This window comes from Nodosilinea sp. LEGE 06152, from assembly GCF_015207525.1.
Lineage (GTDB): Bacteria > Cyanobacteriota > Cyanobacteriia > Phormidesmidales > Phormidesmidaceae > Nodosilinea.
In genome coordinates this window covers 113,984-171,433 of the sequence record NZ_JADEWR010000003.1, presented here as the reverse complement: position 1 = coordinate 171,433, position 57,450 = coordinate 113,984, and the positions used below count along the sequence as shown (strand labels likewise).

The window sequence follows — 57,450 nt, the reverse complement described above, 5'->3', positions numbered from 1 at the left end:
AATTGCCCTAGTGTCGGCTCGTAAGGCCCGCCTTGAGCACCAGGCCCGGCGAGGCAATGCTAGGGCGCGGCTGGCCCTCAAGCTGGCCAACAACCCCAACGACTTTCTGTCGACGGTGCAGATTGGCATTACCCTGGTCGGCATTCTCAGCGGTGCTTTGGGCGGAGCTACCGTGGCCAACTCCCTGCGCCAGAAGCTAGACCAGGTGCCCGCTCTCGCCCCCTACAGTGATGTGGTTAGCCTGGCGGTGGTGGTCGGGCTGATTACGTACCTGTCGCTGGTGGTGGGCGAGCTGGTACCCAAGCGCATTGCCCTCAGCTATCCAGAAGCGATTGCCCGCCAGGTGGCCCGACCCATGCAGCGGCTAGCCTGGTTAGCGGCCCCGCTGGTGGCCCTGTTGGGGGTTTCAACCAGTTTTTTGGTCAATCTGATGGGGCTCAAAGAGCGACCCGAAGCCGCCATTACCGAGGAAGAACTGCGCCTGCTGATTGACCAGGGCACCGAGGCCGGTAACTTTGAGGTGGTCGAGCAGGAGATGATGGGGCGGGTGCTGCAGTTGGGCGATCGCCCGATTCGCTCGATCATGACTCCTCGCACCGACATCGAATGGCTCGACGTAGATGCCTCCTTTGCCGAGCACAGCGAGCTGGTGATGCAGAGCGCCCACTCCCACTTTCCGGTATGCAACAACAGCATCGACGACTGTATAGGGGTGGTGTCGCTCAAGGCTCTGCTGCCCAACTACCTCAGCCAAAACACCGAGCCAACCACGCTGCTCAGCCTGGTGCAACCACCGCTGTTTGTGGCCGAGAGCACCTACGTGCTCAAGGTGCTGGAGCTGTTTAAGTCGTCGGGCACCCACTTTGCCATGGTGCTTGACGAGTACGGCGGCGTCGAGGGACTGGTCACCCTCAACGATGTGGTGGAGGCGATCGTGGGCGAGCTGCCCTCCCTAGACGATGCTGGCGACCCGATGATGACCCAGCGAGATGATGGCTCCTGGCTGCTCGACGGGCTGCTGCCGGTGGATGACCTCAAAGAGCTGCTCAACCGCGAAGAGCTCACCGAGGACGAAGACAACTACCACACCCTGGCGGGCTTCATCATTCGCCACATGGGCCGCATTCCCAACGCGGGCGACTCGTTTGAATGGGAGGGGTTGCGGTTTGAGGTGGTCGATATGGACGGTCGCCGCGTAGACAAGGTGCTGCTAGAGAATCTACCGTCGCGATCGGAGGTGGAACCGCCGCTTGAGGATGGCGAAGACTGGGCGGTCGAGCGATAGGGGCAGCGGTGTTGAATGCTGAGGGGTGAGTTTGTGCCCGCCAGACCTTCAAGATTCAGAACCTGTTCACTGACTATTTCCGTCATCTCCATTGGCTGGCCTCACCCCACAACGTCTCCTGGCAGCTGGTGCTGCTGCCGCTCTCGCTCCAGAGCCATTTCGGTAGCCATCTCTTTGCCTAAAAAGTAGTTTAAGAAGGTACGGATGACGGCAATCAGGGCCAGCTTGATCAGGTCTTGGGTGGTGGGGGCTACGGTGGTCGAGAGAATGTCGGCCCCCAGCTGAAACTCTAGGGCGAGGGCCAACCAGAGGCCAAACCGCAGCCGCACCTGGTTAAAGGGAAATTCCTGCCCTCGGTGCTGCCGGTTTAGGCGGGTGGCCAGGCGTGCTGCTTTAAACAGCCCCACCACAACGCAGAGCACTGAGATTGCCTCTAAGCAAAATGTCGTGAGCAGAACAATCTCTTCTAGCAGCTGTTCCAGCGGCTCCAGCCAAACCATAGCAATCCATCCGTCTACAACCTAAAGCGTATCAGGCTGGTTGCTGCCCAGGGTTAAATGGGCGATCGCTAGGAGATGCTGACCGTCGAGGTGTCGGCGGCTAAGAACGCCAGGGGGTTGGCCATAGTGGCGGCAAAGCCAAGAATGCCTGGGTCGCGGTGCTCGTACCGCAGCTTGCCATCGCCATCAAACAAGAACGTACCGCCGCGCTGGGTCAGGTAGGCGGCGTTGGGCACGTAGGTGCTCCAGTGGCTCAGCACTTCGGTCATGTTGCGCAGGCGCAGGGTGGCCAGCTCAATCGGTCGCTGAAACCCGCTGCCGCCGACAATGTTAAAGGCTTTGCCAGTCAGGGGTGGCAGCGGCCCTGCCTTCACTACCTCGTCGTCACCAATTAGCTGCGGGGCGCGGCGATCGCCCGTATAGCCGCGCAGCACCTCGCGCAGCGTGCCGGGGCTGGCGATTCCCGCACACATCAGCATCAGGTTCAGCCAGGCCGCCTGCCCAGGTTTAAGCCCTGGGGGCTTCAGGCTCAGCCCCTCGTACAGTCCCAGCTCTCGGTGCAGGGCCGCAGTCTCATCCACAAACAGACAGTCAGCGGGAAAGCCTGTATAGGTGCAAAACTGCTGGCCGGAAGCGCGATCGCCAATCCCGACTGCCCGCACCGCAATGTTTCGCTGGCGCAGGGTGTCAGCCTCTCGCTGCAGCCACCAGGCGTATTCTAAACTGTCAAAGTCGCCCAGCTGCGGCCACACCAGTACCAGAGTTTGAGCCGCCGACTCACAACCCGTCAGCAGCGACACCGTCTGCCCGTCGCTCACCCGCTGCCGCTGGGTGTGGGCCAAAATGTCGTAGGTGTTCATGCCAGAACTCCAAAGCCATTTGCTTGAAGCTTATAGGGAAATGGTGGGCATTGCCCACCCTACAAAGCTACTATCCACCTACTCATCCACGCACCTACGCACCTACCCAACCACGCACCCACGCTACTCAAACCCCCTAGCCATCCACGGGCCAGGGTCTACGCAGATGCCGTTGACGTACAGCCCCCAGTGCAGGTGCGGCCCCGTGGATGCGCCCGTAGTGCCGATCGCCCCAATCACCTGGCCCGGCTGCACCATATCGCCTTCGTTGACGTCGATGCGGCTGAGGTGAATCATAATGCTCAGCACCCCCTGGCCGTGGTCGATGCCGATGGTATTGCCGTGCAGCTCAAACCCGTCGGAGACGCGCCCGACCAGGTTAATTCGCCCGGCCGCCGGGGCCGTCACCGGGGAACCCGTAGCGGCGGCATAGTCTAGCCCCCGGTGGTAGTAGTCCTGGGCAAACACGCCGTTGTAGTAGCGACGCACGCCGTACTGGGTCGAGGTGCGACCGGAGCTGGGGCGCTGCATGACACCATTCCAGTAGCGCTCCGGGGAGACCGTGTTCTTAAAGGCCGTCACCCGGTCAAACTCGTGCTGGGTGCCCAGGTTGCTCTGGCTGGGCGATAGAGTAATGCGCTGGGTGGGAAATTCGCGGTTCTTGAGCCCCACCGCCAGGTTACGGGTTTCGCCCGTGCCAATGACGCGAATGACCATGCGACCGGGCGGGTCTAGGGGGCTGGTGGGAACGAGCGCCCGAAATCGATTGCCGCTGATCGGAAAGGTCGGGTATTCGGTGCTGTCGTTGACCGTGACCTTGGGCTGGGTAGAGGCCGACGTGCGCGGTACCGCAATCACCGAAATGGTATCGCCCAGTTCCGGGGCATCGGGGTTGAGAATGACATCGTAGGCCTGGGCTGGACGCCCTAGCAGCGCGACCGTGGTCCCTGCCGCCGCCGCTGCCAGTAGCGATCGCCGCGTCAGTCCTGGGTTATCTCGGTTCGGCTCCATAGCTCCGTCCTCAATCGTTGGTCTCTATAGTAGACGCTGGAACGAGTTTGAGGATTCCACCCGCTAAATCTTAGCGGGTGATGCATGCGACTATTCCTGATTAGCTTTGGCGTCTTTAACCGCCGCATAAAACAACACCCCGACCAGCGGCACACAGAGGCCGAGGACAACGGTGGTGGGTACCGTACCCCAGTCGGGGCTACCGGAGGACAGTTCAAAGATAGAGCCCACTGCGGCGATCGCAGCAACGCAGGAACCAGCCAACAACAGGCCACTCTTGGGGGTCACGGGGTTTCTCCTAACACGGCTAAGGGGCCAATTTCTTGGCCCTAACGACGCAGCATATCACGGCCCTAGCGCACCCTGACGCCATCAACGGGCTGTAATGGGCTGCACGTCCTTAGCGTAAAAGCCGTTCTTTTTCAGTTCTTGGTTAAGGGCCAGGGCATTCTCAACCCGGTCCACAAACAGCACCCCAGCCAGGTGATCCATCTCGTGGAGAATGCAGCGGGCCAGCAGGTCGTTGGCCTGGAGCTTTTTAGGGCGACCGTTCTCGTCTTTGTAGGAGACCTCTAGCGCCGCCGGGCGAACCACGTCGAGGTAGACGCCGGGAATGCTGAGGCAGCCCTCCTGACCCGTAGCAATGTCTTTAGACACCTTGACGATTTGAGGGTTGACCAGCACCAGGGGCTGATTGGCCGCGTTTTCGGGGTCAATGTCGATGACCAGCAGCTGCTTGTTGACCGCTACCTGAGGGGCTGCCAGACCAATGCCGTCGGCACTGTACATGGTCTGCAGCATCTCCCGCACCAGAGCCCGAATTTCATCGTCGACCTTGGCCACCCGCTTGGCAGGCTGGCGCAGCACGCGATCGCCCAGGGTGTGAATTTCCAGAGGCGGCTGCTTGAGCTTGGTTTTTTCGACTTGAATGGCGGCGGGCATAGGGATGGGTTCCAGGGTTATAGCGTTATGGTATCTATCCTAACAACACAGACTCACTTCGACATAGCGGTTAACCGTAGTCGGCTTAGTCTCCCTCGGGCAGGATGGGCTTCGTATCCACCGTGACATCTACGGCGGTAATATCGATGGTGCCTGCTTCGGCCACCCGCGAAAAGCCATCGATCTCAGTGTGGAGGGCGGTGCCACAGTTGAGGCAGCGAGTGTCGGCCCCCTTGATGCCGGTCATCGCGGTCGAGCAAACCGGGCACGACCCCTGCACCAGATTGCGCCGCAGCCAAAACCGCAGACCGATGAACCCCAGCACTGGGGCCGCCACCAGCAGCACTACCAGCACCGCCAGCGACTTCACCAGCCAGCCCAGGCCTACCGCGCCCAGCAGCCAAACGACGGCAATGAGGGTGAGCCAGCAGCCCAACCCCGATAAATTCACCCGAAATTGGTTGAAGTTATTTTGGTTCACAGGGGCGTTCTCCGTGGGGCAGCCAGAGCAGACCGTGGCTATGCCCTGATCTTGGCCTCTATTGTAGCGCTGCGATTGGGGCTAATCAGCAATTTGGTTTGCCCTCAGGGCCTGGTGCAGGCCGTTGGCTAAAGCTGCAGGGCCAAAGGCGGCCAGGGTCTCCTGCCGCAGCCACGGCCCCCAACAGCGGCGGTCGTGGCCACTCAACATCTCCACGCAGGCAGCGGCCACCGCCTCAGCATCACGGTGGGGGACTCGCCAGCCCAGACGGCCATCCTGCAAGGGGTCGGCAGAGCCATCCTGGTCGCCGGAGAGCACCGGCACGCCGCAGGCCAGTGCCTCCAGATACACAATGCCAAAGCCCTCCTGAGAAGGCATGACGTAGGCGCTGGCCAGGCGGTAGTGAGCAACTAGGGCTTCGGTGGGCACAAACCCGGCAAATACCACGCGATCGCTCACCCCCAGCTCCTTGGCCAGGGCGGTCAGCCGGGGTTGGTCATCGCCCCGGCCAATCACCAGATACTTCACCGCAGGAATCGCCGCCGCGATCGCGGGCAGTGCCCGAAGGGTGACATCCACCCCTTTATAAATATCCCCCGACCACAGCCGAGCCACCGTCATCAGCACCCGGCACCCGGTTAACCCATAGGTTTCGACCAGGGCTGGATCGACCGCCCCAGGGCAAAAGACCTCGCCATCGACGGCGCAGGGAACCAGATGAACCCTGGTGGGGTCAAGACCATGAGCGGCACAGGCGCGATCGCGGCTGTAGCGGCTAATTGCCCAAATTTGATCGGCCTGGCGCAGAGCCTTTTGCTGCCAGGGCGGCAGCGGCTCCCACACCTCTTTGCCGTAGGTGACAACCGTGTAGGGCAGGCTGAGCCAGCGGCAGAGGGGAGCCACCAGGGGCAACAGCAGCACATGGCCGCACACCACCCGCTGCGGTCGCCGCTTGATCAAATGCCCCAGCAGTGCCGTCACCAGCTTGGCTCGCCCCCAGGCCGCAGCGGCTGAGGCGAAATAGTGAAACCGCAAGGGTGAGCGAGCGTAGGGGTTTTCTACCTCGGCCCCATCGCGCAGCAGAAAAACATCCGCCGGAGCTGGAGATGGCTGCTCTAGATAGGCCCTGAGGATATCCTTGACGTACGACTGAATGCCCCCCTCGCAGGAAAAAATCTCGAGAAAGACAAACGTAACCGCCCCGGAACCAGCTCCAGCATCCTTTCCCAGGGCAGGCTTATCTACAGAATTTACAAGGGACGGATGAGCAGTCGAAGAACCCATTACAGGCAACACAATAACGGCAGTGTGCCCCTAGGCTACCCATTCACCCTACGACAGGCGCAGGACTGAGCCTGCGTTCAGATTGGGCAAGTGCCGTATTTCACAATGGACAGGCAGTTGCGCCCGTCTTTGGAGCGGTAGTAGGTAACCTTGTCTGCCAGGCGGCGCAGCAAAAACCAGCCGTAGCCGCTCTCTAGCAGTTCGCCCGGCTGGGGTTCGGGCAGCAGCTCGGGGTTAAAGGGGTCGCCGTAGTCCCAAATCCGAATTTCAACCTGGTCGGTATCGAGGGCCAGGTCAATGTCAATGCCGGTTTCGGGGGGCAGGTGGGCGTGGGCGTGGCGCACCGCGTTGGTAAAGCCTTCGGTCAGGGCTAGGGCCAGGCGATCGCAGTGGTTGCCGACCCAGGCCGACTCACCCTCTAGGGAGCGACAGGTTTCGCGAAACCAGCGCTGCACCTGGGCTACCACGTCGAGCTGGCTGGCCACCTGCAAATGGACTTGTGTGGGTGTACGTCTAGAAACTACCCTTGCCATCGCCTACTCCTGTATCAACGCCTACCAGCAGCCTTAATTTAGCTTAGCGAAAGAGTACCACCTGAGCAAAAAAACCTGCGTAAAACGATACAGTTCTACGCAGGTCTTGCATAACAAATTTAATTGGCGGTCTAGAACAAGCCCAGAGACAACGATTCTTGAATCGGGAAGGTTGCGCCAATACCCAACCAGAGGGTGATGGCCGTACCCAGCATAAACAGGGTGGTAGCCAAAGGACGGCGGAAGGGGTTTTGGAACTTGTTGACGCTTTCAATAAAGGGAATCAGCATCAACCCCAGGGGAATGGCGGTCATAGCACCAATGCCCAGCAGCTTGCTCGGCACAATCCGCAGAATTTGGAAGGTGGGGTACAAATACCACTCAGGCAAAATTTCGAGCGGAGTGGCAAAGGGGTCAGCGGGCTCGCCTACCAGGGCGGGGTCTAGCACCGCCAGCGCCACGCAGCAGGCGATGGTGCCCAAAATCACCACGGGAAAGATATAGAGCAGGTCGTTGGGCCAGGCGGGCTCGCCGTAGTAGTTGTGGCCCATGCCCTGCTTGAGCAAGTCTCTTAACTTAGGATCGCTTAGATCCGGTTTTTTAATGGTCGCCATCGAAAAACTTCTCCTGTTACAGCCAGTTGGGCCAGGCCCAAAGTTTAAGTCATGTAGCTGGGGCATTCTGTACAGCCGAAACCAAACGTCATGCCCCCAAGAGCTTTGCCATACGTAAAGCTCAAACCCTCAAAGCGCCTTTGATCGGCTCGAAGCGCTTAGAGAGGGCCAGAGATACCCTGCTTGCGAATCATCAGGAAGTGCAGCAGCATGAACACCGCGATCGCCCAGGGCAGAACAAAGGTGTGCAGGCTGTAGAAGCGGGTCAGGGTAGCTTGCCCAACGGCCTCGCCGCCGCGCATTAGCTCAACCACGGTAGAACCCACCACAGGAATAGCACCAGGTACCCCAGACACAATTTTCACGGCCCAGTAGCCCACCTGATCCCAGGGGAGAGAGTAGCCGGTAACGCCGAAGGTAACGGTGATTACCGCCAGCACCACGCCGGTAACCCAGGTTAGCTCGCGGGGCTTTTTGAAGCCGCCGGTGAGGTAGACCCGAAACACGTGGAGAATCATCATCAGCACCATCATGCTGGCCGACCAGCGGTGGATGGACCGAATCAGCCAGCCGAAGTTGACATCGGTCATCAGGTACTGTACAGAACTGAATGCTTCAGTGACCGTGGGCTTGTAGTAAAAGGTCATCGCAAACCCAGTGGCGAACTGGATTAGGAAGCAGGTCAGGGTAATGCCACCCAGGCAATAGAAAATATTGACGTGGGGCGGCACGTACTTGCTGGAGATGTCGTCGGCCAAAGCCTGAATCTCTAGCCGCTCGTTAAACCATTGAAAGGTCTTAGAGTCAGTAACTTGCTTGGTAAACATGAAGCGGGTAACTCTATATATCAATAAATGCCGTCAATGAAAAATGTAACATAGCCGTAATGGCTGCGCTAAATCCTCTGCTATAAATTCTAAGCCCTGGAGAACGTTCTGCTATCTCCATTAACCGCAGGGCAAGGGGAAATTGGGTTTCTTGGGGCAGAAATAGGGCAGAAATTCGGCCTCTATGCTCCCCGTGGGCAAATGAGAGGGTCTGATCGATTCGAAATATTTCGTTACAATGGGTAGTGTGTAGGGTGCCCAGCGCCGTCAATTGCTGTTGCTGGCCTATGCCCTGTAGCCTCGGCAACGCAGGGATGAGGATTTTGTTGTAGGCATCCTATTGGGGCGACCGTCCAGTTTTTCAGGCTGGCCGGTTTCTGGCTTGGTTAAGCGCCCTCAGCCTTTTCCTCAGGAGAGGTTGGGCGCAACCCGTCTAAAATAGTCACAATAAACTAATGTAAAGCCGATGCCGAATGGCTGTAGATATCGCCCATTCTAGGTCCAAGCTAGATACCGCCTAGGCCATCTAAGCCAACCTGCTCTGGAATGCCCGTCATGCCCAAGGAGAGGCGCGGTAATAATTGAAGACTATTGCCGCAGATCGCCTAGCCGTGCCATGGCTTTAATAGGCCGGTCTAGCCCCAGGGCGCTACGCCAACGACCATTGCACCCCTCTCACCGCCTGCCTTTGCTTGCGTTTATGATCAGACCCCTGTTGCGTCTCAGTATTCTCTGCCTGTGTCTGGTTGGGCTAGCGGTCGGCGGCGTGTCGGCGGGACCGGCCATGGCCCTTACCAACGAGCAAAACCTGGTGGCGGAGGTGTGGCGCATTGTCAACCGCGCCTACGTCGATGAGACCTTTAATCACCAAAACTGGTGGTTTACGCGCCAGCACACCCTGGAGCGATCGCTGACCAATCGGGCCGACACCTACCAGGCGATTCAAGACATGCTGGCTGGGCTAGAAGACCCCTACACGCGGCTGCTGCCCCCCAGCCAGTACCGTAGCCTGCAAACCAGCACCGCTGGCGAACTGACAGGGGTGGGGCTGCAAATTTCAAAGGATGAGCACCCCGGCTGGCTGCGGGTGATCGCCCCCATTGAAGGCTCTCCGGCAGAGCAGGCGGGCATTCAGCCCCAGGACGTGGTGCTTGCAATTGACGGCGTGGCCACTACCGATTTGACCCTGGATGAAGCCGCTGCCCACATGCGAGGCCTACAGGGCACCACGGTTAACCTAGAACTGCGTCGCCCTGACGAAACCACCACTCGCCAGGTCATGCTGACCCGTGAGGTGATTACGCTCAACCCCGTGGTATCTGCCCTGAAGACCACCCCATCGGGGCAGCAGGTAGGCTATCTGCGGTTGAGCCAGTTCAACGGCAATGCGGCAGAAAAGCTGGCCAGCGCCATTCATGAACTGGCTGACCAGGGGGCGGAGGGCTACCTGCTGGATTTGCGCAACAACCCCGGCGGACTGCTGCAGGCGGGCATTGAAATTGCGCGGCTGTGGTTGCCCCAGGGCACCATTGTCTACACCGTCAACCGCCAGGGCATTTTAGACAGCTTTGAGGCCTTTGGTCAGGCGATTACCGATGCGCCGCTGGTGGTGCTGGTCAATGAAGGGACTGCCAGCGCCAGCGAAATTTTGGCTGGGGCGTTGCAGGACAATGGCCGAGCTACCCTGGTGGGCAGCACCACCTTTGGCAAGGGGCTGATTCAATCGCTGTTTGACCTCTCGGACGGGGCGGGGCTGGCGGTGACGGTGGCCAAGTACGAAACCCCGGCCCACCACGACATCAACAAACTGGGTATTACCCCCGATCGCATTGTGGCCAGCGTGCCCCTCAACCGCGACACCGTTGCCACCGAGGCCGACCCCCAGTACCAGGCCGCCCTGGAGATGCTGAGCCAAGCCGCTACGGTAGTCGCCAGTGCATCCTAAATCTACCTCCTCTAGCGCCGTAGAACCCAAGGCCAGTCGTTCGTACCACGACCCCCTGCACGGCGCGATTACCCTGCACGCCAGTGACCCCGACGAGGCGCTGCTGACTCGGCTGATCGATACCCCCGCTTTTCAGCGGCTGCGGCGAATTCGCCAGCTCGGCCCGGCCAGCCTTACCTTTCACGGGGCCGAAAGCTCGCGCTTTACCCATTCGCTAGGGGTAATGGCGATCGCCCGTCGCGCCTTTGATCAGATCCAGCGCCGCTACCCCGAGCTGGCTCCCTACCGGGCCACGGTGCTGGTCGCGGCTCTGCTCCACGACATTGGCCACGGCCCCTTTAGCCACACCGCCGAAGAGGTGTTTGGCCTACAACATGAGCAGTGGACCCGGCGCGTGGTTCGCGAGCTGCCGGAGATTCACGACGCTCTGGAGGCGCATTCGGCGGGGCTGGCGGCGGCAATCGAGCAGGTCTACACCCATGAGCACCCCATTGCGCTGGTGTGGCAGTTGGTGTCGAGCCAGCTCGACTGCGATCGCCTCGACTACCTGCTGCGCGACAGCTACTTTACCGGGGCCAGCTACGGCCAGCTCGATTTAGACCGCATTCTGATGGCCCTGCGGTTTGAGCCCCAGAGCGGTCGGCTGGTGGTGGCCCACAAGGGTTTGTCTGCGATCGAGCACTACCTGGTGGTGCGCCACTTTATGTATGTGCAGGTGTATAACCACCCCAAAAATATTGCCGTCACCTGGCTGCTAGAGCGGGCCTTTGAGCGCGCGCGCTCCGACCTGCTGGTGGGTAAGCTGGAGGCTGACCCCACCGTTACCGCGTGGCTGCTGGCCCCCGATCGCCCCCTGTCGCTGGAGACCTACCTGGCGGGTGACGATATTGTGTTTACCTACCACCTGCAGCGGTGGCGGCACAGCCCCGACCTGCTGCTGGCCGACCTGTGCCGCCGCTTCCTCGATCGCGACCTGCTCAAGACCTTAGAAGTCACCCGGCTGCCGGTGGATCAGCAGCACGACCTGCTCGACACCGTACGCAAGCATCTAGAACAGCAGGGCTACAGCGGCGAGCACTACAGCGGCCTGCGCCGCACCTGGAGCCGGGGCTACACCACCTATAACGAAGGCATTTGCCTGCACAGCGACAACGCCTTTACCGACATCAAAGACCTGTCGCCGCTGGTGCAGACTCTCAGCCAGCCCTTTGAGCGCACCTGGCTGCTCTACCCGCGAGACATTCACCCTTGGCTATGGCAAACCTGGGCTGCCTACAACCCCAACGATGGGGTCAAGCCCGAGTAGCTGAGCGCCTACGGCTGGCTAGAAAACTACAGACAAATGTCACTGAATTAAGGTTGGTGGGCAATGCCCACCCTACGGTAGATCGAGACCTTTGGCCATCGGCGAGGGTTAGTTTTTAGCTATCTCAGTGCTATTCATCTATAGTTGCCTCTGTGGCGCCAGCGGAGGCACTCGCTCAACCAATGCCAGCAGTGTTAGGCTCAGGGGCCACAAAAAATACTGCAAAAACAGTACTGAATTGAAGTAGAGAAACACCATCATCACCAGGGCTGTCGCCGCCAAGATACCAATCTTTTCTCGCCAAAAGCTCAGGTAGACAAGCCCCACCAGCGCCAGCATTAGCAGCTTGGCTTTGAGGCCGACCAGCCAGGGCAGGTCTTGGGAAAGAATGACATCCAGGGAAGGCGCACCGTCAATGTGCGAACTGCCTAAGCGAGTGGCCGAAAACATGATGGATTTCAGGAATCCTTCGGCGTTCCAAAGCAGGAACGGTAGCGAGGTCAAAACCGGAATGCTCAGAATAATTAAAAACCCCCAGGCTACGTCTTTTATGCGCCTATCCTTGTCCCCGTTCACCCAGAAATAAATCAGGTAAAGGGGCAGCAAAAAGATGGCGATTTGTTTGATTCCTAAGGAAAGGCTAAACGCTAGCAGGGCCAGTCTGGGTTTTGCCCGCAGGAGAACTAGGGAAAGCAGTAAAAAGAAGATGGCCGCAAATTCAAGATGGTGCACCCGCGTGATGTAAAGACTCCAGCGACCCAGCAGGAGAATGGCGGCGGCGACAAAGCCGAACAGCCACAGACCCCGTCGATAAAAATACTTTAGCGTCAGCGCTACTATGCCTAAATGAAAGAAAAATGAAAGGGGCCGCCACAGATAAAGCCAGTCTAAAAAGGTTGGCAGCCCCAATTTTTGCACTAGCGCCGAGACAAGGTAAGCCAGCGGAAAATAGGTTGCGTACTTATCGTTAGCCCGCATATCGCTGGCTAAAACCCTGGCATAGGGGTTTTCTCCGGCGATAATTCGCTTGCCTTCGAGCCAGATATAGTAAATATCTTCACCCATTAAATCGCTGGCGGGTATAGACCAGAAGCTAATATGCATCAGCAGACCGACCGTTGCCAAAAGCAGCAGCGCCAGCCAATAGCGTTGATTCAATCTGCGTTGTAGCACGGCTATCGTTTTCCTTACCTACAATGCGCAGAGTTTAGCCATGCTTAGCCCTGGGGGAAGGGTTAACTGTTGGAAACTGACGGTAGCAGGCGGCAATGATCATATAGACGGCGTAGGCTAAAAAGCCCAGTGCGATCGCGCCCAGCCAGTATTCTCCCAAAAATTCATCATCTAGCTCGTCAAATACGTTGCCCAACCCGCCAGCGGATTCATTATCAACTAGATAGGCGGCTTTGATCAGGTAGGCTCCAATTAAAACGAAACCGACTCCGCGAGCCGTGATGCCAACTTTGCCAATGACAACCACCCATCGCCGGATGGGGCGGGAGAGGTCGCGATGAAAATCGTTGATGTAGCCACCGGAGGCCGCTCCATAAATATAGAGGCAACCCACGGCCACAACGCCAAGGCCAACGCCTATAAGCATCCAGGGCCCCACGTCTTGCTCGAACAAAACGGAGACCAGCTCTTCTATGGTGTCGTCAAAATCGACCGCTAAATTGAGGGCCAGCTTCGCCGCGCTCTGGGCAATGCCGAGATAGGTGAGCCCGCTGACAAGGTAGCCGCACCGCTGCAGTACCTGGCGAAGGCTCAAGGCCTCTGCCTGGCCCGGATCGATGCTTGCCTGCAGCAAACGCCAGAGCACGTAGCCCATCAGGCCAAACGCCAGTAGCCCCAGCACCGCGCTACCCAGAGGCCAGCTATCTAGGTCGGCGAGCACCGCCTCGCTGCCCGCGACGATGGGCTGGTCGTGGATGATGTCGTTGATGGCAAATAAGCCGATCAGGCCGTAGAACGTGCCCTTGGCTCCGTGGCCCAGGCGCATGTACCACCGTACCCAAGACCACTTAAAAAGTTTTAAGAGCTGCCGCTGTGCAAAACGAACTAAGCCCTGTAAAAGCATCAGTATCAGCTTGACACTACCCATTGAAGCGCTGTGTGAGCCAAACTACATCAGTCGGTAAAACGACCCAGTTAATCTCTCTACTGGAATAGATTTCAAGCTTAAGTTTATCTGCCTGGCTGTAAAGCTGAGCGTTTCTAGACAGGTTTGCGTGTTGGGCGGCAAAGTAGCGATCGCGAGCTGCTTTCTGGTAAGGGCTTGAACTGGGTGCCGTTCTTGCGGTTTAGACCCACTGTAGCCAGCCTCCCTGGGGCATTCCTGGCGGTATCAGGCGACGCCAGGGTGACTGGGCTGCTGCCGCCTCCCTAAAACCTTAACGGCAACTGCAAGCTCTGAGCACGCCACATGTGGCGGTTTAAATTTCTATATTTCCTCAAATTCGCTAGATGTAGTTCTACAAATCGGCTAACCTTAGGAGCAGCTTGGCTGCCTTTGGGTTGGAGCCGTCTGACCCGCAGGCTACTGATTGCAGTAAAATCGTACTATTATATCGCGGCGCTATGTCCTTTGTTGGTCTCCACATCCACAGTGCCTACAGCCTGCTCGACGGGGCCAGTCAGCTGCCCCAGCTAGTGGAGCGGGCCAAGGAACTGGGCATGCCCGCGATCGCCCTCACCGACCACGGCGTCATGTATGGCGCGATCGAGCTGATCAAGGTCTGCAAGGGGGCGGGCATCAAGCCGATTATCGGCAATGAGATGTACCTGATCAACGGCGACATTTCGCAGCAGCAGCGCCGCCCCCGCTACCACCAGGTGGTGCTGGCTAAAAACACCCAGGGCTACAAGAACCTAGTCAAGCTCACCACCATCTCGCACCTGCAGGGAGTGCAGGGCAAGGGCATTTTCTCGCGCCCCTGCATCAACAAAGATTTGCTGGAGCAGTACCACGAGGGGCTGATCGTCACCAGCGCCTGCCTCGGTGGTGAAGTGCCCCAGGCGATTTTGCAGAAGCGGCCCGATGTGGCCCGCAAGGTGGCTCAGTGGTACAAAGACCTGTTCGGTGCAGACTACTACCTCGAAATTCAGGATCACGGCTCCCCTGAAGACCGGGTGGTAAACGTAGAGCTGCTGAAGATCGCCCGCGAGCTGGACATCAAAGTCATCTGCACCAACGACTCCCACTACATCTCCTGCAACGATGTGGAGGCCCACGACGCGCTGCTGTGCATCCAGACGGGCAAGCTGCTGACCGAAGACAAGCGCCTGCGCTACAGCGGCACCGAATATCTGAAGTCGGCCGACGAGATGCGGCTGCTGTTCCGCGACCATATTGGGCCGGAGGTGATCGAGGAGGCGATCGCCAACACCCTGGAAGTCGCCGACAAAATTGAAGACTATACCGGCATCCTCGGCCAGTCGCGCATTCCCGACTTCCCCATTCCCCCTGAGTTCAACGAAGACGCCGGGGCCTACATGGGCCACGTGGCCAAAGAAGGGCTGGTCAAACGGATGAAGGTAGCCAGCTACGACGAGATTGAGCAGGAATACCGCGATCGCCTCGAATACGAAATCGAGATGATGATCCAGATGGGCTTCCCCACCTACTTTTTGGTGGTGTGGGACTACATTCGCTTTGCCCGCGACAACAATATTCCGGTGGGGCCGGGGCGCGGCTCAGCGGCGGGGTCGCTAGTGGCCTACGCCATGGAAATCACCAACATCGACCCCATCCACCACGGGCTGCTGTTCGAGCGCTTTTTGAACCCCGAGCGCAAGTCGATGCCGGATATTGACACCGACTTCTGCATCGATCGCCGTGAAGAAGTGATCCAGTACGTCACCCGCCGCTACGGCGAGGAGCGGGTAGCGCAGATCATCACCTTCAACCGCATGACCTCCAAAGCGGTGCTCAAGGATGTGGCGCGGGTGCTCGATATCCCCTACGCCGAGTCCGACCGGATGGCGAAGCTGATTCCGGTGGCGCGGGGCAAGCCCACCAAGCTCAAGGTGATGATCTCCGACGACACCCCCGCCCCCGAGTTCAAAGAAAAGTACGACAACGACCCCCAAACCCGCCGCTGGATCGATATGGCCCTGCGCATCGAGGGCACCAACAAAACCTTCGGCATGCACGCCGCCGGAGTCGTGATCTCCAAAGACCCTCTCGACGAAATTGTGCCCCTCCAGCGCAACAACGACGGCCAGGTGATCACCCAGTACTACATGGAGGACGTCGAAGCCCTGGGCCTCCTAAAAATGGACTTTTTGGGCCTGCGCAACCTGACCATGATTCAAAAAACCCTGGAGCTGATCGAGGCCACCCACGGCACCAAAATCGACCCCGACGACCTGCCCATGGATGACCCCGCCACCTTTAAGCTGCTAGAGCGCGGCGACCTGGGCGGTGTGTTTCAGCTTGAGTCTTCCGGTATGCGCCAGATCGTCAAAGACCTCAAGCCCTCCGGTTTAGAAGACATTTCCTCTGTACTGGCCCTCTACCGACCGGGGCCGCTGGATGCCGGGCTAATTCCCAAATTCATTAACCGCAAGCACGGGCGCGAAAAGATCGACTTCGCCGACGAAATTCTGAAGCCGATTCTCAGCGAGACCTACGGCATTATGGTCTACCAGGAGCAGATCATGAAAATCGCCCAGGACATGGGCGGCTACTCCCTCGGCCAGGCCGACCTGCTGCGGCGGGCCATGGGCAAAAAGAAAATGTCGGAAATGCTCAAGCACCAGGAAAACTTCGTCAATGGTGCCATGGAGAAAGGCGTCGCTAAGAAGGTGGCGACAGAACTTTGGGATCAGATGGTGAAGTTTGCGGAGTACTGCCTCAGCGCCGATACCGAACTGCTGACGCTAGAATACGGCCCCCTCACCATTGGTGAAATCGTCGCCAAATGTATTCCCTGCTCTGTCTTTAGCGTGGATGAGAGCGGCTATGTGTATACCCAGCCCGTAGCCCAATGGCACGATCGCGGCCAGCAGGAAGTATTTGAATACCACCTCGACGACGGCACCACCATTCGCGCCACCGCCGATCACCAATTTATGACCGAAACCGGGGACATGATGGCGATCGACGAAATCTTTCAGCGCGGGCTAGAGTTGAAGCAGGTGGAAGCCCCCTGGCCACAAGTGCTGCGTTGTGCGTGACAGGAAATTGCCTGTCTTAACCGATCAATTGCTTGAGTCTTGAAAGCGTAGCGCAGCCAATTTTGGAGAAGACACTGTGGGTAAGAATAAGGAGTATTGTAAGCATCTAGAAGGGCAAAGACGAGCATTAGCGGAACACTTTGAAAAAATTGCCCAAGAGCAAGCAAAGCTCTACACAGTGCAAGATCAAGAATTAATAGGTCATTGGGGAAAAACAGTAGCCAACTGTCGCTAACAAATGGCCAAACTCGAAAGGAGGCTCAAGCCATGACACAAGCGATCGCGCAGCCATCGTTAACTCGACTCAAGCGGTATTTATCAGAATATCGACCTCAGCTTGGGAACGCGATCGCAGCCATTCAAACCCTTGAGATCCCGAACGCCGACGAAGAATCCTTCAGTCAAGCCCTAGCTGACCTCCACGTGTGTGCCACTGTCCTAGAGTCTTATTCTGAAGGAATGGTGGATGCGATTGACCAGTTCGTAGAAGACTCACCAGATGAAGGTTGATTACAAACGGAATGATCTCGGCAGGAGTAGATAACTATGGCACCAGTTCAACTTTCATTTTCTAACCTGACTCTGGCAGATCTGCGTCCTCTGGTGACCATTCAAGATGCCGGGGTACAACCCTACCCCTGGACGGACGTAAGCAAGGTTACGCTGTCAGCAACCGTGCAACGGCAGGTGGCAGATATTCAAAACCGCATCAGCCAGGATCGCCTCCAGCTTATGAACGAGGCCACTGTCTGGGCACGGGCCATCTATCCCCTGCTGATGCTGGCCGAGCAAGATGTTGTGCGGGCCTGGGCACAGGTGCCGCTGCGGGCAGCCTACCCAGCCTTTGGTATCTCTGGGGTGGCCGATGGCGTGTTGGGCAAAGGACTGGCGGGTGAGCTGGAGGCTCCCTACCTGGTGGTCGTAGAAGCCAAGCGCGGCATTGAGGCCCAAAATCCCCAGTATCAGCTCTACGGCGAAATGCTGGCGGCAGCCAGGATGAATTGGGCGCTGGATGGGCAAGACACTCAAATTATCTTTGGCTGCTACACCGTGGCTGACGTATGGACGTTTGTGCGGGGCCAGGTATTGGGCCTGGAGAGCAATCGTCCATCGCTCTATCTAGAATCTTCCCAGGAATATAGCGGCAAGCTGGAGGCCGAAACCGTTGTAAAAATCTTGCAGCAGATTGTAGCTGAGAGATTAGAAACCTACAGTCAAGCCGCTTAGCCCAGCTGCCGTGGATGTTAAGCTAGCGGCTCTCAAAGCTCGACTATTTAGATGAAGTAATCCTTGGAGCGTCACCAACTATGGCAAAAATCGTCAGCCGCCAGTCTTTGGGAGTGCAGCCGGTCTACGACATCGGGGTGGCACGCGACCACAACTTTTTGCTGACTGACGGGCAGGTGGCCTCTAACTGCTTTAACAAGTCGCACTCCACCGCCTACGGGTTCGTCACCTTCCAGACCGCCTACCTGAAAGCCAACTACCCCGTGGAGTACATGGCGGCGCTGCTGACCTCCAACAGCGGCGACCAGGACAAGGTGCAGATGCATATCGGCAACTGCATCGCTATGGGCATTGAGGTGCTGCCGCCGGATATCAACCGATCGCTGGTTGACTTCACCCCTGAGGGCAAGAGTATTTTGTTTGGCCTCTCGGCGGTGCGCAACGTGGGGTTGGGGGCGATCGAGTGCATTCTGAAGAACCGCGAGGCGGATGGGCCGTTTAAGTCGCTGGCGGAACTGTGCGATCGCGTCGATCTGCACGCCGTCAACCGCCGCGCCCTAGAATCGCTGATTCTGGCCGGTGCGCTGGACAAAATCGACCCCAACCGCAACCAGCTAATGCAGGATCTGGAGCTGGTGATCGACTGGGCGCAAGGCCGCGCCAAGGATCGCGAAATTGGCCAGGGCAACCTGTTCGACATGATGCTGGGCGGCGGTGATACCCAGGCCGCATCTCCCACCAGCGGCTACGAAACCGCCCCCAAAGCGCCCCTGGTGGCCGACTTTGAGGCTCAGGAAAAGCTGCGGCAGGAGAAAGAGCTGCTGGGTTTCTACATTTCTGACCACCCACTCAAGTCGGTGCAGCGATCGGCGCGGGTACTGGCCCCGATCAACCTGGCGGAACTGCACGAGCAGCCGGATAACGTGACTTTGAGCGCGATCGTGATTTTGGCCAGCGTCAAGCCGGTGGTGACGAAGAAGGGGGATAGGATGGCGATCGTGCAGCTCGAAGATCTCACCGGCCAGTCGGAGGCCGTTGTCTTCCCCAAATCCTTCGAGCGCATCGGTCAGCACATTGTCGCCGACAAGCGGCTGATGATCTGGGGCAAGGTCGATCGCCGCGACGATCGCGTGCAGTTCATCATCGACGATGCCGAATCGATTGAAGATGTGCGCATGGTGATGGTGGAGCTAGACCCACGCCTGGCGGGCGACATTGAGCAGCAGCACCGCCTGCGCAACGTGATTCGCAACAACCAGGGCGATGACCCGAAATATGCACGGGTGCCGGTGATCGCGGTGATTGGCGGCAACCAGCAGCGCCAGTTTGTGCGGCTGGGGGCGCAGTTTCGGGTAAAAGACCCTGAGGCGGCGGTGAATGCGCTGGTGAAGGCTGACTTTAAGGCCAAGGCGACGCCGCTGATTAGCGCGTGAGGTTTAACGATCCAGGGTTTGGGGTTTAAGGTGCACGGTTCAAGGCTGGCCCTATACCTGAAACCTTGGACCCCTATTAACCTGTTGTCTCTAGTCTAGAGATAGGCGAAAGCTGGATCTAGCAAGAGGCTACAGGGAAAGCGCGATCGCAAATACAGCCGCGCAGAGCAAACTCACGATCGCCATTAGTCCGGCGGGCATGACTTTGTTGGTCTTGCGGAAGCGCAGGCTAAAGATGATCAGGAGCGCGATCGCCAGGCAGGTGGCTAGCCCTATACCGGCGTTGTAGCTGCTGCTCAGGGTAATCCACCAGGCGATCAGCAAGGCTGCGCCGCTGATCAGCCCTGAGATCAGAGAGGGTTTGCTGCGGGCTTTGAGGTAGCCCATCACGCCACCGGCTAGCACCAACACGGCGTAGAGCAAGAGCAGCCAGGGGGCAATGGCAACGATTAGAAAGAGCATGTTCCTACGTCAGCAACGTCTTGCTCCAAGCGTACTGCGTTAATCGACCTCCTCGCGATCGCGCCAGGGGATCAGCAAGCCTGGCAGGGCGGCGATCAGGGTGACGAGTGGCAGATCGAGCTGAGCCTTGGCCATCCAGCCCCACAAAGCATCATCCATTGGAGCTAGGGCAGCCCCGAGGCAACACCCATCAGCAGCATGGCCACCTTGCGGCGTCGCAACACCCGAATTAGCGATGCCAGAAATCAGTCGTTGCCATCGGTCAGAGCTGAATCTGCCTAGGTTTGACGCTGCTGGGACGATTGTGCGACGGCCTGGCGACGGCCCCTTATCTACTCTGAAAACACGTTAAACCAATGGCCCCAGGGCGCTGCCCCATTCAGTCCTAGCAGGCCCCCAGTTATGGCAAGGAGACCCTATGACCACGGCAACCGTTCCCAAATACGGCTACCCGGCGATTCTTAAAGATTCCGCGCGGGTGACCTGGCAGGTGGAAGACCTGATCGGCCCCGATCGCCCCCTCGATTTTACCCGACCCTTTTTGCCCGAGACGCTGGTACAGGCCGAGGCGATTCCGGGCATAGATGCCGAGGCCGCCCGGTTGCTCAACCACATTCGCAGCAACAGCTATCTGCACCTGTTTGGCCTGGTGGAAGAGTTCATTCTGCCCCTGGTGGTTGACCATGCCAAAACCCTGGGCTGTGACGACATTGCGGCCACCCAGGCCTACCTGGGCTTTGCCGCCGAGGAGAGCAAGCACATTCGCCTGTTTCGCCAGTTTGCGACGGCCTTTGAGGCCGGGTTTGGTCACCGCTGCGAAGTAATCGGGCCACCCCAGGCAATTGCCGACTTTGTGCTCAGCCACAGCGCTCTGGGCGTGGCCCTGGTGACCCTGCACATCGAGTGGATGACCCAGCGGCACTTTCTCGAAAGCGTTCGTCACCAGCAGGATGCCCTCGACCCGCAGTTTTGCAGCCTGCTGAAGTACCACTGGCAGGAGGAGGCCCAGCACGCCCGCCTGGACGCTCTGATGGTTGAGTCGATCGCTCGAACCATGGATGCCAAAGGTATCGCTACCGCCATTGACGACTACATCGCCATTATTCGCTACCTGAACCAGGGGCTAATGGCTCAGGTGCAGCTCGACATCGCCAGTTTGGAGCGAGCAACTGAGCGGACCTTTGCTGCCCACCAACGGGATGAGATGCAGCGCATTCAAGAGCGATCGTACCAAAACGCGTTTTTGATCGTGGGCATGACCCATCCCAGCTTTGAGCAGAGCGTGCAGGCCTTGAGTGCCCCAGGATACGCCCGAATTGCGGCCCTGACCCAAGAGTTTTTGTCGGACGACGACCAATAGCAAACCAAAATAGCTGCGGTCATTTCACAGCTTTGCATGTTTTTTAATTCTCAAAATCAAGGAGTTTGACTATGACTACGACCGAGCAGGTTTATACCATCAACGGCTTTGCCCCCAGCGGCGTCACCGAGCTAGTTGCCGCCATTCAGCAAGATGCCGCCCATGCGCAGATGGCCTTCCACGCCGCTACGACTTGGGTAGACGGCACGCGATCGCTCACCCGCATGACCTTCTTCGACTGGGCTGGGCAAGCCTACGCCCGCGACTTCTCGCTCACCATCGATGAGCCCAAGGAACTGGGCGGCACCAATATGGGACCCAACCCCCAGGAGGTGCTGCTGGCGGGCGTCAATTCCTGCATTGTGGCTACCTTTGTGGAATTTTGCTCTGTAGAGGGCATTCGGCTAGAGAAAGTGGAGATCCGCAGCACCGGCACCCTCGACGTGCGCGGCATGCTCAAGCTAGATGAATCAATTCACGCCGGGTATCAGGACATGCGCTGGACGCTGACCGTGAAGGGCGACGCCACCCCCGAAAAATTCCAGCAGATGTATGAGGCGACGATCGCCTCCTCGCCCAACGTCTGGAACCTGGCCAACCCGGTCAAGATCGTGCCGACGCTGCAAGTCGAAGCCTAAGTTGAACGTCCCTTGAGGGCAGTTTGAAGGTCACCGAGGGACAGTTTCAACCCGCCAAACATCAGGAGATTAAGCCGTGCTGTGGAATTGTGACTCAATTAAGGTCTCCATTGATGGTCAGCAGGACCTGCAACCCTACACCTGGAAACTGCTTAAAGCCTTTTGGCAATTCAGTCATTTTTACGGCAGCTATCACGCTCTGCCGCCCTCAACGCGGCGGCGGTTTGTGAATAGTCAGCTGAATTTAACCGAAACCCAAGCGAGAAAAAGGAACCGCCCCACGACATCGTGAACGACTACTGTTTAGTGCGTCGGGGGTGGGGGCATGGGTCAACTCTGCGGATTGGTGGCCCTGGTGAGTCGTCGCCTGCCATTCCGCCCTTTGCATAACCTGTCTAGCCGGGGCGCTTTGGCTGTGGAGCAGGCCAAAGCTGAGGATTCGTCCAAGCGCCTCAGCCCTATCTCTCTGCTGCGATCGCCCCTCTAAGAAGCAGGGCGATCGGGGCTTACCCCTAGCTCGGCGCAGTGATCGTTGTTGATCTCGCCTTTGGCCATACGGGTGTTGCAAAATTGGGCGGTGCTGAGGTCGGTACGGACCAGATTAGCGCCATACAGATCGGCGTTGGTAAAGTTAGCGCCGTCTACAGAGGCGTCTCGAATGAGCGTTTCTCGCAGGTCGGCCCCGGTGAAGTCGACTCCGTCTAGCCGGGCTCCAATCAGGTTGGCCCGGTAGAGTCTGCCATCGGTGAGCGTGACCCGGCTGAGGTTGGCCTGGGCAAGGCCGGCTTGGGCAAAGGAGGCCCCATCCAGGCGGCTGTCGCTGAGGTCGCTGCCGGACCAGTTGCTCTCGCGGGCTTCGGCGTTTTGCAGATTGATGGCGGTGGCGTTGACCCCGACCAGGCGGCTGCCGGTTAGCGTGGCCCCGCGCAGGTTGGCCCCAGCCAGGTCGGCCTCTGACAGGTCGGCCTGGCTAATGACCGCCTGACTGAGATTGGCCTGGCGCAGGTCGGTTTGGGCCATCTGGGCGCGGGGTAAACGGGCCTGGCGCAGGTTGGCCCCAGCCAAATTGGCCCCGGTCAGGTCAGCGTCTTCTAGATTGGCCCCAGCCAGCACCGTGGCGCTAAGGTCGCAGCCCACGCAGCGGCGGCTAATCAGAAACTGTCGCAGCTGGTCGCTGGCGGCACCCGGCGCGGCTGCCAGCCCCAGTATGGCCGCCAGGGCGATCGCCCGCTGGAACCGATTTTTGCCCATCACAGCACGTTTATTTTGGGGACCCAGACGTTTCATTATGTCGTGCGCCATACCTGTGCCATTCCTCAAAAAATAGGCCCAAAATCTAAGGCCAAGTCTATAGATTGCTTCTACAATGTGTCAGCATCTCTGCTTTCAGCGGGGGTTTGAGCCAATCCGGGCTAGCTCATGCCGTCCTGACAGTCTAGATTCTACAGCTCGCTCTCGGTAGTTCGACTTCATGGCATCTACACCGGCCTCTTCGCCCTTGAGTTCGCGTCGGCAGCGCCCCAAACCGAGCCGCCAGGTTAAGCCGTGGGAGTGGTTTTGGCTGACCCTGTGGGTTTTGCTGCTGGCGGGGTCGGGAATCTTTTGCGGCTGGGCGCTGATGTGGCTGACCCGCATTCCACCCCTGCCCGACTGCGAGCAGGTGACGCCCTTTCATTCGGAGAGCGACCTGCTGTACTGCGCCAAGGCCCAGGCCCGCACGGGCGAACCCAACAACCTGGTGCAGTCGGTGCTGCTGACGGCCAACTGGCCCCGCACCCACTCGAAGTACGATGAGTCCCAGGAAATTTTGAAGGACGCTTCGGAGCAGATTTTGGTGCTGGCCAACCGCTGGGCCCAGGCGGGTAAGCTCGACGATGCGATCGATCTGGCGGAACAGATTCCCCTCAATACGCCCCTGCGCAACTCGGCCCAGGCGGTCATTTTTGAGTGGCGACAGGACTGGGAGCAGGGCCGGGCGATCGAGGCCAAGATCAAACCGGCGCTGGCCGCTAGCGACTGGGCGCTGGCCAAAACCCACCTGCAGGAGTTTAAGTCGCTCAAGAGCGACTACTGGCTAACCACGCGCTACGTGTTTTGGCAGCAGCAGTTTTTGGTCGAGCAGCAGGCCTGGAACCAGCTGTTGCAGGCCCGCGCCCTAGCGAGCACTAACCAGATTGAAAACTTGCGGCAGGCGGTGGTGCTGGCGCGGGACATCGACCTGCGCAGTCAGGTGTGGCAGGCGGCAGAGGACAACATCGACGCCTGGAGCAAGACCGTGCTGGATGTAGCCCTACAGCGCTGGCAGGTGGGCGATCGCGCGGGTGCCTTAGAACTGGCTAGCGTGGTACCGCCCAGCCCCCACCTGCTGCCCGCCGCCCAGGAGTTGCTGGCCCTGAGCCACGCCCAACAGCTGGCCGCCCAGGCCGACCCGAGCGGTGTGGCCCCTCGCTATAGCCACCTCTTTGGGCTGATGGCTGCCGTCAGCGCCGTCAGTCAGCTGCCGGAGAACAGCCCCTACGCGACGGCTGAGCTACCTTCAACAGGCCAGGCGTCAACGGAGCAGTGGAGCGAGCAGCTGACCGATTTGAGACGGCTGACGTTTAGCAATCTGGTGGCCCGATTGGGCCATCGGCCTGCCTACGAGTGGGCGATGCACCAGGCCCAGATGGTCACCGTTGACCGTCCTCGGCGCATTCAGGGCCAAACCCTGGTGGCCCAGTGGCAGGCTAACCTCCAGCGCATTGCCGATCGCCCCATTTTAGCTGAGGCCCGCAGTTTGGCTAAGCCCGGCACCATTGCCGCCCTCGAAACCGCGATCGCCAAGGCCAGTGAAGTCGAGCTGGGTCGCGCCCTGCGGGTCGAGGCCCAAACCCTGGTGGCCGAGTGGCAACAAGAAATTCAGGTGATTGAAGACCGACCCATGCTCGATGCGGCGGTGGCCCTGGCTGAGCAGGACAAGCTGAAAGAAGCGATCGCCGAGGCGAACAAAATTGAGCCCGGTCGCGCCCTCCACAGCCGCGCCCAGGGGCTGGTGCAGGAGTGGACGGCCTCAATTCAAATTGCCGAAGACAAGCCAATTTTAGATGAGGCCAAGGATCTGGCCTACGGCGGCAGCCTGACGGCGGCGATCAATCTGGCCAGTCAGATTGGGGCGGGGCGGGCACTCCACAACGAGGCCAGAAATGCGATCGCCCTTTGGAAAGCCGAGCGCGCCTACATCTGGTCGATTTGGGAGGCTGAGGGCCGCCCCGTGCCCGGTGGGGGCAGTTCCTCAACGACCGAGTCAGAATGACGATCGCTCCCTTGCGCCTCATGCTGGTCGACGAAGACCCCGTGTTTCGGCTGGGGCTGCGGATTTGGCTGGAGCAAGCCGCTGGGTACAGCGTGGTGGCCGAGGCCACCCGCACCGATGATACCCTGGCCATCTTGGCCAGTCGGGCCGAACGCGCCGATTTGGCCAATGGCCCAGGGGTCGATCTGGTGATTCTCGACCTGGGGCTGGGGGCCGGGCAGCCCGACCAGCTGCCGGGGCTGCGTCTCTGCGCCGACATCAAGACCCGCTACCCCACTCTGCCGGTGCTGGTGCTCAGCGCCCAGGCCGAGCCAGTGCTAGAGGCCGCCGCCCGCCAGATGGGGGCCGATGGGTTTGCCCCCCGCAGTATGGCCGTCGCCGAGCTAGAAAACCTGGTGCAGCAGCTAGCGAGGCCCAGGCCCAGCCAACCGCCGGGGCAGCAAGACCTCCGCCCTCGTCCGGAGCGATCGCCTGCGGTATCCATGCGAGAGCGGCCTCTTTCTACCGTCAATGCGTCGCCCAGTGCCCTCACCAACCTGCGCCTCAGCCTGCGGCGATCGTCGGTGCAGCAAATTGAGGCGGTGATGGTTGCGATCGAAGCCGAGCAGCGGCGGGGGCGAGGGTCGCTGCTGACGGAAGCCGTACTGGCCGGGCGCTACCGAGAGCTGCGGGCCGCTCGCTGGCTGGTGAGCAAACTGCTGGCCACCCCCAGCCTGGTAGACACAGAGCCAGCCGTGGCACCGCGCCGCGCTGAGCCAGAGTCAGGGCCACCCGATGATCTGACTCCCCGTCTGACCCGGCGAATGCCGCCAATTCCGCCCCGACGGAGCGACCCTGGCCCCACCGACGATGCTCTAACGGTCGCTACCGCCGAGCGTCTCGCCCTCAGCCAGGGTGACCTGGCCCCGCTGGTGTTTGAGCGGCTGTTTAACCAGCTTCAGGGGCTGCTGGAGAACACCAGCGGGGTGCCCCTCGAAACCGATATTTTGCGCGACGACAAAAAGCGGGAGCTGTTTTACCTGGTGCTGCGCAAGGTCGAAGACAGCCTCGACAACCTGCGCCAGGCGGCGGTATTGCCGGGACAGCTGAGCGAAAAAAGCCCCCTGGTGCTGCAAGACCTCTGGCAGGCCGCCGTAACCGATTTTTTTGGCCGCTACTACACCCTTCAGGTCGGCAACCTAGAGCAGCCAGTGGTGCCCACCCTGCTGGCCGAGGCCCCGGTGGTGCAGGCGGCCATTCTCGATCGCATTCCCCTGGTGCCCGAGCTGCTGGGGCATTTGCTGTTTAACGAATCGCTGGTGGTTGACGGGGGCCTTTACGAGGCCGCCAGTCCTGTAGCGATGGCCCGCAGTCAGGCCCTGCTGGGGCACCTGCTGATTCAGCTGGCCAATGCCGTTGTGCAGCCGGTGCTCAACCATTTTGCCGATGTGGAATTGCTCAAGAAAAACCTCTACCACCGCCGCCTCATGACCAGCCGCGACATCGAACGCTTTCGCAATGACCTCTCCTGGCGCTACCGCTGGGATGGGCTAATCAGCGAACCCAGGGCCATTTTTGAGAGTCAGTACCGCCTGTTTGGTTTCACCGAGCGCGGTATTCAGGCCGAGACGGTGTACTCGCCCCGGCGCGACGAGCTAGAGCAGCTGTCGGGGCTGCAGCGGGCGGTCACGCTGGCGGTGGAGGCTCGTGATGCGATCGCCCCCCGATTTCGCTCAGCGGTATCGCTGGTGGGCAGCGGCATTGTCTACGTGCTCACCGACGTGATTGGGCGCGGTATTGGCCTAATTGGGCGGGGAATTTTGCGCGGGGTGGGCGGGGCCTGGCGCGACCCCCGCTATCGCCGCGACAGTCAGGATGGCAACCTGAGAGAATAGCTTTTGATTGAAAATAATGTTGCCCTAGGCCGTATTTTTTCAATCCAAATCGACGGTGTCCAGGCAGCAATCCTCCCAAAGATTCATCCAAAATCCGCTTTTTTTGGGACAATCAGCAGGTAAGAAAGGCTCACTAGGGCGTCAGGGGCACCCAAGGTACTGGCCAGGTTGTCCCAGGGCTAATCCTAGCCTGGCTGTCATAATGGTCTACGGTCGTTAGCGGCACAGGTATATCGTCGGGCTGCTGGCCTTGTTACCTACTCATAAGGAGTTAATCCCCGCCTATGAAGTCGAGCCTGGCGCTGTTTGCTGAGCCTGTTCTGGCTATCGCCAGGCGGCTGCTTTGGTTAAGCATTTGGCTATTGTGGATACCGGTGGTGGTGTATATTGTCGCCCTTAACCACAACCATAGCCTGGGGATATTGCAGGGGGCACTGCTGGTGGTTTCCCTAATTGGTCTGGTGGTGATCAATGCCGAAACCGCCGTGGTGATCTACAGCTGCCGCCGGTCTAACCCCTGGTTTAACCGGGGGCTGCTGCAGCGGTGGAGTGGGGTGGGGCGCTGGCGTCGCCCTGGGTTGGTGGCCCGGCCCACCCTAACGCCGGGGCTGCTGCCCACCCTGGCACCGGAGCTGCTGCCCACCCAGGTTGCGCTGCCCTTTGTCTCGGTCATTGTGGCGGCCTACCTGCCCAACGAACAAGACATCATCGAAGACACCCTGCTCCACTGGCTCACCCAGGTAACGCCGCCCGCCCAGGGGTGGGAAATCATTTTGGCCTATAACTCTCCGGTTCGCCTGCCGGTAGAAAACCGTTTGCAGGCCCTGGCCCGTCGCTACCCAGCCCTGGTGCTGCTGCCGGTAGCCCACAGCCACTCCAAGGCTGAAAACCTGAATGCGGCTCTGCAGGTGGCCACCGGAGAGATGACCGGCATTTTTGATGCCGACCACTACCCGTCGGCAGACTGCCTCAGTCGGGCCTGGGCCTGGCTATACCAGGGGCGCTATGACATGGTGCAGGGGCGCAATATTATTCGCAACGCCAAAGACAGCTGGCTGACTCAGCTGATTGCGGTGGAGTTTGAGTGCATTTATGGAGTTAGCCACTACGGGCGATCGCTGCTGGTTGACACCGCCCTGTTTGGCGGCTCCAATGGCTACTGGCGCACCGCTGCCCTGCGCCACCTGGGCTTTCACCATGCCCGCCTGACCGAGGATATCGATGTCACGGTGCGGGGCCTGCTGGCGGGCTATCGTCTGGTGCATGACCCGGCCATTGTTACTACAGAGCTAGCCCCCGACAATCTACGCGGGCTGTGGCTGCAGCGCCAGCGATGGAGCCAGGGCTGGCTGGAGGTCGCGGGCCTGCACCTGGGCCGAGTGCTGCGATCGCCTCACCTAGACCAGGCCCAAAAGCCCTGCTGGGTGCTGATGTTGCTCTTTAGCCAGGGGTTTTACCCGCTGGTGTGGCAGGTGGTGCCCATGCTGCTCAGCATCTATCTCAGCCGCAGCACGCGCGATCTCGACTTCGAGAACCTCAACCTGGTGCTGATGGGGCTGCTCACCCTGAGCGTTGTGCTGCAGGTGGCGGTGGCGATGGGGCTGCGACCTGCCGCCTCTACCTACACTCGCCGCCACGGGGTGCTCTACTGCCTGCTGTCGCCTGTTTATTTCTGGCTCAAGGCGCTGATTGGCATGGTGGCTGTGGTCAACCATTTTTCTGGCAGTCGAGTTTGGCACGTAACCGCCCGCACCAAGAGCAAACCCAACCGCTGGATGGTGGCCCTGCGGGGGGTGAAGTAGGCACAAAAACAGCAAAAATCCCTCTTTCAACGGTGTAGAAGAGAGAGGGATGTTGAGTTCAATAGAGTTAACACTGTCTAGCCGCTGCACCCTCAATGGTAGTAAGTGTCCAGGGCAGTAAATGTCTAGGCCCGCTTGACGAAGCTCATGATCAGCGAAATCACGAAAATAGCCAGGAAGATATAGAACAAAATCTGGGCAATACTAGCGGCTGCACCAGCCACACCACCAAACCCAAGGAAAGCAGCAATTAAAGCTACAACCAGAAAAATCAGCGCGTAGCGTAACATGGAAGTTCTCCTGAGGGGAAGGGCGACTCATGATGGGGGTCAACTTTGGGGCTTAGCCAAGCTGACGAGTCAATTATCGAGATTTGAATCCACTAGTGCATCTTTCCTTCGGTCGAAATCTACTCTGGCTTTAGACAGAGAAAGCGGCGTAATCTCCTGTGTTTAGGACACCCCAATTAGTGTTCGACTGATACCAAGTCCGAGTCACACAACCCCGATTTGTAACCGGTACCTCGTAGGGAGCATTGCACTGCAATGCCCCTACAAATCGGGGGTATACAGACAGGATTTGCTCTATAGATAGCCATCCCTTCGACTTCGCTCAGGGACCGGCTATGGCTGTTTTTATCGTTGGGGGTGCCGCGCTAGCGGCATGGACGATTGGTATGATTACTCATTCACAGATGGGGTAAACGGTCGTTTGCCCCTGCAGGGTGCCTCGTTTGAACCGGGGCTTTTGGATTCGGCCCTATTCTAAAGAGTTTGAAAGGGAAAGTTTGAAAAGGGTAACTGGGCTAACGCGACTGAAAAATGTTTTGCACCATTTGGCGATCGCTGCCCCGAGCCGCCCGATCGAGGTCGTCCACCTCGCCTGCATCGAGCCGCCAGCCCAAAGCGCCCAGGTTTTGCTCGGCCTGGGCCAGGGTTTTAGCACCGGGAATGGGAATGGTGCCTTTGCAAAGACACCAGTTCAGGGCAACCTGGGCCGAGGTTTTTTGGCGCTGGGCCGCGATCGCCGCCACCGTATCCAGCAGCGGCTGAATCTTTGGCAGCAGCTGGCGAAACAATAAGCCCCGAACTCCCGGCGGGTATGGCCCCGGAGCTGAGTATTTACCCGTCAGCAGCCCCAGGGCCAGGGGGCTGTAGGCAATCAGCCGAATGCCCAGCTCGTCGCAGAGATCCTTCAGGCCCAGCTCGGTTACCGGATAGGTTGACAGCAGCGAGTACTGCACCTGCAGGGTGGCGATGGTCAGCCCCCGCTCCTGAAACCGCTGGTGGGCCAGCTTCAGCCTCCGGGGGCCAAAGTTCGACAGACCAATGGCTCGCGCCTGGCCCTGCTCTACGAGATCCATCAGCCCGTCGAGAAAAGGCGCTTCCTGCCAGGGCAGGTAGTTAGCCGTTGACCAGTGCATCTGCACAAGATCGATGGGGCGACCCAATCGCTGGACTGAGGCAGCGCCAGCCTTTACCACCGATCCAGGGGTTAGCCGCCAGGGGTAGGCGGCTAGCTTGGTAGCCAGACAAAGGGATTCTCGCTGCGGCCCCTGATAATCTTTGGCAAACTGCCCCAGCAGGATTTCGCTGCGCCCGTTCAGTCGCCCGGTGCCGTAGGAGTCGCCGCTGTCAAACAGCGTCACCCCGTGGCTGAGGCAGTGGTTAAACACCTGCTGCAGGTCGGCATCCATGCGCTGGTCGTAGCCCCACAGCAGCTGGTTGCCCCAGGCCCAGGTGCCACAGCCCATCTCGGGCAGGGTGAGGGGCAGTGCTGTTTCTACGGTAGGGGCGGTCATAGGTTGGCCAAAAAAAGGGGCACCTTTTATTATTCCAGGCCGGGTAGCCCCGATAGCTGCTTGACCACCGCAGGTGGCAGCTCGCGCACCAGGTGCAGCCGAAAGGGCTCGGCGCTGGCCGCCTCAACGTAGTGCGATCGCAAAAAGGGACGGTAGGCCTGTTGCTCGGCCAGGTACACCTGGCTAAAAGCCACCACCAGCGACTGGTTGACCCCACGGGTCGAGGCGAGCGCCTCGTCAATGCCCTGCTCAAAGGCGTCGTCAAGGTACAAAAAGCGGGTGGCCAGCTTGGTAAAGTCGGGGCCGTGGGAGGTATTTTCGCCCAGATACAGGTAGCGATCGCGGCCCTGCAACCAGCTAAAGGCGACCACCTGCTGCGGCACCACCGGAGCCAGCAGGTCGACCTCGCCGCCAAACAGCATTACCGGCACTGCTACCCCCGCCATACCCCGAGGGCCAAACAGGTTAGACACGGTGGCAAAGGCCATGATGAGCTGAACGCGATCGTCCCTGGTGCCCTGGGCAAAGCGAGCCATCACCGCTGTATCGGCTCGCAGCTCCAGGGCGCGGCACTCCAGCACCATGGCGGCATCGAGCAGCAGGTTGGCGGCAGGGTCGCAGCGCTGGGCCAGTCGTTCAAAGTCAATGCTGGCACCACCCAGGGCCAGGGCCGTATAGCCGCCAAAGGAGTGGCCCACCACCGCCACCCGCCCAACATTGAGCCGATTTTCAAAGGTGCTGGCATTGAGCCGCTCTAGCTCATCGAGCAAAAAACTCACATCCAAAGGACGGTCTAGAAAGTCGCGGGCCTTGAAGGTTTCGCGATCGAGCCCGGTGAGCATAGCATTCTTTTGGGTGCTGTTGCTGCCCACGTGCTCGGGCAGCGCCACCGCAAACCCGTGAGAGGCGGCGTGGGTGGCCAGATCAAAAAAGGTGGTGCGGCTGTCGCCCAGCCCGTGGGAGATCACAATCACGGGAATGGGACCGGGCACAGCCGCCAACTTTTGGGGCAAAAACACGTCGGCGGCGTAGGTGCGGCCGCGGTTGGCGTCGGCCAGAGTAAGAGACACCCGGCGACTGCCGTAGGGGCCGGGCTGGGTGAGGTCGGGCAGGCTGGACAGGTCGAGCACCGGGGGCTGAGCGGCATCAGCTTCAGACTGCTGTTGGATGGCCCCTACAATTGTGCGGGTAGCCGCTACCTCGGCCCGCACCTGACGAGCGACGGTCATACCCTGATCAATATCCAGCCGCAGACTGCGGGTAGGAAAGTGACGCACAATATCGAGCAGCGAAATGTCGCCATCCTCAGCCACCGCCGCCACGATCGCCGCTCGCAGCGCCTGACGACCGTTGAGCCCGGCCTCGGTCTGGGCCAGCTGGCCCAAAAATTGCAGGCTGCGATCGCCCATTGGGCTGTTAAACCACTGCGAAATCGGCACCACATCCACCGCTCGGCTGCGGGTCAGGGCAGTGCGTAGCCCCTGCTGCTGGGCCGGGTTGAGCCGCCGCAAAAAGGGGGCCAGCTGGCGGTCAACGGTGCCGGTTTCGGCAAAGGTGACCAACGACTCGGTAGGTATTGAGCGGCTAAAGGGGCCAAAATCTAGCGCTAGAGTTTCTGCGGCCCGCAGCGGCACAGCCGTGGCTAGCGCTACCCCTACACCCAGGGCCATGGTGAAGAATAGCCTCAGCGATCGGTGGCGGAGCAGCATAGGGCAGCACAGGGAAAAGAGCGTACGCCTGCATTTTCTCCCACAACTCTCTGGAAATTGTATGAACCGTTGGCTGGCCGCCGGGGTTGCCCTGGCAAACTGAGCCGGGCGCTAGGGTTGCCGCTGCTAGCTGCGGCGAACGAGTCGGCGGTGAACGTAGGTCAAATAGCCAGGCAAAATACCAGTGCACAGCAAAATATCTTTCGCTGGCCCACCGCAATGCCAATCTGTGGGCCTGCAATGCCAAACAGGTGTGCCAGTTTAACGATCAGCGGCCTGTGTTCAACGATCAGCAGGGGCAACACGTTAAACAGCTGTGCCAGTTTGCCAAACAGCGGTGCATGCTTAGCGATCAGCGGCTTGTGTTTAGCGATCGCAGGGCGCAGATTACAAATAGAAGCGATAAGGCACCGGGTTTCTGTTGCCTAAACCAGGCTATAGGCAAAGGAGGTACCTATCGTAAAGAGACTTACTCAACCAATACTCAATCAGTACAGTCTTGGTGAGAATTGCCATCCCTGTTGGGGCTCGCTAAGGTACCCCAGCTCGATGCCACCGGGCGGCACGGGAATGGGATCGCTCCAGGCGTTGGGCTGACTGCCTGACACATTTCCAATGCAGGTAAGGTGAAACGCAGTGGAACCCAAAACTGGCCAATCATCTGGGGCCTGTTGGGTTCTGCTGTCGCGCCACCCAGCTTGCGGAATATCAATGCTTTCCAAAGTTGTGTTAGTCAACCAGGTCGTTGGGGTCGGCGTGGCCGAAGGTGTGAAGAACTTTGATGGTGCGAGTCTCCAAAACGGAGACGCTTCGCGAACGATGCCTGCCAAACTACCCCTGCCAAACTACCAAAGAGCACATGCCGCACCTTGTTGGGGTTTAGCGCTCGGGTATTGGGTCAGGTGTTGTATCTCATGCAGCGTTGAAACAATACCAATGCTCAAATCTTGGCTCAACGACCCAGGCAATGTTCATTCTAAAAAAGCTTCACTCTAACCACAGAGGGTTGCGCCTATTTCGAGCTTCTCTTTAATCTTAGCTAAGGTTAATTTGCTGATTTGGAAAGGTTAAAACGCACGATGTTCATGCCCCTCGATTTTTTGCTGCGTTTGCTGTCCAATCTGGCGACAGTTGCCCTTGTTGGAGGTGGCCCTTACCTACTCTATCGATGGTACGAAGGTGATTTGGTCAGCGATCGATGGTTATATTTAGGCATAGGACTATTGCTGTGGTCGTTTTTGGGCTTTCTACCCATTTTGCTGCTCCATCGCCCTGGACGAGATGAACCCACACCCCTTCGCAGCGACCGGGTTCAACGTTTAGTTCGACCGGATGGTAGCGAAATCCAAGTTGAATTTTACGGACCCGATCGCGCTCCAACGCTGATCCTGACGCATGGTTGGGGACCAGATAGCACAGTCTGGTATTACGCTAAAAAGCAGCTCACAGATCAGTTTCGCGTGATTGTTTGGGATCTACCTGGTTTAGGAAAATCTCCAAAACCTAATAACCGGGACTATTCCCTAGAGAAGTATGCCCGTGACCTGGAGGCGGTGCTGGCTCTGGTAAACGATCAACCTGCCATTTTAGTGGGGCACAGTATGGGATCTATGATCCTGTTAACCTTCTGCCGCTTGTTTCCAAAACGTCTAGAGCAGCAGGTCGCTGGCTTAATCCTTGTCGATGGGACGTATACTAATCCGCTCAAAACCACTACTTTTAATAAACTATTGCTGGCACTGCAAAAACCCTTGTTAGAGCCGCTGCTTTACCTGGCGATCGCTCTCTCTCCTCTGCTGTGGGTTATAAGCTGGTTAAGTTATTTGAATGGTTCAACGTTGCTTACAACTAAACTTTCTGGCTTCAGAGGCACAGAAACTCGGGGACAGCTTAATTTTTCTACTTTAATTGGCATCAAGGCGTTGCCAGGAGTTTTAGCGCGAGGAGTTCTAGCGATGTTTAAGTTTGACGAGACAGTAACATTATCTGCAATCACTGTTCCCACATTAGTGATTGTAGGTAAGTCCGATATTGCTACACGACCATTTGCCAGCAAACGTATGACCGCGGAAATCCCTCAAGCAGAACTGAGCGTACTGTCACCAGGAGGGCACATGGCATTCATGGAGCGCAATCAACAGTTTTCAGAAATCATTCGAGCATTTAGTACCTCTTGCTTGAAATTAGAAAGGTGACTTAAACCGCCGTATAAAAATCCTGCTGCACTGGACGAAGTCTAAGCCTCTGTATAGAATACAAAGCTACCTGTGTTCGATGAGCAAGAACGTTATCTGGCTTCTCAAGTGAGGCGGGTCTGTAGCCTTTTATGTCAATGTATAGACAAAAACTTTTTGTTGCCTCTAATTTGAATTTACAGCACGATTTTGCCGCTTTTGAAAAGGCTATAGTTATGAGCCATGGGTTGAGTAGAGCGCTGGTAAAGCCCAACCGCGAAGTTGAATTTGATTAAAAATACTTGCAAGTAGCAAGCTGAGGGCTTGGCTTGCGGGTGTTGGGTTTCGCTTCCCGATAAAATGGGGGAAACGCAGTCTGATCGGTAGTTAGTCTCTTAATGCCCCCCCAAATCGGGTAAAAACATGATGCACGGTCAGATGCTTCCTTGTGTTGGGATAATAATGGTATAAGAAAGCAACGATGGCGATGGAGCTCGCCGAAACCGCTGAGCACGGTTCAATAGTTTGAACCTGTATCAGGCTGATGGCTCCTACCTCTTCCGACTTGGGGCGGAAAGGTAGGGTTGTGGCCTTAATCAATCTTTCCGCTGCAAGTCACGTTGTATTCCGATTTAGTTTCGACGTGGCGACATGCTAGAAAGCACTATTTGGATTTTATTGATGGGCTTTTTCGTCGGGCAAATTGCTCGACGACTGCGGGTACCTGCTCTTGTTGGCACGGTATTGGTCGGCATGGTGCTTGGCCCCTATGTCAGCAACATAATTGCGCCAGAAGTTTTGGGGGCAGCAGACTCACTACGAGCTGTAGCCGTCATGGTGATACTGATGAAGGCTGGGTTGGGGCTCGATCGCGAAAAGCTAGCCCAGCAGGGCACCGTAGCACTGCGGTTAGGCTTTTTGCCGGCGGCCTGTGAGGCGGTAGCCATTGCGGTTGCCTCCATGTGGCTGCTTCGGTTTGACTTTGCTACGGGGCTTCTGCTTGGCTGCATCATTGGTGCTGAATCTCCAGCCGTCATTGTGCCCGGTATGTTGCGCTTAAAAAGCCTGGGATGGGGTGTCAAGAAAGGCATTCCTGATGCCATATTGACCGGAAGTGCGCTGTCAGATGTCTTGCTTTTGCTGGTCTTTAGTTTGCTGCTTTCCTTTTTGACCCAAAGCGCGGCAGCGGGGGTGGTTTTGCCTGGAGGTTTAACGCTTAATTCGGTGCAGTTGCTGCCCTTTCAAATCATTCTGCAAATTGGTTTAGGAGTTTTATTAGGGTGGCTTGCCGCTCGCCTGTTGGTTTCGCTGCTAGCTAGGCAAAACTGGACACAAAACGCGGTTCAAGACGCCCTGGTTGCAGCCTGCTTTGCTCTGCTACTGGTAGTTTTAGCCGTAGATGTTCCAGTTTTTTCTGGCTATTTGGCTGTCATAGCCACAGGGTTTTTTCTCATTGAAATGGATGCCCCCTTAGCCCGACGACTGCGAGGTGGCTTTGATAGTCTGTGGGTAATTGCTGAAATTATTCTCTTTGTACTGCTGGGAGCCAGCATTCAGCTCAGCGTGCTCGGCAATACCTTTCTAGTAGGGCTTGTAATCTTAGCCATTGGCACCTGCGTCGGGCGCTGCATCGGCTGGTATCTATCTACTCTGGGGAGCAACTGGACGTGGAAAGAGCGACTGTTTCTGCTGCCGGGCAATTCGGCAAAGGCAACGGTGCAGGCTGCCATTGGTGCAATTCCATTAGCACAAGGCATTGAGGGTGGAGAAACCATTCTTGCTATAGCTGCACTTTCTATCCTCGTTACAGCGCCGATAGGAGCTTGGGCAATTCCCGCCTTTGCGCCCAGGCTTTTGGAGCAGGGCGAGGTTGACCCCACTAAGGTGTCTGCGTCGCGTCGCATTGGACTGCTTGCCGCAGTGGATACCTCGCCCCTCGCGGTAGACGTTTTAACTAAGGTGGCAGAATTTGCTCGCCGAAGCGACGCAGAGGTGGTCGTGCTACACGTCATTCGTGTGGATGACCCCCAAGGGGGTGAGCGACTGCGTAACCAGACCAGGCAAATTTTGACAGATATTCGCTATCGCTTTGTCACGGGTGTCGGAGCGGTACCTGAAGAAATTGTTCGTACCGCCCAAGCCTACGGTGTAGCTGAAATTGTGATCGGCAAACGCGGACACCGCTCCCTTGATGAGGTGTTGGTGGGGTCAGTGTCGCAGGCCGTATTAGAAATCAGCACCGTGCCAGTCGTGGTCGTGGAGGCGCACCATTAGAGGCACCATCGCCGTATTTGACATAAGGAGTAGGTAGGAGGCGGTTGGGTAGGGGCGTAGCATGCTACGCCCCTACGGGGTGCGAGGTTTAGCGCAGGGTTTTAGAGCGCGCAGATGGGGACGGAGCTGTCCTAGCGATCGCCCCGCACCGGCACCGCTGAGGGCACCTGCACCCCTTGCTCGGCGTGGGATCCGACGACTTCCTTTAGGGTGAAGGCATTCAAAAAGGCGACGATCAGCGCTACACAGCCCAGCATTTGAAAGAATAGCTTGTCGCCTGCTACGCCCTGAGGCAAAAGGCTGTACACCGTCAGGTAGACCACCGCACCGACGTTGCCGTAGGCCCCCACATTGCCCGCAATCTGCCCGGTAATACGCGGCTTGACCAGGGGCACAATGGCGTAGGTGGCTCCCTCGGCGGCCATCACAAAGAACGACGCCACCATCGTCATCAGCACCACAAACAAGATCGGAATGCCCTGGCCAAACATGCTGAATAGCAGGTAGCCAAACCCAGTGCCCGCGATAGTTATCACCAGGGTGAGCTTGCGGCTGCCCAGTTTATCGGAGAGCAACCCGCCGCCCGGACGCGCCACCAGGTTCATAAAGGCGTACATGCCCGCTACTGCACCAGCGACGGCGGCGGTGAGGCCAAAGCCGCGCTCGAAGTAGGTGGGCAACATCGACACTACCGCCAGCTCGGAGCCAAAGCAGGCCACGTAGGCCATCTCCAGGTTAAAAACTTGCGAAAAGCGGTAGCGATCGCCGGGGGCGTAGCGCTTCTGGCCCGTCATCAGAGGCTTGTTGGCCTGCCAGGTGCTGTAGGCCTGAAACAGGTAGAGGCCCACCAGCAACACCCCAATAATCGCCAGAGTCTGCATCGTGATGAACTCAACCTTGGTCAAGCGCCAGGCAATCACCCCCAAGGCTCCCACCAGGGGAATGTTGGTGGCCAGCAAAAGCCAGAAGTCGCGCTGGCTGGTCACTTCCATGCCCGCACTGCTGGGGGGTCGCTGGTAGACCTTGCCTGGGGGCGTATCGGTGACGCTGAAGTAGTAGATGACGCCGTAGCAGGCGGCGGCAAGGCCGGTGAGGGCGATCGCCAGTCGCCAGTTGACCTGGCCAGCGCTTAAAAAGCCCAGGGCCGCTGCGATTGAGGGCAGGGTAAAGGCCGCTCCCGCCGAGCCAAAATTGCCCCAGCCGCCGTAGATGCCTTCGGCCAGGCCAATTTCGTTGTCGTCAAACCATTCGGCCACCATGCGAATGCCAACCACAAAGCCGCAGCCGACAATGCTCAGCGCCAGGCGCGAGTAGACCATCTGCTCAAAGTTTTGGGCCATAGCAAAGGCCAGACAGGGAATCGCCGCATAGATCAGCAGGCAGGAGTAGGTGATGCGCGGCCCAAAGCGATCGAGCACCATGCCAATGATGATGCGGGCGGGCACCGTTAGCGCTACGTTGCAGATGGCGATGGTGCGCATTTGCGGATCGCTCAGCCCCAGGTCGGCCTTAATGGCCGTAGTCAGCGGAGCAAAGTTGAACCAAACCACAAACGATAGGAAGAACGCGAACCACGTCATATGCAGGATTCTATACCTGCCGCGAAACGACCATATTCCAGCCATAGTCATCAACTCCAAATAAACCCAAAACTTTGAAAGAGGTGTACAGCTTCGCCAAAATCCGAGGCGACGACGGTGCGCCCCCTTCGGTAGCTCAGCTTTAACGACTCAAAACCTATAAAAACAAGCTTGCTATAGATGAAAAGGCCAGTCAGCCGAATTCAACTCAACGAAAATTTTGATGCCGCTAAACCCTAACGGGACAGCTTATGTCGCATTCAAAAGGCATGAACTGCAAATAAGCTCTATCTACGGGTCAAGCTTACGGGTGGCGACCCGAGTGCTTTGTGTACGTGCTTACAAAAGTTTTTTCTCTATGGTTTTTATGCGTCATGGTGATGCGCTTCCTGCAACATTGCCATGGCGAAAAGCAGAGGAATTTTAAGTCTTTGGAAGATTTCTGTATCTCATGCTACAGAATGAGTAGAATGGAAGGAGGCTATTTCACCCTAACCCTCCATGAAACTTCAATCCCCTGGTGCCGCGATCGCCCTTCACCGCCTAGAGCTGCTGGCTACCGTCGCCGCTGTTTTTGCCGCTGCTATTTTTGTCGGTGCCGCCACTACCCTGGTTGCGATCGGGCAGGCTGAAACCTCCTCCCAGGGGACTGTTATGCCCAGCGAAGCGGTGCTTTGGCAAAGCCTGGGCCACAAAGAGTAGTCTGGGACGGCGCTTTAATGTCTTTTCAAGCCTCCAACCTCCGCGAGCCCGCGGCCTCAAAAACTGCGGGCTCATGACTACATAGCTACAGGCACCCGCTAAACGCCATCAGATTTTGGTATAAAAAACAACTAACGAACGGTCAATGGCGGGCCTCGGGTAATCGCTGTAAAATCTCGATCTGAGAGCTATTTTGGGATCGATGATAGCTATGCGAGGACCCATCGGCAAACTAATCGTTGGCCTTGGTGTTGCCCTGGCGGTGGGAGCGCTACCCGCCCAGGCCCAGGAGTCACAAGTTTCAGATGCTCAAGTTGCGGCCCTGGTCGAGGCGCTGCGTCAGGCCGCACCGCAGACGGGCCGCACCGATGACGGGCTCTACAGCGACTGGCAGATCATGCCTGCAAACATTCCCCGGTGGTCGAGGTCGTGCCTTGGTCGAGAGCTTTCACCGACTGAGTTTGAGGCTAGCCCAGACGTTGCCCGCTCGGTGGTGATCTGTGTGATGCGGGATGTACTGCAGGATGAGTATGGCGCTAGCGGCAACAATGAGATGCTGGCGGTGCGCAGGTCTGCGGCCTGGTGGATGCGGGGCGACTCGTCTCAATACAACAGTGCTGAAATTGCAGATTACGTTCAAAAAGTCGCAGATGCCTACGCGCAGCAGGGAACCGCGACAGCAGCGGCTCCGTCTCAAACCGCTCCGTCTCAAGCCGCTCCGCCTGCGCAGCAACCGCCCCAGTCATCGGAGTTCGATCGCTACATGGCGGCTGGGTATGAGGCAACCCAACAGCGCGACTATGAGACTGCGCTGCTCTATTTTCAGCGGGCCTTAGACGAACGCCCCAACAATACCTACGCTCAGCAGGCCATCCAAAACGTTGAGCAGTACCGCACGGGCACGTCTGAAGATGCGTCTGGCAGTCAGTCTCAACCCAATTCTCAGTAGCCTATGAAACCTTTGCTGGTCAGTTTAGTCGCCGTTATGTCTGCCGTTGGCGCGTCTAGCGCGCTGGCTCAATCTACCGAGGTGGATTGGGTTGAGATTAGGCGCAATGCGGTGGGCGATCGCTTTTTGGTAGAGCGCAACTCCATTGAACTGCGCGATGGAGCGGTTTGGTATTGGGAACATCGCGATTTTCCGCAGCCGAACAACGCCTTTATTGGCGTTGAGCTAGAACGCCCGGTCTACGGTGCCACGCTGTATCGCTCGGTCGACTGTGTGGGCAGTGTTGCCCGGCTCAGACAAATTATTGCCCGCGACCAGGATCAACAGGTGATTCGGCGTATCAACTATGGCGATGCGGGGCCGTTGTCGCAACCGCAGTCTGGCAGTAGCGCCGCCGCCGTCCTGAGATTTGTCTGTGAGCAAGCCCAGGTAGCACCCGCTGAGTCTCAATGATGTTTAATTGACTTAAACGTAACCCACAACACGCCATCACCAGGAGCGATTGTGTTGAATGGGGGCACCAGTGGGAGCAATGGCATGACTGCAGTAGGCGTGATCGAGAGCCTTTGGCGCTACCCCGTCAAAAGCATGGGCGGTGAACAGCTCGACGAAGTATTTGTGGCCTTTGCCGGGGTGATGGGCGATCGCCTCTACGGGTTGATTAACGACAAAGGCAACCCAGCTTTTCCCTGGCACACGGCTCGCGAGCAGGAAGATTTATTGCAGTACAAACCGCGATATAAGCACCACAGCGTTACGCTCAAGCCTGAACAACTGGAAGCCGCGCAGCGTTTAGGGCCTGGAATCAATCCTCTCTATCCTGATGCAGAACAGTTTGCGGTTGAGGTCGCAACCCCGGACGGGCAGATTTTCGACCTGAGCAGTGAGGCGTTTATGGCCCACCTGAAAACAGTAACCCAGAGTGATGGTTTGACGCTCCACTTTACTCAAAGAAGCCAGTATGACTGTCGTCCGCTTTCCCTTTTCTCGCGGCAAACCTGCGATCAGCTCAGCGAAGAGCTAGAGATGGACATTGACAAGCGCCGGTTTAGAGCTAACTTTTACGTCACCTGGAATGACGAAAAACCACCCCTCTATGAGCAAGACCTGGTTGGCCGTCGCTTGAAGATAGGCGATCGCCTGGAGATCAGCGTTCTAGAGCGTGACCCCAGATGTAAAGTCATCACCTTAGACCCAGATACATCAGAGGCCAACCCTAAAATTATCAAACACGTTGCCCAAGCGCACGAGGGCTACGCAGGGGTATATGGAGCCGTACTGGTTGAAGGTACAGTCAAAGTAGGTGACTCGGTAGCGCTGGTAAACTAACGACTCAGCTAATTTTTGATTCATGCCTGTGTTCAGCCAACGCTCAGCGATCGGTTAGGTTTGCCCTCGGCTGCCCAGGCGAGGGCGCTTCGGCTTTGGGACAGGCGACTCTAGCCCCAGATAGCTCGACAGCCAAAACACGCAGAGGTAAAACGGCCCCGTATCGAGCAGGGCCGCCACTAGCTTAAACACATAGCCATAGCCAATAAAGCGAATTAGCTGGGGCCACAGTTCCTGCCCCGCCTCGATGGGCAGCGCCCCGGCCAAAAAGTGGGTAATTAGCACAACGGCGGTGGTATCGACCAGCTGGCTAATTAGGGTCGAGCCGTTGTTGCGCAGCCACAGGTGCTTGCCGTTGGTCAACTCTTTCCAAAAGTGAAACAGGTAGACATCGACAAACTGAGCCGCCATGTAGGCCAGCATTGAGGCGGTTACAGCCCCAAAGGTGAGGTTGCGAATTTCAAAAAATACTGGCAGTCGCCCAGCGGCGTCTCGGGCAATTTCGCCAGTGGCGGGGTCAAGGGTTTCAAACCCCGGCAACAGACCGCCCACCCAAACGATAAAGAGCACCCAGGCGTTGAGCAGTAGCCCTACCCACACGACCTGGTTGGCCTTTTGCTTGCCGTAGAGTTCTGAGATCAGGTCGGTGCAGAGAAAGGTCAGCGGGTAGGGCAGCACCCCTACCGCGACCGTGACGGCAAAACTGCCCCAGGTAAACACGTTGACAAACCGGCTGATGCCGAGAATGTTGAGCATGCCCAGGGTGCCAAGAAATAGCCCCGACAGCACTAAAAACACTACATCGCGGCGATTTTGCAAATATTCTGGCACCGGACCGTAGGTTGCCGCAGTCGCTGAAGGCTCTGCTTTCATCGCTGGAAGTTCTCTCTGCGGAAGGATTGACCAAACTACCCCAGCTTACCAACTGAATTCGTAGCTGGCTCCTAGCCAAGCAATTCTTCTACCTGCAGTCGGCTGCCGTTGACAAAATCGGCCCCCGCTTGGGCCTGCTTGCCGCTGGGCTTAACCTGGCGCAGCAGCAGCAGCCCGTCGCCGGTCTGTACCACGGGGCCCTGGCTCTTGAGCAGGCTCACAATGGTGCCGGGAGGAGAACTCTGCTGGGCGGCTTCAGCGGCAATGCCTGCTACGGCATCCCGCAGGGCCACTAGCTCCGAGGGCAGCTCTGCCCAGTAGGGTTCGTCCAGCGGTGCGGTGGCCATTACCTTGAGCGGCTGCCCCCGCAGCGTCGTGACGCAGTTGGGGTAAAAGCCGCGCACCTGGTTGTGGAGCGCGATCGCCGCTTTTCCCCAGTCCAGTTCAAAATCTTTTTTTTGAATCAGCGGCGCGTAGGTGGCCTGGGCATCATTTTGCGGTTCTGGTTTGAGGGTACCGGCCTGCAGACCGTGCAGGGTCTCTACCAGCAGGTCGGCGCACTGCTGCGCCAGGGTCGCCGCCACCTCCCCGGCGGTGTCTAGCAGGCCAATGGGCAGGTGCGACTTGAGCAGCATATCGCCGGTATCCATGCCCAGGTTCATTTGCATGGTGGTCATGCCGGTGGCGCGATCGCCGTTGACAATACACCACTGAATGGGGGCCGCTCCGCGATAGGCGGGCAGCAGCGAGCCGTGGCCGTTGATGCAGCCGAGGCGAGGCATATCGAGAATGCGCGCCGAGAGCAGCTGCCCGTAGGCCACCACCACAAAAGCATCGGCCCCGATCGCCTCCAGGGCGGTGAGGGTAGCCTCGTCTTTTTTAATTCGGTTGGGCTGCAGCACGGGCCGATCGCCGGCCGCCTGCTTTACGGGGGAGGCATCGACCTGCTTGCCCCGGCCTCGACGGCGATCGGGCTGGGTGACCACGGCAGCCACCTCAAAGCCCGGCTCGGCCAGCAGTCGCTGGAGGCTGGGCACCGCAAACTGAGGTGTACCAAAAAACACAAGGCGCATAGGTTATCTACCGGGCAACTTATCTACTGGGGACAATGCCAATTTCGACTCGCTGGTTGCGCGACTGGTCAGCGCTGGTAGTGGTGGCCAGCGGACGGGTGCTGCCGTAGCCCACCGCTACCCAGCGGCTGCCGTTGCCCTCTAGCTGCGGGGCCAGATGCTGCTGCACTGCCAGAGACTGCTGCAGGGTCAGCTGACTGGCGGGTTCAGGGGCGGTAGCGCCGGTATGGCTGCCCACCAGCAGAGTGGCGGCACCATAGCGACTCAGGTCAGACACAATCGCATCGAGTAGCTGCTGGCCGGGGGCGGTGAGAATGCTGCTGCCCGGCTCAAACAGCAGGGCGCTGGGCAACACCACGCGATCGCGCACTAGGGGAAAGCGCGGCTCCTGGTAAGGCGTTAGGGCCACAGGCTCAGCGGCAGGGGGCGGTGGCTCGGCAGCGGTCGGTGGTTCGGTCGCAGGTGGCGCTGCCGGGGCCTCAGCCGCCGCGTTGTCAGCGTTGAGGCGTTGATCAAGGCGCTGAAAACGAGCTTCAATGCCGCCGGTAGAAGGCAAGTCTAGAGTGGTTTCCAGTGCTTTCAGGCGGGTGTTGAGGTTAGATATGTCCTGGCTCAGGGTGTTGAGGTCTGTCGCGATGCGATCGCGATCGTTCACGGGCGGCCGTTCGGCGGCAGTAGCGTCTGACCCAGAATCTTCAGCGGCTAGCCCCACGACCCTGTCACCCCGCCACCACTGGGGCAGCTGCTGCAGTTTGCGCAGGGTTTGACTGCTGTGGCGCAGGGCTACTTCCGTCAGCGGCGGCTCTGCGCTACGGGCCGGAAACGTCTGAGCCACCAGCATGCCGACTATCCAACCAAAGCTAACTCCGACCCCCAGCATGAGTAGGCGCACCACCAAAGTCCACAGAGCGTGTAGCCCAGACCCCAAACCCGATCGGGGCCTGGTAGCGGAATCTGCTGCAGCCGGGGTGACCGGCAGTGGTGCAACCGGCGCTGGGGAAACCGGATTAGAACCTCCCGCCGACGGTGTTTTGTTTGAGGTCGGGGGCGGCAGATCGGGAGAATCGGCCATGGTGTAGTTAGGCTCAAAACATCGGCTAGCGGCGCTGAGTCAAATCGGAGATGGATCTAGCTCACTGGGGCCAGCCATCCCACGGGCTGACCTGCAACACGCCGCCCTCAGTGAACACTACCTGAAAGTCAGCCTGATTGCGATCGCTATCGGGGGCCGTGACCAGACCGGGCAGCGGCGTTTCTTCAACCAGCAGGCCAGCGGCAGCGTTGATTGGCTCGTAGCCCACCACCTCGCCCGCCTCGCTCAAACGCACCCGATATCGCAGGTCTTCGCTGGCCGACAGCGGCTCTAGCTCAGCCAAAATGTCGTCATAGAGGGCGCTATTGAGGGCGCGAATGCGATCGCCAGCGGTGATTTTGTTCTCCAGGGTAGGCAGCTCTGTCGCTGCCGTTGCGGTTGTCGCCGTCGCTGCCTCAGAAGGGGAATTGGTAGGCTCGACCACCACCTCTCCAGCGGGCGTAAAGGTGGCCAAAAACTGGGCTACCTGCTCACGCACTGGCTCCGCTGCATTCACAGGCACAAAGGTGAGCTGAGGCAGCGGAGTATTGTCGACCTCGGCCAGGGCCAGGTCATTTTCGTACTTGTAACCCAAGACGTCGCCGTCCTCTGAAACCACCATACGATAAACCAGATCGCCACTGGGGCGCGGGGCATCGGCCCAGGCTTCCTGTAGGCGACGGGTCACATCCGACTGCAGCAGGGCCAAGGTAGCGGCATCAGTAATGGCTGGGGCTGTCTCCAGGCGATCTAGACTCCCTGCCGCTGCTGCGTCATCTGCAGGTTCAGCAGAGGAGTCATCGGTGGATGGGTCACCAGCGGCGTCGGGGGGAGCGGTCTCTAAAGGATTGGTGCTCGACTCAGCCGGAGGGGCCGACTCAGATTCGGGGCGAGTCGGCTCAAACTCGGGCGGGGGCACAAAGAATAGGGCCAGGCCAGCCGCCACCAGGGTCGCTGCGCCCAGAGCCGCTGGGGCGGCTCGCTTGGCCATCGGTTCGGTGGGCTGCACCAGCCGCCGCGACACGGCCTGAAACCGAGCCGTCAGGTCAGGCAGGGTTTGGGTGTCGGCCAGAAGCTGATCGACCGCTTCCATCAGGTCGTAGAACTGCACCGTGGTGAGCTTAATGTCCAGGGGAGGCTGAGCATTAATGTCACTTAGGGGTTCGCCCAGGGGCTGCTGATGCACAATCAGGTGGTGGTAGGTGCTCTCACCCGGCTTGATTTCTACAATAGGAGGAGTCGTCGCCCGGTCTGGGTAGGGCACGCCGCTGAGCAACTGCTGCCCGTAGCGGCTAACAGCGGCCACCAAGCTGTCTAAAAACTCGCGCCCGCCGGCCAGGGTGGCATCGGTGGCACCGGGCAGATGGCACTCGGCATTCATGAGCACCGCCAGGGGCGAGAGGGGGTCGTTGGCGTCGGCGCTCAGCCCCTCCAAAACCAGATTGCAGTGGGGCAGGGTGTATTGCCGCTGAACGGTCATGATACTTCTCCGTCAAACAGGCTACTCCAGAGCCGCTGGGGGCCAAGCACCCCAGAGCACAGCAGCAGTTGTTGCAAAAGCTGCACCGCTAGCTCGTCGAGCTTTTCGTCGGTGCTGTAGGCAATTACCCCCGCCCGGCGAGGGTTCATGCGAGCCCGAAAGTGGCTGCGAAAGCGGCTTAGATAATCGGCCAGGCGAAAGTGGTGCTCCGGCGAGAGCTGCCTGTCGGCCAGCTGCTGATAGCCCACCAGAAGTTGGCGCACCAGCACCGTTAGCCGCCGTGCCAGGGTGCAAATGATGACTACTAGAGCCTTAGCCTCTTCAATCTGAAGTGGGCGGCGCTGGCTGTAGCGCCGCATGGGGTTGGTGCCCCGCAGCAGCCACAGGTGCACTCGGTTCTTCACCAAACCCTCCAAAGCAAGCTCGCGGGAGATCGCTAGCATGGCCTCGCCGCCGCCCAGATCGAGCGCTTCGATCGCCAACAGCAGCAGATCGAGCTGAATGCGCGCCCGACGTGGGCACTCATCGTTGGGCAGCCCTGGATGGGCAAGGGTGTCAAGCACCAGGGGGGGCTGGGGAGCAGGCGGGCTATTGACTGGCATTCAGCTTTGAGGTTAGTACGAACAGCATTCTATCAAAACACAGTTAGGCCCCGCCCGTCCGGAGGGATTGCCGAACAATGGCCTTAACCGTGGGCGTCTATGGTAATTCATCCAGCGGCAGGGGAACCAACTACCCACCTACCCATCCACGCACTACCCACCCACCTAGTTTGTATCCGCCAGCTTATTCATTCCCTTTACAAACCACTTGCCGTCCTGGCGCACGAGGTCGTACTGCATTCTGAGGGTGTCGTCATAGGCGGCGCTGGTATTTTCAACGCCAAACTCAAATAGCCGCGCTTTCTCAGATACAACGGCCACCGCCTGGAGTTGGTCGGCGGTCGGGTCGTCGGGGGTAACCGACTCTACCTCAACGTTGTGCTCGTACTCCCAGTACCAGCTTTCGGCGGCGGCGGCATCGGCGCGGCGAGTCCACTGGGTCAGCACCGGCTCTAGCAGAATGTCATCAAGGCGATCGCCCTGGTAGTCTTTGCCCAGCGCCTGCCGTTTGATCTCCAGCCATTCGTTGATCACCCGACCGGCCATATCGTTAACGCCGATTTCAGTGGGGGCGGGCGTCGCTTCAGGAATTTCAAAGGCAGGCTGGTCAACGCGAATGGCCAGGGGTTGACCCGAGATTCTAGGCCCGCTAAAGGCCGACGTGACCCAGCTTAGCGCTCGCATGGTGCCAAAGCCCAAAATGCCAACGCCGACAATGCCTGCAGCCCCCACCAGGGCGAGTCGTCCCCAGCGCGGGGCAGCACGGCGATCGCGCGTCGGGGCTACTATGTCGGGAAAGGCTTGTTGGCCTGGGGGTAGGGCGGCATCGGCGGCGGCGATCGCCGCCGCGCGCTTTTCCCGTTTTCCCCGTGGGGGCGGCTCCGATCTAGGGCTCTGGGTTTCGCGATCGCCCGCTGCCGTCATTTTCCCCTCGGGCGAGAGCTGGGCTACCCGCTCTGCCACCGAGAGATCGTCCTGTCCATCCTCGCGAAGATCAAAGCCAGCGGTACTGGGGTCAGCCAACTCACCGGTCGGGTCGCCAGTCGGGTTGGCCGTTTCAGCCCAGGGATCAGGCTGGGCTGGGCGGCGGCGACCGTTGCGGGTGCCGTTGCGGGCCGGGTCTGGGGTTGGAGTCGAGTAGGGGCCGTKGCCGTTGCTGCCGTAGCCGCGATCGGTTGGCGCGGCCGGGGGGGCCCCGCGACGGGTCGGGGTGACGGGCATGGTGGGAGCCCCAATGGGCAACGACCCCTCAATGGTTGGAAACTGGCCGGTGGAAAACTGGGTCGCAGCGCCCTGGCCCGAGGTCGAAAACTGGGCTGATGATCCCTGCGCCCCCGCCTGGGCCCAGCGCGGCTCCGTGGCACCGGGGCTGGAGGGCATAGTCTCTAGGTAGGCCTGCACCTGGGCATCGGCAAAATAGTCCTTGAGGGTGGCCTCCTGGTCTTTGAAGTCGCGAAAGTGGGGAAACAGCTCGTCCTTGAGCCAGCGCTCAGCGTAGAGGCACAGCCCCGGCAGCAGGTCGGGCGACTGGCGCGAGTGCTCCCGAATGTAGGCCAGCGGCTCGTACTCCTGGCTCAGTTCCAGGGCGCGGTTGGCCTCTTCGGTCTGGCCCAGCAGCAGGGCGCAAACGGCCTGCTCCAGGTGGACGTCTTGCTGACCGCCCAGACGCAACAGCAGCTGCTTGGCTCGGCGTACCAGGGCGGGCTGGTGGCGGGCAAACCCTCGGGCTAGCAGGGCATACACCGTCAGATAGGTGGCCACGGGGGAAGGGCGGCGGGACTCGTGCTCGAATAGCTCCTGCTGTTCTGAGGCGGTGAGGTAGTCGCGCAGCTGTTGGATAAACCGCAGAAAGTCGTCGATCGCCAGCCCCGAGAGATCGTCCTCACTGCCCTCAATGCCGCCCCGATCTTCGAGCATGGCCTTGAGCAGCTTGAGCCCCTGACGGCGCTCGCGGGTTTGGTCGAGGGGACGGGCCAGCAGCTCCAAAATTCGGTAGGGCCGCAGCTTGTACAGCTCGGTTTGAATTTCGGCTCGAATAGCCGGAAAGTGGTTGCCCCGAGCCAGCAGCTCGTGCCCCGTTTGCAGCGACTCGGCCGCAATTTCGTACTGGCGCTGCTGCCACTGCTCGCGGCCCAGTTCCAGGCAGGCCAGAGCCAGGGTGAGCACAACGTCGTCCTGAGCGGGGGCGGGGCTGGCCATACCGCCGCTGGCGTAGGGGTTGCTGAGCTGGGGCTGGCCTAGCTGGAGCACCTGCTCGTATTCTCCCAGCTCCAGCAGGATCAGCAGCGCTCCCACCAGCTGGTCGGAATCAATTTCAATTTTGGAACTCTGGGCCTCGCTGCCGCCGGGTTCGGTCGCCAGCGACCTGAGGGCCGCCTCCCCTACGTCAGCGCTCACCTCCAGGCCCGGAATACGCCCCTCGGCGAGAGGGGCTGGCCCCATGTCGCCCATATCGACGGTGTAGGCACTGGCTAAAAACTTGCTGTCGTAGTCGCGGCGGCGATCGCGGTCAGACAGCACGGCGTAGGCCTCGTCAATCAGCTGTTTGCGAGCTTCAATGGCGGCGGCCGAAAATTCGCGTCGGGGTAGCTGCAGGCCGCGATCGCGGTGGGCCTGGGCTAGCTGGTTGGCAGTCGCCTGAATCGGTAACCCCAGAATTCGGTAGTAGTCTAACGGAATTTGCACAGCTCACGTCCCCAACAGCGAATTCACTCGAAATAGTATCCAAAAAGATTTATTGCGGACTGCTCAACCCGCTGAATTTTTAACCGCCATCGGAGGCCAAAACCCATATTTCTAACCCTAGTGAGCCAACCCTACAATCCTGAAGCTGCCCCCTTGCCCTGCTGACTGGCCCTACATCAGAGCCAGTTTGCGACCGATGCCCGGTCGATGTCTTACCCCTGGCGATTGTCCCCCTGGCAATTGCCGATAAGAACGTGGGGAAATAGCTACACCCTACCGCGTTTACTCCAATACCAAACCAAAAGTGAAGTTTATAACACATGTCTGCCCTTGCCGTCAGAGGTAGCCGCTAGCCTTGACTCGACCAGACGTATAGATACCCGCCGCTGCAATGCCTGCATGGAGGCGATCGCCGCAATTTTCCCAATAAACTGTCTTGATGCCCAAAGCCTGGGGCCTATCAATACATAAAGATCAATACAAACGATTGAGATCCTGGCAGTGCATTACTGTGCGAATGCCCCTAGAACAATCCCTGGCTCTAGGCCTGACAGACACTAGTACTTGACCCGTTTAATTTGAACAGACCCTAGCCTATTTTTTGAGTCGGGCGCGGCCATGCTGATAGCATCAGGACTTGAGCCAGAATTGATGACACGCCCTAGGTTTTGCAGCCCAGATTTCTTAAAGATTAAATGAAAGTCCTGGCTCTGTTCCCCGGCAGGGTGTGTGTGTGCCGACAGTATTGACTGAGGGTGTCAAATGGGGCCAGATTTAGCCGCTAGATGGGGCAAATCTGAGGATGACCTGGGGTATAGCCTCTGGGCTTCGTCTTGGGGTACCACTCCTTAGCAGCGCCGAGCACCGTTACCGGGCGACCCACTCGGTATGATGAAAAGCGTATCTTGGCCTGCCCCCTGCCCAGGGTGGATACTTTTCGGTATAGTCAAATGTTGGACATCGCGGCGTAGGACCCAGCAAAATCCATGGTTCAAGAACGGACGTTACCCCAATTTCAGGCTCCCCCGGCCCAGATCTCCCCTGAGGAAGGGCTGGTGCTCTACGAAGACATGATTCTGGGGCGCTTCTTTGAAGATAAGTGCGCCGAGATGTACTATCGGGGCAAAATGTTCGGTTTTGTGCACCTCTACAACGGCCAGGAGGCCGTCTCTAGCGGCGTGATCAAATCGCTGCGCTCCGATGACTACGTGTGCAGTACCTACCGCGACCACGTCCACGCCCTCAGCGCTGGGGTGCCCGCTAAAAACGTGATGGCCGAGCTGTTCGGCAAAGAGACCGGCTGCAGCAAAGGTCGGGGCGGCTCGATGCACTTGTTTTCGAGCGAGCACAACCTGCTGGGGGGCTTTGCCTTTATCGGCGAAGGCATTCCGGTTGCCCTGGGGGCCGCGTTTCAGTCGCGCTACCGCCGCGACGCTCTGGGCGATGCCAGTGCCGACCAGGTGACCGCCTGTTTCTTTGGCGATGGCACCAGCAACAACGGTCAGTTTTTTGAATGCCTGAATATGGCGGCTTTGTGGAAGCTGCCGATCTTATTTGTGGTGGAAAACAACAAGTGGGCGATCGGCATGGCCCACGAGCGAGCCACCTCCCAGCCCGAGATCTATAAGAAAGCCTCGGTGTTTGGCATGCCCGGCATTGAGGTCGACGGCATGGATGTAATGGCTGTACGGGCCGTTGCTCAGGAAGCCGTGGCCCGCGCCCGCGCTGGCGAAGGCCCAACCCTGATTGAAGCGCTCACCTACCGCTTCCGTGGCCACTCGCTGGCCGACCCCGACGAGCTGCGATCGAAAGCCGAAAAAGAGGCCTGGCTGGCCCGCGACCCGATCAAGCGATTTGAGGCCTACCTGGTTGAGCACAACCTGGCCGAGGAAGGGACGCTCAAGGAAGTGCGCGATCGCATTCAAACCCGCATCGATGACGCCCTCACCTTCGCCGAAGACAGCCCCGAACCCAGCCCCGACGACCTCTACAAGTACATCTTCGCTGAGGATTGATCCCAAACTGGCGACCCCAAACTGGGGAAGAGTTTGAAAAATAGCCAGTTGCGTGGTGGGCAGTGCCCACCCTACGGGGCTCTGGAAACGGTGCATTGCGGCACAGCATTGGCACGATCGCCGAAGTCGTTGGCCGCTCGCCCACCCATCCACCCGCCCACTCACCTACCCATCCACCCACTAAACATCCCAACAATGGCAGAAACCCTTTTATTCAACGCCCTCCGCGAGGCCATCGATGAGGAGATGGGCCGCGACGACACTGTATTTGTGCTGGGCGAAGACGTTGGCGTCTACGGCGGTTCCTACAAAGTCACCAAAGACCTGTACAACAAGTACGGCGAGCTGCGCGTGCTCGACACCCCGATCGCCGAAAACAGCTTTACCGGTATGGCCGTAGGGGCGGCGATGACCGGCCTGCGCCCGATCATTGAGGGCATGAACATGGGCTTTTTGCTGCTGGCCTTTAACCAAATTGCCAACAACGCCGGTATGCTGCGCTATACCTCCGGCGGCAACTTCAAAATTCCGATGGTGATTCGGGGGCCGGGGGGCGTGGGTCGTCAGCTGGGGGCCGAGCACTCCCAGCGGCTGGAGGCCTACTTTCAGGCAGTGCCGGGGCTCAAGATCGTCGCCTGCTCCACCCCCTACAACGCCAAGGGGCTGCTCAAGGCCGCCATTCGCGACGACAACCCGGTGCTGTTTTTTGAGCACGTGCTGCTCTACAACCTCAAAGAAGACCTGCCCAACCACGAGTACGTGGTGCCGCTTGATAAGGCCGAAATAGTGCGCTCCGGCAAAGACGTCACTATTCTCACCTACTCCCGCATGCGCCACCACGTCATGCAGGCGGTCAAGGGGCTAGAGAAAAAGGGGCTCGACCCGGAGGTGATTGATTTAATCTCCCTCAAGCCGCTCGATTTTGACACCATTGGCCAGTCGATTAAAAAGACCCACCGCGTGATTATCGTGGAGGAGTGTATGAAAACTGGCGGCATTGGCGCTGAAATTATTGCCTCCATCAACGATCGCTACTTCGACGAGCTCGATGCTCCGGTGGTGCGGCTGTCTTCCCAAGACATACCCACCCCCTACAACGGTAAGCTAGAGACACTGACCATTGTGCAGCCCAAGCAAATTGAGGCCGCCGTCGAAAACATGGTCGCCCTCAAGGTCTAGGGGTAGGTCTCAATCTGAACCCAAAACCCTGTAGGGTGGGCACCGCCCGCCACCGTCTCCGGGGAAAATCTTCCCACTTCGTACCCACACCGCAGCACCCGCAATGGCAAAATATCGAGCTTGGCTAGGGGTTATTTTGGCGCTCACCATCGCCGCCGTGGTGGTAATCACCCAAATTCCCACCCGCTTGGGGCTAGACCTGCGCGGCGGATCTCAGCTCACCATTCAGGTGCAGCCCACCGCAGCCATCCCCACGATCTCCGAACGAGATATGGAGGTGGTGCAAAGTGTCGTAGAAGGCCGGGTCAACGGCCTGGGCGTGTCGGAGGCGGTGGTGCAGCAGTTGAGCAACAACCAGCTGCTGGTACAGCTGCCCGGCGTCAGCGACCCCGAACAGGCGGAGCGGGTGCTGGGGGGCACGGCTCAGCTAGAGTTTCGCGCCCAGCGAGCCGGTACCGATCAGCAGCTGGCGATCGAAAATCAGGTGCTGCAAGGTCATTTAGGCGAGCTGGCCGCCCTCCAGTCCAGCCTGCCCGAGGGGGCAACCGAGCCTGAAACCCAGGCCCGCATTGAGCGGCTCCAGGCCGATATCAGGGCCAGCGAAGCCGCCATCGCCAACCTGTTTGAGCCAAGCACACTAGGTGGCGACCAGCTCACGGATGCGATCGCCGGTACCGACAGTGCCGGTCGCTGGGTCGTCTCTATTCGCTTCAATAACGAGGGCGGCAACCAGTTTGCCGAGCTGACGAAGGCGATCGCCGGTACAGGCCGCACCATCGGCATCTTCCTCGATAACCGACTGCTCAGTGCCCCCACGGTCAACGTCCAGTACGCCGAAACCGGCATTACCGGAGGCGGTGCAGAGATTTCGGGCAGCTTTACCGCCGAGTCGGCCAACGAGTTGGCAATTCAGCTGCGCGGCGGTGCCCTGCCCCTGCCGGTAGAGGTAGTTGAAAACCGCACCGTTGGCCCCACCCTGGGGCGCGACAGCATTCAGCGCAGCCTCTATGCGGGCCTGGCCGGGCTGGCCCTGGTGCTGGTGTTTATGGCGGTCTACTACCGTCTGCCCGGCATCCTGGCCGACGTGGCCCTCATTATCTACGCGCTGCTCACCTGGGCCGCCTTTAACCTGTTGGGAGTCACCCTGACGCTGCCGGGCATTGCCGGGTTTATTCTCAGCATTGGCATGGCGGTAGATGCCAATGTGCTGATCTTTGAGCGCACCCGCGAGGAGCTGAGATCAGACAAAACCCTCTACCGCTCTGTTGAATCGGGGTTTTTCCGCGCCTTTTCGAGCATCTTAGATGGCAACGTCACCACCCTAATTTCCTGCCTGGCGCTGTTTTACTTTGGCGCTGGTCTAGTCAAGGGGTTTGCCCTCACCCTGGGTATTGGCGTGCTCATCAGCATGTTTACGGCGCTGACCTGCACCCGTACCCTGATGTTCCTGGCGATTAGCCTGCCCCAGTTTCGGCGGCCCAACCTGTTCTGCCCCGGCCTAAACACCGCTCGCCCCAACCCCGTTCGCCCCTAGGAGTGCCCATGAAGCTCAACATTATTCAGCAGCGCGGTCTGTGGTGGGCCATTTCGGGGGCTTTGGTGCTGGCTAGCCTGGTGGCCATGGCGATCTCGTGGCAGCAGTTCGGTGCGCCCCTCAAACCGGGGCTTGACTTCGCTGGTGGTACCCGACTACAGGTGACCCGTGCTTGCACGACAACCGATAGCTGCAGTGAAGCCATTGATCTCGCGCAAGTCAGGCAGGTGCTGGGGCAGCAGGGGCTCGACTCTAGCAGCCTTCAGGTATTGGGCGACGAACAGCAGGTGCTCTCCATTCGCACCCGCACCCTGGATGTGGACGAGCGCACCACCCTGCAAAATGCCCTAGATGAGGCGATTGGTCCCTTCGACGCCAACTCTACCCAGATCGACTCGGTGGGGCCTGTGATTGGTAAGCAGCTGCTGGTGTCGGGGCTGCTGGCCCTGCTGGTGTCCTTCGCCGGTATTGTGGCCTACCTCAGCCTGCGCTTTAAGCTTGACTACGCGCTGCTGGCGATTCTGGCCCTGGCCCACGATGTCATTATTACCGCCGGGGTGTTTGCCATTTTGGGGCTGGTGCTGGGGGTCGAAGTCGACAGCCTATTTATCGTTTCGCTGCTGACTATTGTGGGTTTCTCAGTCAACGACACAGTGGTCATCTACGATCGCGTCCGCGAAAACCTCAAGCTCAGCCCCGGCAGCCACATCAACGAGGTGGTCGACAGCGCCGTTAACCAAACCCTGGGCCGCTCAATCAACACCTCGCTGACCACAATTCTGCCCCTGGTTGCCATCTTTATTTTTGGCGGCCAAACCCTGAAGTACTTTGCGCTGGCGCTCATTGTGGGCTTTTTGGCGGGGTCTTACTCCAGTATTTTTGTGGCCAGTTCGCTGCTGGCTCTATGGCGTGAGCGCACGGGCCAGGCCTACGATGGCGACCCCGACGAGTCTGCTCCCCCGCCCGCAACCCAAAGCTAAAGGAATCGGCCATGGGCATCCCCAGCTATCCTGCGCCCCTAGAGCGCCTGCGGGCGATCATGCTGCGCCGCTGGTGGCTGGTAAGCGGCTTGCTGTGGCTGACAGTGGCCCCGCTCAGCCTGTGGAGCCTGAGGCCCGAGATTGCTCAGCTGCGGCAGTACTTTACCTGGGCGACGGTGCGGCTGGGTTTGGCCTACAACCGCCCGGCCGCCCTGGGGCTGGGGCTGTGCGTGGGGCTGACGGTAGCCCTGCTGGTGGCCGAGAGCCGCTATATGTTGTGGGGCATGACTACGGCTGAGCGGCAGCGGCTGGAGCGATTGCGCGATCGCATCGCCGCCCAGGGGCCTTCGCACCCTCTGTGGAAGCAGATCTATCACGATTGATCACAACTCTGGCCTAGAGGTTAAGGGGCTGCGGCGATCGGCTGCCTCTTGCTTGGATGACATCGGTGCCAAGATGTAATTTCATAGAACAAGACGGTTAACCCCGATTCCCCAGCGGAAAACCGGGGTTCCCGTCCTGCTCAGAACCTGGTCTTTAAGGACTCGTCTGAACCAGTTTCTCCCTTATCCCATTTTCAGCAGAAGGCAGCGGTATCTCAATGACTCTACAGAAAGACGGAATTGCCCCCCACGGCGGCACCCTAGTCGATCGCCAGGCAACGCCCGACCAAAAAGCTCAGTTCCTAGACAAAGCTGACACCCTGCCACGGGTGAGTCTCGATGAGCGGGCCTTTTCGGACCTGGTGATGATTGCCATCGGTGGATTTAGCCCCCTGAACGGCTTCATGAACAAGGCCGATTACGACACTGTAGTGACCGACATGCGCTTGGCCAATGGGCTGCCCTGGGCGATTCCGGTGACGCTGTCGGTCAGTGAAGCGATCGCCGCCCCCCTGCAGGAGGGCAGCCTGGTGCGCCTGGATGACCCCAGCGGTCGCTTTGTGGGCGTGCTGGAGCTGGAAGAAAAATACACCTACGACAAAACCCGCGAAGCCGTTAACGTCTACCGCACCGATGATGAAAACCACCCCGGCGTCAGGGTGGTCTACGACCAGGGTGCGGTGAACCTGGCTGGCCCCGTGTGGCTGCTGCAGCGCGATCCCCATCCCCTGTTCCCTACCTACCAGATTGACCCGGCGGCTTCGCGGGCCATGTTCCGCGATCGCAACTGGAAGACTGTCGTTGGCTTTCAAACCCGCAACCCCATTCACCGCGCCCACGAGTACATTCAAAAATGTGCTCTAGAGACTGTCGACGGGCTGTTTCTGCACCCGCTGGTGGGGGCCACCAAGTCGGACGATATTCCTGCCGACGTGCGCATGCGCTGCTACGAAATTATGGTCGAGCACTACTTCCCGCAGGATCGGGTGATTCTTGCGATCAATCCCTCCGCAATGCGGTACGCTGGGCCTAGGGAAGCGATATTCCACGCGCTGATCCGCAAGAACTACGGCTGCACCCACTTTATTGTGGGCCGTGACCACGCTGGGGTGGGCGACTACTACGGCACCTACGACGCTCAATATATCTTTGATGAGTTTGAGCCGACGGAGTTGGGCATTGTGCCAATGAAGTTTGAGCACGCCTTTTACTGCACCCGCACCGGGGGCATGGCGACCTCTAAGACCAGCCCCAGTACCAAAGACGAGCGGATTCACCTGTCAGGTACCAAAGTGCGTGAGATGCTGCGCCGAGGTGAACTACCCCCGCCCGAATTTTCTCGACCCGAGGTGGCGGCAGAGTTGGCCAAGGCTATGCGGGTTCCCGAGGCCATTGGCTAAGGTCAACGCTACCAACTAGGATGCAATCAACTCGGTGACACTGAAACGACGGGCGTTTTTGCAGCGAACAGGTCTGGCCCTGGGGGCGCTGGGTTTAAGTGGAACGGCGCTGCTGGCCAGCTCTAGCCAGTATCAGCAGGCGCTGGCCAAACCTGCTCGGCGCAGGCTGGCCCTGCTGATTGGCATCAACGCCTACCCCGATCGCGCCCTTGACCCTGGCGTAGCCCAAGACATTGCCCTCAAGGGCTGCATTACCGACGTAGAGCTACAGCGGCAGCTGCTGGTGCACCGCTTTGGTTTTCAGCCTGGTGATGTGGTAACGCTAACCAACCAGGACGCCACCCGCGACAGCATTCTAACCGCCATTGACGAACACTTGGTGCAGCAGGCTCGCTCGGACGACGTAGTGCTGCTGCACTTTAGCGGCTACGGGAGCCAGGTGCGGGTGGCGGGCATTGAGGCCGCTGCTAACAACGCTGTCGATACTGTCGGAGCAATGGGGGCAGAGGAGGTCGCCGTTCAGGAGGGTTTTCAGGCCGCCTGGGTCACCGTAGACAGTCGCCTGCCCAGCGAAGGCAACCCGGCCCTAGGCGATCTGCTTGAGGCCGAGATCATCGCTCGGCTGGCCCCCTTAGCCACCGCCAATCTCACCACCGTCATCGACGCTGGCAGTCAGGATGTGGGCTACCTGCGCTGGGGCAATGCTCGGGTCAGGTCGCGCCCTACCGTGCCCACCGGCTTGGTACCGTCGACGGTAGCGTCTGCCCTTGACCTCGCCGCACCCTGGCCAGGACTGGTGCTG

At 59.0% G+C, this 57,450-nt stretch carries 51 protein-coding genes and 1 riboswitch (2 of these 52 only partly in view); of the genes, 27 read left to right on the top strand and 24 right to left on the bottom strand.

Annotation, left to right across the window (positions count from 1 at the left end; genetic code table 11):
* Positions 1-1,285, top strand: the 3' portion of a protein-coding gene (locus IQ265_RS05545; RefSeq protein ID WP_194051396.1) for a hemolysin family protein. Its footprint begins 74 nt before the window's first position; 1,285 of the gene's 1,359 nt are visible here — the last part of the coding sequence; its start codon lies beyond the left edge, outside the window; the stop codon is at positions 1,283-1,285.
* A 101-nt stretch (positions 1,286-1,386) separates the two neighbouring features.
* Here the strand turns inward: IQ265_RS05545 and IQ265_RS05540 are convergent, their stop codons facing one another.
* The 10 genes from IQ265_RS05540 to petB form a co-directional block, all read right to left on the bottom strand.
* Entirely contained in the window at positions 1,387-1,785 is a 399-nt protein-coding gene (locus IQ265_RS05540) for a DUF1622 domain-containing protein (RefSeq protein WP_194051394.1), read from the bottom strand.
* Positions 1,786-1,853: 68 nt separating this feature from the next.
* A complete protein-coding gene (locus IQ265_RS05535) occupies positions 1,854-2,645 on the bottom strand; it encodes a peroxiredoxin-like family protein (protein ID WP_194051392.1) in 792 nt (263 codons plus the stop codon).
* Between the two features lie 123 nt (positions 2,646-2,768).
* Entirely contained in the window at positions 2,769-3,656 is an 888-nt protein-coding gene (locus tag IQ265_RS05530) for a M23 family metallopeptidase (protein ID WP_194051390.1), read from the bottom strand.
* Between the two features lie 90 nt (positions 3,657-3,746).
* On the bottom strand, positions 3,747-3,944 hold the full coding sequence (locus IQ265_RS05525) for a hypothetical protein (RefSeq protein ID WP_194051388.1): 198 nt from the start codon (positions 3,942-3,944) through the stop codon (positions 3,747-3,749).
* Positions 3,945-4,028: 84 nt separating this feature from the next.
* On the bottom strand, positions 4,029-4,598 hold the full coding sequence (gene def, locus IQ265_RS05520; RefSeq protein WP_194051386.1) for a peptide deformylase: 570 nt from the start codon (positions 4,596-4,598) through the stop codon (positions 4,029-4,031).
* A gap of 85 nt (positions 4,599-4,683) precedes the next feature.
* The gene (locus IQ265_RS05515; protein WP_194051384.1) at positions 4,684-5,079 is read right to left on the bottom strand and encodes a hypothetical protein; all 396 of its coding nucleotides are present in this window, start codon (positions 5,077-5,079) and stop codon (positions 4,684-4,686) included.
* Positions 5,080-5,160: 81 nt separating this feature from the next.
* Positions 5,161-6,363: a glycosyltransferase gene (locus tag IQ265_RS05510; protein ID WP_194051382.1), complete on the bottom strand. Its 1,203-nt coding sequence runs from the start codon at positions 6,361-6,363 to the stop codon at positions 5,161-5,163.
* Between the two features lie 77 nt (positions 6,364-6,440).
* Positions 6,441-6,896 carry an anti-sigma regulatory factor gene (locus IQ265_RS05505; protein WP_194051381.1) on the bottom strand — a complete coding sequence of 152 codons (456 nt, stop codon included), beginning with the start codon at positions 6,894-6,896 and terminating at the stop codon, positions 6,441-6,443.
* A gap of 131 nt (positions 6,897-7,027) precedes the next feature.
* Positions 7,028-7,510: a cytochrome b6-f complex subunit IV gene (gene petD, locus IQ265_RS05500; RefSeq protein ID WP_194051380.1), complete on the bottom strand. Its 483-nt coding sequence runs from the start codon at positions 7,508-7,510 to the stop codon at positions 7,028-7,030.
* 158 nt (positions 7,511-7,668) lie between these two features.
* On the bottom strand, positions 7,669-8,337 hold the full coding sequence (petB, locus tag IQ265_RS05495; protein WP_106921075.1) for a cytochrome b6: 669 nt from the start codon (positions 8,335-8,337) through the stop codon (positions 7,669-7,671).
* 700 nt (positions 8,338-9,037) lie between these two features.
* On the opposite strand from petB, the gene ctpA reads away from it, so the two are divergent.
* Both ctpA and IQ265_RS05485 read left to right on the top strand, forming a co-directional pair.
* The gene (gene ctpA, locus IQ265_RS05490) at positions 9,038-10,282 is read left to right on the top strand and encodes a carboxyl-terminal processing protease CtpA (RefSeq protein WP_194051379.1); all 1,245 of its coding nucleotides are present in this window, start codon (positions 9,038-9,040) and stop codon (positions 10,280-10,282) included.
* Complete coding sequence (locus IQ265_RS05485; RefSeq protein WP_194051378.1) at positions 10,272-11,588, top strand: HD domain-containing protein; 1,317 nt, start codon at positions 10,272-10,274, stop codon at positions 11,586-11,588. Before ctpA ends, IQ265_RS05485 begins: the two co-directional genes overlap by 11 nt.
* Before the next feature lie 138 nt (positions 11,589-11,726).
* Here IQ265_RS05485 and IQ265_RS05480 read toward each other — a convergent pair whose 3' ends face one another.
* Positions 11,727-12,746, bottom strand: a complete 1,020-nt coding sequence (locus tag IQ265_RS05480) for a hypothetical protein (RefSeq protein WP_228037609.1) — start codon at positions 12,744-12,746, stop codon at positions 11,727-11,729.
* 49 nt (positions 12,747-12,795) lie between these two features.
* On the bottom strand, positions 12,796-13,587 hold the full coding sequence (locus IQ265_RS05475) for a DUF1206 domain-containing protein (RefSeq protein WP_194051377.1): 792 nt from the start codon (positions 13,585-13,587) through the stop codon (positions 12,796-12,798).
* 578 nt (positions 13,588-14,165) lie between these two features.
* On the opposite strand from IQ265_RS05475, the gene IQ265_RS05470 reads away from it, so the two are divergent.
* The 5 genes from IQ265_RS05470 to IQ265_RS05450 all read left to right on the top strand — a co-directional run bounded on the left by IQ265_RS05470 (position 14,166) and on the right by IQ265_RS05450 (position 19,426).
* Complete coding sequence (locus IQ265_RS05470) at positions 14,166-16,766, top strand: DNA polymerase III subunit alpha (RefSeq protein ID WP_194051376.1); 2,601 nt, start codon at positions 14,166-14,168, stop codon at positions 16,764-16,766.
* 76 nt (positions 16,767-16,842) lie between these two features.
* Complete coding sequence (locus IQ265_RS05465) at positions 16,843-17,001, top strand: hypothetical protein (protein WP_194051375.1); 159 nt, start codon at positions 16,843-16,845, stop codon at positions 16,999-17,001.
* Positions 17,002-17,033: 32 nt separating this feature from the next.
* Positions 17,034-17,276, top strand: coding sequence for a hypothetical protein (locus IQ265_RS05460; RefSeq protein WP_194051374.1), 243 nt, complete (start codon positions 17,034-17,036; stop codon positions 17,274-17,276).
* 36 nt (positions 17,277-17,312) lie between these two features.
* On the top strand, positions 17,313-17,993 hold the full coding sequence (locus tag IQ265_RS05455) for a hypothetical protein (protein WP_194051372.1): 681 nt from the start codon (positions 17,313-17,315) through the stop codon (positions 17,991-17,993).
* An 80-nt stretch (positions 17,994-18,073) separates the two neighbouring features.
* The gene (locus tag IQ265_RS05450) at positions 18,074-19,426 is read left to right on the top strand and encodes an OB-fold nucleic acid binding domain-containing protein (RefSeq protein WP_194051370.1); all 1,353 of its coding nucleotides are present in this window, start codon (positions 18,074-18,076) and stop codon (positions 19,424-19,426) included.
* A 129-nt stretch (positions 19,427-19,555) separates the two neighbouring features.
* Here the strand turns inward: IQ265_RS05450 and IQ265_RS05445 are convergent, their stop codons facing one another.
* Complete coding sequence (locus IQ265_RS05445; RefSeq protein ID WP_194051368.1) at positions 19,556-19,888, bottom strand: TMEM14 family protein; 333 nt, start codon at positions 19,886-19,888, stop codon at positions 19,556-19,558.
* 418 nt (positions 19,889-20,306) lie between these two features.
* Between IQ265_RS05445 and IQ265_RS05440 the strand changes: the two genes are divergently transcribed.
* The 3 genes from IQ265_RS05440 to IQ265_RS05430 all read left to right on the top strand — a co-directional run bounded on the left by IQ265_RS05440 (position 20,307) and on the right by IQ265_RS05430 (position 22,373).
* Complete coding sequence (locus IQ265_RS05440; RefSeq protein ID WP_194051366.1) at positions 20,307-21,248, top strand: hypothetical protein; 942 nt, start codon at positions 20,307-20,309, stop codon at positions 21,246-21,248.
* A gap of 71 nt (positions 21,249-21,319) precedes the next feature.
* Positions 21,320-21,886, top strand: coding sequence for an OsmC family protein (locus tag IQ265_RS05435; RefSeq protein ID WP_194051364.1), 567 nt, complete (start codon positions 21,320-21,322; stop codon positions 21,884-21,886).
* Between the two features lie 325 nt (positions 21,887-22,211).
* Positions 22,212-22,373: a hypothetical protein gene (locus IQ265_RS05430; RefSeq protein ID WP_194051362.1), complete on the top strand. Its 162-nt coding sequence runs from the start codon at positions 22,212-22,214 to the stop codon at positions 22,371-22,373.
* Here the strand turns inward: IQ265_RS05430 and IQ265_RS05425 are convergent.
* Positions 22,370-23,173 carry a pentapeptide repeat-containing protein gene (locus IQ265_RS05425; RefSeq protein WP_194051360.1) on the bottom strand — a complete coding sequence of 268 codons (804 nt, stop codon included), beginning with the start codon at positions 23,171-23,173 and terminating at the stop codon, positions 22,370-22,372. The genes IQ265_RS05430 and IQ265_RS05425 overlap by 4 nt on opposite strands.
* 211 nt (positions 23,174-23,384) lie before the next feature.
* Between IQ265_RS05425 and IQ265_RS05420 the strand changes: the two genes are divergently transcribed.
* The 3 genes from IQ265_RS05420 (at position 23,385) to IQ265_RS05410 (ending at position 28,854) form a co-directional block, all read left to right on the top strand.
* On the top strand, positions 23,385-25,178 hold the full coding sequence (locus IQ265_RS05420; protein ID WP_194051358.1) for a hypothetical protein: 1,794 nt from the start codon (positions 23,385-23,387) through the stop codon (positions 25,176-25,178).
* Positions 25,175-27,052: a DUF3685 domain-containing protein gene (locus IQ265_RS05415; RefSeq protein WP_194051356.1), complete on the top strand. Its 1,878-nt coding sequence runs from the start codon at positions 25,175-25,177 to the stop codon at positions 27,050-27,052. Before IQ265_RS05420 ends, IQ265_RS05415 begins: the two co-directional genes overlap by 4 nt.
* A gap of 284 nt (positions 27,053-27,336) precedes the next feature.
* Positions 27,337-28,854, top strand: a complete 1,518-nt coding sequence (locus IQ265_RS05410; RefSeq protein ID WP_194051354.1) for a glycosyltransferase — start codon at positions 27,337-27,339, stop codon at positions 28,852-28,854.
* A 125-nt stretch (positions 28,855-28,979) separates the two neighbouring features.
* On the opposite strand, the gene IQ265_RS05405 is transcribed toward IQ265_RS05410, so the two are convergent.
* The 3 genes from IQ265_RS05405 to IQ265_RS05395 form a co-directional block, all read right to left on the bottom strand.
* On the bottom strand, positions 28,980-29,144 hold the full coding sequence (locus IQ265_RS05405; RefSeq protein ID WP_194051352.1) for a DUF1328 domain-containing protein: 165 nt from the start codon (positions 29,142-29,144) through the stop codon (positions 28,980-28,982).
* Positions 29,145-29,659: 515 nt separating this feature from the next.
* The gene (locus tag IQ265_RS05400; protein ID WP_194051350.1) at positions 29,660-30,655 is read right to left on the bottom strand and encodes an aldo/keto reductase; all 996 of its coding nucleotides are present in this window, start codon (positions 30,653-30,655) and stop codon (positions 29,660-29,662) included.
* A 29-nt stretch (positions 30,656-30,684) separates the two neighbouring features.
* Positions 30,685-32,364 (bottom strand): alpha/beta hydrolase, encoded by a 1,680-nt coding sequence (locus IQ265_RS05395; protein WP_194051348.1) that lies wholly within the window; start codon positions 32,362-32,364, stop codon positions 30,685-30,687.
* 1,085 nt (positions 32,365-33,449) lie between these two features.
* Here IQ265_RS05395 and IQ265_RS05390 point away from each other — a divergent pair.
* Together IQ265_RS05390 and IQ265_RS05385 are read left to right on the top strand one after the other, a co-directional pair.
* Positions 33,450-34,559 carry an alpha/beta hydrolase gene (locus IQ265_RS05390; protein WP_194051346.1) on the top strand — a complete coding sequence of 370 codons (1,110 nt, stop codon included), beginning with the start codon at positions 33,450-33,452 and terminating at the stop codon, positions 34,557-34,559.
* 453 nt (positions 34,560-35,012) lie between these two features.
* Positions 35,013-35,099: riboswitch (Fluoride riboswitch) on the top strand.
* Between the two features lie 90 nt (positions 35,100-35,189).
* Positions 35,190-36,812, top strand: coding sequence for a cation:proton antiporter (locus tag IQ265_RS05385; RefSeq protein ID WP_194051344.1), 1,623 nt, complete (start codon positions 35,190-35,192; stop codon positions 36,810-36,812).
* Positions 36,813-36,943: 131 nt separating this feature from the next.
* Here the strand turns inward: IQ265_RS05385 and IQ265_RS05380 are convergent, their stop codons facing one another.
* Entirely contained in the window at positions 36,944-38,437 is a 1,494-nt protein-coding gene (locus tag IQ265_RS05380; protein WP_194051341.1) for a NarK family nitrate/nitrite MFS transporter, read from the bottom strand.
* A gap of 456 nt (positions 38,438-38,893) precedes the next feature.
* On the opposite strand from IQ265_RS05380, the gene IQ265_RS05375 reads away from it, so the two are divergent.
* The 4 genes from IQ265_RS05375 to IQ265_RS05360 all read left to right on the top strand — a co-directional run bounded on the left by IQ265_RS05375 (position 38,894) and on the right by IQ265_RS05360 (position 41,372).
* On the top strand, positions 38,894-39,094 hold the full coding sequence (locus tag IQ265_RS05375; RefSeq protein WP_194051339.1) for a hypothetical protein: 201 nt from the start codon (positions 38,894-38,896) through the stop codon (positions 39,092-39,094).
* Between the two features lie 211 nt (positions 39,095-39,305).
* A complete protein-coding gene (locus tag IQ265_RS05370) occupies positions 39,306-40,043 on the top strand; it encodes a hypothetical protein (RefSeq protein ID WP_194051337.1) in 738 nt (245 codons plus the stop codon).
* Positions 40,044-40,046: 3 nt separating this feature from the next.
* On the top strand, positions 40,047-40,496 hold the full coding sequence (locus tag IQ265_RS05365) for a hypothetical protein (RefSeq protein ID WP_194051336.1): 450 nt from the start codon (positions 40,047-40,049) through the stop codon (positions 40,494-40,496).
* Between the two features lie 84 nt (positions 40,497-40,580).
* Entirely contained in the window at positions 40,581-41,372 is a 792-nt protein-coding gene (locus tag IQ265_RS05360) for an MOSC domain-containing protein (protein ID WP_194051334.1), read from the top strand.
* A 54-nt stretch (positions 41,373-41,426) separates the two neighbouring features.
* Here IQ265_RS05360 and IQ265_RS05355 read toward each other — a convergent pair whose 3' ends face one another.
* The 6 genes from IQ265_RS05355 to IQ265_RS29825 form a co-directional block, all read right to left on the bottom strand.
* Positions 41,427-42,245, bottom strand: a complete 819-nt coding sequence (locus IQ265_RS05355) for a queuosine precursor transporter (RefSeq protein ID WP_194051332.1) — start codon at positions 42,243-42,245, stop codon at positions 41,427-41,429.
* A gap of 71 nt (positions 42,246-42,316) precedes the next feature.
* Entirely contained in the window at positions 42,317-43,318 is a 1,002-nt protein-coding gene (fmt, locus tag IQ265_RS05350; RefSeq protein WP_194051330.1) for a methionyl-tRNA formyltransferase, read from the bottom strand.
* A 19-nt stretch (positions 43,319-43,337) separates the two neighbouring features.
* On the bottom strand, positions 43,338-44,390 hold the full coding sequence (locus tag IQ265_RS05345) for an OmpA family protein (protein WP_194051328.1): 1,053 nt from the start codon (positions 44,388-44,390) through the stop codon (positions 43,338-43,340).
* Between the two features lie 61 nt (positions 44,391-44,451).
* Positions 44,452-45,870 carry a DUF4335 domain-containing protein gene (locus IQ265_RS05340; protein WP_194051326.1) on the bottom strand — a complete coding sequence of 473 codons (1,419 nt, stop codon included), beginning with the start codon at positions 45,868-45,870 and terminating at the stop codon, positions 44,452-44,454.
* Positions 45,867-46,472 carry a DUF3038 domain-containing protein gene (locus tag IQ265_RS05335; RefSeq protein WP_194051324.1) on the bottom strand — a complete coding sequence of 202 codons (606 nt, stop codon included), beginning with the start codon at positions 46,470-46,472 and terminating at the stop codon, positions 45,867-45,869. The genes IQ265_RS05340 and IQ265_RS05335 overlap by 4 nt, the downstream gene beginning before the upstream one ends.
* Positions 46,473-46,637: 165 nt before the next feature.
* On the bottom strand, positions 46,638-49,157 hold the full coding sequence (locus tag IQ265_RS29825; protein ID WP_194051322.1) for an IMS domain-containing protein: 2,520 nt from the start codon (positions 49,155-49,157) through the stop codon (positions 46,638-46,640).
* A 986-nt stretch (positions 49,158-50,143) separates the two neighbouring features.
* Here IQ265_RS29825 and pdhA point away from each other — a divergent pair.
* The 7 genes from pdhA to IQ265_RS05295 all read left to right on the top strand — a co-directional run.
* Positions 50,144-51,172 (top strand): pyruvate dehydrogenase (acetyl-transferring) E1 component subunit alpha, encoded by a 1,029-nt coding sequence (gene pdhA, locus IQ265_RS05325; RefSeq protein WP_194051320.1) that lies wholly within the window; start codon positions 50,144-50,146, stop codon positions 51,170-51,172.
* A 195-nt stretch (positions 51,173-51,367) separates the two neighbouring features.
* Complete coding sequence (locus IQ265_RS05320) at positions 51,368-52,351, top strand: alpha-ketoacid dehydrogenase subunit beta (protein ID WP_194051318.1); 984 nt, start codon at positions 51,368-51,370, stop codon at positions 52,349-52,351.
* Positions 52,352-52,454: 103 nt separating this feature from the next.
* Positions 52,455-53,885: a protein translocase subunit SecD gene (secD, locus tag IQ265_RS05315; RefSeq protein ID WP_194051316.1), complete on the top strand. Its 1,431-nt coding sequence runs from the start codon at positions 52,455-52,457 to the stop codon at positions 53,883-53,885.
* An 8-nt stretch (positions 53,886-53,893) separates the two neighbouring features.
* Positions 53,894-54,865: a protein translocase subunit SecF gene (gene secF, locus IQ265_RS05310; protein ID WP_194051314.1), complete on the top strand. Its 972-nt coding sequence runs from the start codon at positions 53,894-53,896 to the stop codon at positions 54,863-54,865.
* A gap of 11 nt (positions 54,866-54,876) precedes the next feature.
* The gene (locus IQ265_RS05305; protein ID WP_194051312.1) at positions 54,877-55,248 is read left to right on the top strand and encodes a hypothetical protein; all 372 of its coding nucleotides are present in this window, start codon (positions 54,877-54,879) and stop codon (positions 55,246-55,248) included.
* Positions 55,249-55,466: 218 nt separating this feature from the next.
* Entirely contained in the window at positions 55,467-56,648 is a 1,182-nt protein-coding gene (gene sat / locus IQ265_RS05300; RefSeq protein ID WP_194051310.1) for a sulfate adenylyltransferase, read from the top strand.
* 34 nt (positions 56,649-56,682) lie between these two features.
* Positions 56,683-57,450: the start of a caspase family protein gene (locus IQ265_RS05295; protein ID WP_194051308.1), read on the top strand. The gene runs 1,560 nt beyond the window's last position; 768 of the gene's 2,328 nt are visible here — the first part of the coding sequence; it begins with the start codon at positions 56,683-56,685; the stop codon falls past the right edge of the window.

Excerpts from the sequence above, each read along its gene's own strand:
- ctpA (WP_194051379.1), top strand. The coding sequence starts at position 9,038 with ATGATCAGACCCCTGTTGCGTCTCAGTATTCTCTGCCTGTGTCTGGTT.
- IQ265_RS05425 (WP_194051360.1), bottom strand. The coding sequence starts at position 23,173 with ATGAAACGTCTGGGTCCCCAAAATAAACGTGCTGTGATGGGCAAAAAT.
- IQ265_RS05400 (WP_194051350.1), bottom strand. The coding sequence starts at position 30,655 with ATGACCGCCCCTACCGTAGAAACAGCACTGCCCCTCACCCTGCCCGAG.
- IQ265_RS05440 (WP_194051366.1), top strand. The coding sequence starts at position 20,307 with ATGACCACGGCAACCGTTCCCAAATACGGCTACCCGGCGATTCTTAAA.
- IQ265_RS05510 (WP_194051382.1), bottom strand. The coding sequence starts at position 6,363 with ATGGGTTCTTCGACTGCTCATCCGTCCCTTGTAAATTCTGTAGATAAG.
- IQ265_RS05390 (WP_194051346.1), top strand. The coding sequence starts at position 33,450 with ATGCCCCTCGATTTTTTGCTGCGTTTGCTGTCCAATCTGGCGACAGTT.
- secD (WP_194051316.1), top strand. The coding sequence starts at position 52,455 with ATGGCAAAATATCGAGCTTGGCTAGGGGTTATTTTGGCGCTCACCATC.
- IQ265_RS05460 (WP_194051374.1), top strand. The coding sequence starts at position 17,034 with ATGACACAAGCGATCGCGCAGCCATCGTTAACTCGACTCAAGCGGTAT.
- IQ265_RS05375 (WP_194051339.1), top strand. The coding sequence starts at position 38,894 with ATGAAACTTCAATCCCCTGGTGCCGCGATCGCCCTTCACCGCCTAGAG.
- IQ265_RS05345 (WP_194051328.1), bottom strand. The coding sequence starts at position 44,390 with ATGGCCGATTCTCCCGATCTGCCGCCCCCGACCTCAAACAAAACACCG.
- pdhA (WP_194051320.1), top strand. The coding sequence starts at position 50,144 with ATGGTTCAAGAACGGACGTTACCCCAATTTCAGGCTCCCCCGGCCCAG.
- IQ265_RS05380 (WP_194051341.1), bottom strand. The coding sequence starts at position 38,437 with ATGGCTGGAATATGGTCGTTTCGCGGCAGGTATAGAATCCTGCATATG.
- IQ265_RS05340 (WP_194051326.1), bottom strand. The coding sequence starts at position 45,870 with ATGACCGTTCAGCGGCAATACACCCTGCCCCACTGCAATCTGGTTTTG.
- IQ265_RS05530 (WP_194051390.1), bottom strand. The coding sequence starts at position 3,656 with ATGGAGCCGAACCGAGATAACCCAGGACTGACGCGGCGATCGCTACTG.
- IQ265_RS05505 (WP_194051381.1), bottom strand. The coding sequence starts at position 6,896 with ATGGCAAGGGTAGTTTCTAGACGTACACCCACACAAGTCCATTTGCAG.
- petB (WP_106921075.1), bottom strand. The coding sequence starts at position 8,337 with ATGTTTACCAAGCAAGTTACTGACTCTAAGACCTTTCAATGGTTTAAC.
- IQ265_RS05305 (WP_194051312.1), top strand. The coding sequence starts at position 54,877 with ATGGGCATCCCCAGCTATCCTGCGCCCCTAGAGCGCCTGCGGGCGATC.
- IQ265_RS05475 (WP_194051377.1), bottom strand. The coding sequence starts at position 13,587 with ATGCGCCTGGGCCACGGAGCCAAGGGCACGTTCTACGGCCTGATCGGC.
- IQ265_RS05435 (WP_194051364.1), top strand. The coding sequence starts at position 21,320 with ATGACTACGACCGAGCAGGTTTATACCATCAACGGCTTTGCCCCCAGC.
- IQ265_RS05355 (WP_194051332.1), bottom strand. The coding sequence starts at position 42,245 with ATGAAAGCAGAGCCTTCAGCGACTGCGGCAACCTACGGTCCGGTGCCA.
- IQ265_RS05450 (WP_194051370.1), top strand. The coding sequence starts at position 18,074 with ATGGCAAAAATCGTCAGCCGCCAGTCTTTGGGAGTGCAGCCGGTCTAC.
- IQ265_RS05470 (WP_194051376.1), top strand. The coding sequence starts at position 14,166 with ATGTCCTTTGTTGGTCTCCACATCCACAGTGCCTACAGCCTGCTCGAC.
- sat (WP_194051310.1), top strand. The coding sequence starts at position 55,467 with ATGACTCTACAGAAAGACGGAATTGCCCCCCACGGCGGCACCCTAGTC.
- IQ265_RS05370 (WP_194051337.1), top strand. The coding sequence starts at position 39,306 with ATGCGAGGACCCATCGGCAAACTAATCGTTGGCCTTGGTGTTGCCCTG.
- IQ265_RS05535 (WP_194051392.1), bottom strand. The coding sequence starts at position 2,645 with ATGAACACCTACGACATTTTGGCCCACACCCAGCGGCAGCGGGTGAGC.
- IQ265_RS05410 (WP_194051354.1), top strand. The coding sequence starts at position 27,337 with ATGAAGTCGAGCCTGGCGCTGTTTGCTGAGCCTGTTCTGGCTATCGCC.
- IQ265_RS05365 (WP_194051336.1), top strand. The coding sequence starts at position 40,047 with ATGAAACCTTTGCTGGTCAGTTTAGTCGCCGTTATGTCTGCCGTTGGC.
- IQ265_RS05405 (WP_194051352.1), bottom strand. The coding sequence starts at position 29,144 with ATGTTACGCTACGCGCTGATTTTTCTGGTTGTAGCTTTAATTGCTGCT.
- secF (WP_194051314.1), top strand. The coding sequence starts at position 53,894 with ATGAAGCTCAACATTATTCAGCAGCGCGGTCTGTGGTGGGCCATTTCG.
- IQ265_RS05320 (WP_194051318.1), top strand. The coding sequence starts at position 51,368 with ATGGCAGAAACCCTTTTATTCAACGCCCTCCGCGAGGCCATCGATGAG.
- IQ265_RS05430 (WP_194051362.1), top strand. The coding sequence starts at position 22,212 with ATGGGTCAACTCTGCGGATTGGTGGCCCTGGTGAGTCGTCGCCTGCCA.
- IQ265_RS05415 (WP_194051356.1), top strand. The coding sequence starts at position 25,175 with ATGACGATCGCTCCCTTGCGCCTCATGCTGGTCGACGAAGACCCCGTG.
- IQ265_RS05445 (WP_194051368.1), bottom strand. The coding sequence starts at position 19,888 with ATGCTCTTTCTAATCGTTGCCATTGCCCCCTGGCTGCTCTTGCTCTAC.
- IQ265_RS05540 (WP_194051394.1), bottom strand. The coding sequence starts at position 1,785 with ATGGTTTGGCTGGAGCCGCTGGAACAGCTGCTAGAAGAGATTGTTCTG.
- petD (WP_194051380.1), bottom strand. The coding sequence starts at position 7,510 with ATGGCGACCATTAAAAAACCGGATCTAAGCGATCCTAAGTTAAGAGAC.
- IQ265_RS05360 (WP_194051334.1), top strand. The coding sequence starts at position 40,581 with ATGACTGCAGTAGGCGTGATCGAGAGCCTTTGGCGCTACCCCGTCAAA.
- fmt (WP_194051330.1), bottom strand. The coding sequence starts at position 43,318 with ATGCGCCTTGTGTTTTTTGGTACACCTCAGTTTGCGGTGCCCAGCCTC.
- def (WP_194051386.1), bottom strand. The coding sequence starts at position 4,598 with ATGCCCGCCGCCATTCAAGTCGAAAAAACCAAGCTCAAGCAGCCGCCT.
- IQ265_RS05455 (WP_194051372.1), top strand. The coding sequence starts at position 17,313 with ATGGCACCAGTTCAACTTTCATTTTCTAACCTGACTCTGGCAGATCTG.
- IQ265_RS05395 (WP_194051348.1), bottom strand. The coding sequence starts at position 32,364 with ATGCTGCTCCGCCACCGATCGCTGAGGCTATTCTTCACCATGGCCCTG.
- IQ265_RS05335 (WP_194051324.1), bottom strand. The coding sequence starts at position 46,472 with ATGCCAGTCAATAGCCCGCCTGCTCCCCAGCCCCCCCTGGTGCTTGAC.
- IQ265_RS05385 (WP_194051344.1), top strand. The coding sequence starts at position 35,190 with ATGCTAGAAAGCACTATTTGGATTTTATTGATGGGCTTTTTCGTCGGG.